The 57671-nt window shown below is 40.8% G+C and carries 38 protein-coding genes (2 of these 38 only partly in view); 18 read left to right on the forward strand and 20 right to left on the reverse strand.

Translation table 11 applies throughout. The features are described from left to right. Positions 1 to 160, reverse strand: the 5' end (the start) of a protein-coding gene (locus M1L62_RS04670; protein ID WP_254411842.1) for a molybdopterin molybdotransferase MoeA. The gene continues 1031 nt to the left of window position 1, outside the view; the window shows 160 of its 1191 coding nt (coding positions 1-160); its start codon is at positions 158 to 160; its stop codon lies beyond the left edge, outside the window. 471 nt (positions 161 to 631) lie between these two features. Between M1L62_RS04670 and M1L62_RS04675 the strand changes: the two genes are divergently transcribed. Beyond that, positions 632 to 1417 carry a lytic transglycosylase domain-containing protein gene (locus M1L62_RS04675; protein ID WP_254411843.1) on the forward strand — a complete coding sequence of 262 codons (786 nt, stop codon included), beginning with the start codon at positions 632 to 634 and terminating at the stop codon, positions 1415 to 1417. 135 nt (positions 1418 to 1552) lie between these two features. Beyond that, the gene (locus M1L62_RS04680; protein WP_254411844.1) at positions 1553 to 1999 is read left to right on the forward strand and encodes a peptidylprolyl isomerase; all 447 of its coding nucleotides are present in this window, start codon (positions 1553 to 1555) and stop codon (positions 1997 to 1999) included. Between the two features lie 75 nt (positions 2000 to 2074). On the opposite strand, the gene M1L62_RS04685 is transcribed toward M1L62_RS04680, so the two are convergent. From M1L62_RS04685 to purH, 3 genes are all read right to left on the reverse strand, one after another. Then, on the reverse strand, positions 2075 to 3694 hold the full coding sequence (locus M1L62_RS04685; protein ID WP_254411845.1) for a sodium/sugar symporter: 1620 nt from the start codon (positions 3692 to 3694) through the stop codon (positions 2075 to 2077). A 168-nt stretch (positions 3695 to 3862) separates the two neighbouring features. Continuing rightward, positions 3863 to 4747: a hypothetical protein gene (locus tag M1L62_RS04690; protein ID WP_254411846.1), complete on the reverse strand. Its 885-nt coding sequence runs from the start codon at positions 4745 to 4747 to the stop codon at positions 3863 to 3865. A gap of 67 nt (positions 4748 to 4814) precedes the next feature. Continuing rightward, entirely contained in the window at positions 4815 to 6347 is a 1533-nt protein-coding gene (purH, locus tag M1L62_RS04695; RefSeq protein WP_254411847.1) for a bifunctional phosphoribosylaminoimidazolecarboxamide formyltransferase/IMP cyclohydrolase, read from the reverse strand. A 304-nt stretch (positions 6348 to 6651) separates the two neighbouring features. On the opposite strand from purH, the gene M1L62_RS04700 reads away from it, so the two are divergent. After that, positions 6652 to 7440, forward strand: a complete 789-nt coding sequence (locus M1L62_RS04700; RefSeq protein WP_254411848.1) for an SDR family oxidoreductase — start codon at positions 6652 to 6654, stop codon at positions 7438 to 7440. Between the two features lie 67 nt (positions 7441 to 7507). Here M1L62_RS04700 and M1L62_RS04705 read toward each other — a convergent pair whose 3' ends face one another. The 7 genes from M1L62_RS04705 to M1L62_RS04735 all read right to left on the reverse strand — a co-directional run bounded on the left by M1L62_RS04705 (position 7508) and on the right by M1L62_RS04735 (position 20626). After that, positions 7508 to 7987: a hypothetical protein gene (locus M1L62_RS04705; protein WP_254411849.1), complete on the reverse strand. Its 480-nt coding sequence runs from the start codon at positions 7985 to 7987 to the stop codon at positions 7508 to 7510. 66 nt (positions 7988 to 8053) lie between these two features. Then, complete coding sequence (locus tag M1L62_RS04710; protein ID WP_254411850.1) at positions 8054 to 8599, reverse strand: hypothetical protein; 546 nt, start codon at positions 8597 to 8599, stop codon at positions 8054 to 8056. Between the two features lie 159 nt (positions 8600 to 8758). After that, on the reverse strand, positions 8759 to 12091 hold the full coding sequence (locus tag M1L62_RS04715) for a VCBS repeat-containing protein (protein ID WP_254411851.1): 3333 nt from the start codon (positions 12089 to 12091) through the stop codon (positions 8759 to 8761). Between the two features lie 11 nt (positions 12092 to 12102). Continuing rightward, a complete protein-coding gene (locus M1L62_RS04720) occupies positions 12103 to 15444 on the reverse strand; it encodes a VCBS repeat-containing protein (protein WP_254411852.1) in 3342 nt (1113 codons plus the stop codon). Then, positions 15441 to 16070: a hypothetical protein gene (locus M1L62_RS04725; protein WP_254411853.1), complete on the reverse strand. Its 630-nt coding sequence runs from the start codon at positions 16068 to 16070 to the stop codon at positions 15441 to 15443. The genes M1L62_RS04720 and M1L62_RS04725 overlap by 4 nt, the downstream gene beginning before the upstream one ends. Before the next feature lie 25 nt (positions 16071 to 16095). Next, entirely contained in the window at positions 16096 to 17586 is a 1491-nt protein-coding gene (locus M1L62_RS04730; RefSeq protein WP_254411854.1) for a RagB/SusD family nutrient uptake outer membrane protein, read from the reverse strand. 19 nt (positions 17587 to 17605) lie between these two features. Then, positions 17606 to 20626, reverse strand: a complete 3021-nt coding sequence (locus M1L62_RS04735) for a SusC/RagA family TonB-linked outer membrane protein (protein ID WP_254411855.1) — start codon at positions 20624 to 20626, stop codon at positions 17606 to 17608. A 494-nt stretch (positions 20627 to 21120) separates the two neighbouring features. On the opposite strand from M1L62_RS04735, the gene M1L62_RS04740 reads away from it, so the two are divergent. Further along, positions 21121 to 24090: an FAD-binding and (Fe-S)-binding domain-containing protein gene (locus M1L62_RS04740; RefSeq protein WP_254411856.1), complete on the forward strand. Its 2970-nt coding sequence runs from the start codon at positions 21121 to 21123 to the stop codon at positions 24088 to 24090. Position 24091: 1 nt separating this feature from the next. On the opposite strand, the gene M1L62_RS04745 is transcribed toward M1L62_RS04740, so the two are convergent. Beyond that, a complete protein-coding gene (locus M1L62_RS04745) occupies positions 24092 to 25333 on the reverse strand; it encodes an MFS transporter (protein WP_254411857.1) in 1242 nt (413 codons plus the stop codon). A gap of 57 nt (positions 25334 to 25390) precedes the next feature. Further along, on the reverse strand, positions 25391 to 25798 hold the full coding sequence (gene arfB / locus M1L62_RS04750) for an alternative ribosome rescue aminoacyl-tRNA hydrolase ArfB (protein ID WP_254411858.1): 408 nt from the start codon (positions 25796 to 25798) through the stop codon (positions 25391 to 25393). Between the two features lie 303 nt (positions 25799 to 26101). Between arfB and M1L62_RS04755 the strand changes: the two genes are divergently transcribed. Together M1L62_RS04755 and M1L62_RS04760 are read left to right on the forward strand one after the other, a co-directional pair. Further along, positions 26102 to 27352: a DUF6600 domain-containing protein gene (locus tag M1L62_RS04755; RefSeq protein ID WP_254411859.1), complete on the forward strand. Its 1251-nt coding sequence runs from the start codon at positions 26102 to 26104 to the stop codon at positions 27350 to 27352. Positions 27353 to 27515: 163 nt separating this feature from the next. Beyond that, positions 27516 to 28550, forward strand: a complete 1035-nt coding sequence (locus M1L62_RS04760) for a GntR family transcriptional regulator (RefSeq protein ID WP_254411860.1) — start codon at positions 27516 to 27518, stop codon at positions 28548 to 28550. A gap of 61 nt (positions 28551 to 28611) precedes the next feature. Here M1L62_RS04760 and M1L62_RS04765 read toward each other — a convergent pair whose 3' ends face one another. The 5 genes from M1L62_RS04765 to M1L62_RS04785 all read right to left on the reverse strand — a co-directional run bounded on the left by M1L62_RS04765 (position 28612) and on the right by M1L62_RS04785 (position 38441). Next, positions 28612 to 29895 carry a sugar isomerase gene (locus M1L62_RS04765; protein ID WP_254411861.1) on the reverse strand — a complete coding sequence of 428 codons (1284 nt, stop codon included), beginning with the start codon at positions 29893 to 29895 and terminating at the stop codon, positions 28612 to 28614. A 156-nt stretch (positions 29896 to 30051) separates the two neighbouring features. Next, positions 30052 to 32175, reverse strand: coding sequence for a bifunctional aldolase/short-chain dehydrogenase (locus M1L62_RS04770; RefSeq protein ID WP_254411862.1), 2124 nt, complete (start codon positions 32173 to 32175; stop codon positions 30052 to 30054). Positions 32176 to 32411: 236 nt separating this feature from the next. After that, the gene (locus tag M1L62_RS04775; RefSeq protein ID WP_254411863.1) at positions 32412 to 33932 is read right to left on the reverse strand and encodes a leucine-rich repeat domain-containing protein; all 1521 of its coding nucleotides are present in this window, start codon (positions 33930 to 33932) and stop codon (positions 32412 to 32414) included. 454 nt (positions 33933 to 34386) lie between these two features. Further along, positions 34387 to 36099 (reverse strand): leucine-rich repeat domain-containing protein, encoded by a 1713-nt coding sequence (locus tag M1L62_RS04780; RefSeq protein ID WP_254411864.1) that lies wholly within the window; start codon positions 36097 to 36099, stop codon positions 34387 to 34389. A gap of 230 nt (positions 36100 to 36329) precedes the next feature. Next, positions 36330 to 38441, reverse strand: a complete 2112-nt coding sequence (locus M1L62_RS04785; RefSeq protein ID WP_374760289.1) for a prolyl oligopeptidase family serine peptidase — start codon at positions 38439 to 38441, stop codon at positions 36330 to 36332. Between the two features lie 242 nt (positions 38442 to 38683). Here M1L62_RS04785 and M1L62_RS04790 point away from each other — a divergent pair, with 242 nt between their 5' ends. Next, complete coding sequence (locus M1L62_RS04790) at positions 38684 to 41056, forward strand: ATP-binding protein (protein WP_254411865.1); 2373 nt, start codon at positions 38684 to 38686, stop codon at positions 41054 to 41056. Between the two features lie 37 nt (positions 41057 to 41093). On the opposite strand, the gene M1L62_RS04795 is transcribed toward M1L62_RS04790, so the two are convergent. Together M1L62_RS04795 and M1L62_RS04800 are read right to left on the reverse strand one after the other, a co-directional pair. Next, on the reverse strand, positions 41094 to 42983 hold the full coding sequence (locus M1L62_RS04795; protein ID WP_254411866.1) for a CocE/NonD family hydrolase: 1890 nt from the start codon (positions 42981 to 42983) through the stop codon (positions 41094 to 41096). 11 nt (positions 42984 to 42994) lie between these two features. Then, on the reverse strand, positions 42995 to 43915 hold the full coding sequence (locus M1L62_RS04800; protein WP_254411867.1) for a PE-PGRS family protein: 921 nt from the start codon (positions 43913 to 43915) through the stop codon (positions 42995 to 42997). A gap of 92 nt (positions 43916 to 44007) precedes the next feature. Between M1L62_RS04800 and aspS the strand changes: the two genes are divergently transcribed. The 11 genes from aspS to M1L62_RS04855 form a co-directional block, all read left to right on the forward strand. Next, positions 44008 to 45777 (forward strand): aspartate--tRNA ligase, encoded by a 1770-nt coding sequence (gene aspS / locus M1L62_RS04805; RefSeq protein WP_254411868.1) that lies wholly within the window; start codon positions 44008 to 44010, stop codon positions 45775 to 45777. 125 nt (positions 45778 to 45902) lie between these two features. Further along, positions 45903 to 48332 carry an SLBB domain-containing protein gene (locus M1L62_RS04810; protein WP_254411869.1) on the forward strand — a complete coding sequence of 810 codons (2430 nt, stop codon included), beginning with the start codon at positions 45903 to 45905 and terminating at the stop codon, positions 48330 to 48332. Positions 48333 to 48434: 102 nt separating this feature from the next. Next, positions 48435 to 49448 (forward strand): Wzz/FepE/Etk N-terminal domain-containing protein, encoded by a 1014-nt coding sequence (locus M1L62_RS04815; protein ID WP_254411870.1) that lies wholly within the window; start codon positions 48435 to 48437, stop codon positions 49446 to 49448. A gap of 196 nt (positions 49449 to 49644) precedes the next feature. Next, positions 49645 to 51102: a flippase gene (locus tag M1L62_RS04820; protein ID WP_254411871.1), complete on the forward strand. Its 1458-nt coding sequence runs from the start codon at positions 49645 to 49647 to the stop codon at positions 51100 to 51102. Between the two features lie 122 nt (positions 51103 to 51224). Beyond that, positions 51225 to 52058, forward strand: a complete 834-nt coding sequence (locus M1L62_RS04825; protein ID WP_254411872.1) for a glycosyltransferase — start codon at positions 51225 to 51227, stop codon at positions 52056 to 52058. A gap of 58 nt (positions 52059 to 52116) precedes the next feature. Further along, a complete protein-coding gene (glf, locus tag M1L62_RS04830) occupies positions 52117 to 53223 on the forward strand; it encodes a UDP-galactopyranose mutase (protein WP_254411873.1) in 1107 nt (368 codons plus the stop codon). Between the two features lie 115 nt (positions 53224 to 53338). Next, positions 53339 to 54301, forward strand: a complete 963-nt coding sequence (locus tag M1L62_RS04835) for a class I SAM-dependent methyltransferase (RefSeq protein ID WP_254411874.1) — start codon at positions 53339 to 53341, stop codon at positions 54299 to 54301. 354 nt (positions 54302 to 54655) lie between these two features. Continuing rightward, the gene (locus tag M1L62_RS04840; RefSeq protein WP_254411875.1) at positions 54656 to 55321 is read left to right on the forward strand and encodes an acylneuraminate cytidylyltransferase family protein; all 666 of its coding nucleotides are present in this window, start codon (positions 54656 to 54658) and stop codon (positions 55319 to 55321) included. A 2-nt stretch (positions 55322 to 55323) separates the two neighbouring features. Next, positions 55324 to 55998: an inositol monophosphatase family protein gene (locus M1L62_RS04845; RefSeq protein ID WP_254411876.1), complete on the forward strand. Its 675-nt coding sequence runs from the start codon at positions 55324 to 55326 to the stop codon at positions 55996 to 55998. Continuing rightward, a complete protein-coding gene (locus tag M1L62_RS04850; RefSeq protein WP_254411877.1) occupies positions 55949 to 57529 on the forward strand; it encodes an N-acetylneuraminate synthase family protein in 1581 nt (526 codons plus the stop codon). Before M1L62_RS04845 ends, M1L62_RS04850 begins: the two co-directional genes overlap by 50 nt. A gap of 86 nt (positions 57530 to 57615) precedes the next feature. Beyond that, a protein-coding gene (locus M1L62_RS04855) for a lipopolysaccharide biosynthesis protein (protein WP_254411878.1) crosses the window boundary here: on the forward strand, positions 57616 to 57671 show its beginning. The gene runs 1390 nt beyond the window's last position; the window shows 56 of its 1446 coding nt (coding positions 1-56); its start codon is at positions 57616 to 57618; its stop codon lies beyond the right edge, outside the window.

Below are 57671 nucleotides of genomic sequence, written 5' to 3' on the forward strand. Positions count from 1 at the left end.
AACCGTCCATCGACGATTGCCTGAAAGACGGCAACGAAAACCCTGCCAGCACGTCCTGCGACAACACATAACCTGTCGCCTCCGACACGGCACGATTTTCAGAAATCAATACTGAGGTGTTACTGACTATTCTCTTTTTTGCTTCTTCAACTGTGACCATTTTCGAATTATACTGTCTGACTATGCAAGTTACTATTTATAAGCCGAACGAAACACATCTTTTTACATGGAAATATACTGTCAGATAATCAGACTTTTAACCGGTTTTCAACTAACGATTTAAGGAAATTTAACAAAAAAAGCACCGGAATAACAAGGCGATGAAAACCAGTAAATAAAATTTGAAAAATTTTTCACTACAAAAATTACAATTTAAACTTTCAAAAATTCACTTTGTATCCAAAAGTGATTTCCAATGATTATTCTATAAAATAGCGTTCTGACGATTAGAAAGCAATTGTCACCGATAAAAACAACAAAATTTTAACATCTTAAATTAGTGCTAAAACAAAATCACACAATCACCTGCAAATCAACTTTTTACAGCAAAATGAAATTTTATTAATTCAATAGCGTTATCTTTGCTCCCCGGGAAACCGGATAAAATTATGTCGAACGAAATAAAACATGGATGATTAGACTAATCTTTATTGCCTTCTCAATTGCATCAATGGGTATTTTTTCACTTAGCAACTTGAAGGTAGAAAAGAAGGAATTGAAGACTGAACTAACAATCAATTCAGACCTTCTTGCCATTAATTTTTGTGGCGAAAAGGTGCCCCTAACGGAAATGCGCATTGCCGAGCGGTACCAGAAAATGATCAGGAATTACGACACCAATTCTTTCCGTAAACTGATGACGAGCGCAGAAAAAAGGATGAAAGTTATAGAGCCCATCCTTAAAAAGTACGGAGTCCCTTCCGACTTTAAATACATTCCAATAATTGAAAGTGCCATGAACAACGATGCCACTTCTCACAGAGGGGCAGGCGGATACTGGCAATTGATGCCCGCAACGGCCAAATCACTTGGCTTAACCGTAAACGGAACGGTTGACGATCGTAAACATCTGGTTAAATCCACCCATGCAGCAGGTAAGTATCTGAAAGAACTTCACCGCCAGCTTGGTTCCTGGACACTTGTAGCAGCTGCCTACAACGCGGGACCACAGCACATCCAGAACCGAATGAACTCACAAAATAAAGACGACTATTTTAAGCTTCGGTTAAACGCAGAAACTACTAAATACATTTATAAAATACTTGCAGTAAAAGAATGGTTTTCCAATCCTGAAAGAAGCCGCGAATGGGGCAGCGGGGACGTATTGGAAAAAATGGTGCAGATCCGGGAAGAGAAAAAACTTTCTGAATTAAAAGACGATTCCAAACAATTGGCAAGAGCCGCAACTGATTCTTAATTTCTTTGGTTATATTATTGTTACGATGCAAAGAAACGGCTGCAATATGCTTTTCTTTGCATTTGTTATGATACCTATGCTGTATCAGCAGCCGATAAATTCTTTATTTTTTTATTCAAATACCCGTTTATTAACATGATAAAGGCAGAAATGATCACCGACAAAGGTACTATGCTGATCGAGCTTTATGACCAGGATACGCCGATTGCAGTGACAAACTTTGTAGAGCTTTCTAAAAAAGGATTTTATGACGGACTTACATTCCACCGTGTAATTCCTGATTTTATGATTCAGGGCGGATGTCCTGAAGGAACAGGACGCGGAGGTCCGGGATACAAAATTAAATGTGAAGTTACTGCTGGAAAACAATACCACGACCGTGGTGTTTTGTCAATGGCACACGCAGGACGCGACACAGGCGGATCTCAGTTCTTCATTTGCCACAGCCGCAATAACACAGCTCACCTTGACGGAAACCACACTTGTTTTGGTAAAGTGCTTGAAGGTGTTGATACGGTTGATTTGATTCGTCAGGGAGACAAAATCCAGAAGATCACAATTATTGAAGAGGAAGTAGCCTAAGCAATTAGTATTTCCTTATAAACAGAGACGGCCTGGAAATTCCAGGCCGTCTCTGTTTATATTCTATTTCAATTTCTACCAGAACGTATTGTAAAGGACGGTGATAATCGAAAGCACGATGATCGCCCAGATTACAAAACTCCTGTGCGGCATAAACATGGAAACATCGATCTGTAATCCTTTTTTCTCGTCAGGAAGGACAAGGCCGAGGATAAACATCACCACAACGCAAATCAGGAATACCAATCCCATACGGTCAAGGAACGGAACCTGCGTCCAGTCAGCACCTGGCAGATAATTGTTGTGCATTGCCAAGGCAATCAAAAACCCTCCAACGATTGCAAATAAAGCACCTGCCGAGTTTGTCTTTTTCCAGAAGAAGCCCATGATAAAGGAAGCAAAAATTCCCGGAGACAATAACCCGGTCATTTCCTGAATAAACTGGAAACCTCCTTTTTTATCAATTCCCATGTAAGGAGAAACAACAATGGCAAGCACCATCGCAATAACAACAACCAGGCGACCGATCAAAACAAGTTTTTTCTCGTCTGCGTCTTTACCGATATAATTTTTGAAAATATCCAGCGTAAAAATTGTAGAAATACTGTTAGCCTTTCCAGCAAGCGAGGCTACTACCGCCGCTGTCAAAGCTGCAAACGATAACCCTTTAAGACCCGTAGGCAATAAGTTCAGCAATACCGGATACGCCTTATCAGGATTAATAAGTCCGTCTGAGCCTAACATTTCAGCTTGAAACAGACCTTTGCTATACAATGCATAAGCAGCGATACCAGGCAATACCACGATCACCGGCATCAACAATTTAAGACCTGCCGCAAACAAAATACCGTTACGGGCCGTTTTCAAATCCGCCCCCAAAGCACGTTGCGTAATGTATTGATTACATCCCCAATAGTTCAAATTCACAATCCACATACCACCCAGCAATACTGTCAAGCCGGGGAGCTGCATGTAAAACGGACTGCTTTTAGGGAAAATCATATGGAAGTGATCGTCATGATTTTCACGCATCATTTTCATACCGCTTAACAAACCGTCGATTCCTGTTTCACCCGAAACAAGGTTAACAGCCAGATAGGTTGTTGCCAAACCGCCAATAACAAGGAAAAAAACCTGGATAACGTCTGTATAACCAATTACCTTCATTCCTCCCACCGTAATAATGATGGCAAAAACAGCCAGAGCAATCATACAGAAGGTAAAATTAAGGCCGGAAATCCCGGATACCGCCAGCGCACCAAGGTATAAAATGGACGTAAGGTTAACGAGAATGTACAAAGCCAGCCAGAAAATAGCCATAATCAAGCTCACCGTCGGGTTATAACGCTGACTTAGAAATTGCGGCATGGTGTAAATTTTATTTTTGAGATAGATCGGCATGAAGAAAACCGCCACGATAATCAGCGTTGCGGCTGCCATCCATTCATAGGTCGAAATCCCTAAACCCATCGAAAAACCATTACCGGACATCCCGATAAACTGTTCTGCTGAAATATTTGAGGCGATCAGAGATGCACCAATTGCCCACCACGTAAGCGATCCCTCAGCAAGGAAAAAGTCTTTTGTAGATTCTGTGGTGGTTTTTTTTCGTTGGTAAATCCAGTAGCCGTAGCCCGAGACTACGATAAAGTAAAAGAAGAATACTATGTAATCCAGGGTTTGTAACTGTTGCATTTCAAATATTAAAAATTAGATGAATGGATAAGCGATTTCTATTCAAACCGAAAGGTACACTATTTTCAGAAAATAGTGCAAGTAGGAAAGCCTTGTAGGCCTCCATCTTGCCACCTTTATTTTTTTACCTGTGCTAAAACAGCTAAACAAGGAGATTATTGAAGAACTTTACTCATGAATTTTATTCAAATCCGCGACACGCAGTGGATTTGCAGGCAGTTTAATTTTACTTCTTTCGCGTGCTTCTTTTTCGATTTCCAAATAGCTTTCGTTAAAAGAATGGCCATTTTTCATTTCTGACAGCAATTTTAGAAGACCATTGTTGCCTACGTAAGCAAGCCAATAGGATACTTCCATCCCGGAAGTCATGTAGGCCAGCATAACCTGTTTCTGGTTTCCTGAGAAAAAACCTTTTACAGAAGAAATATTTTCGAGTTCAAGAATATTTTGCCCGCCGCCTGTCTGATAAAGCCACTCATCGGTATATTCCAGATAACGTCCGATGGAATCAGGATTACTTACAAAACGCTTATCCAGCATCAGCGCCGTACCTTCATTAAACCACTGCGGAATTTCTGTTGTGGTTTTCCACCAGCCCAAGCGTTTGAAAATTTCAACATGACTCATTTCATGGCTGATCACGTCGGCATTCAGACCCTGTGCATTCAGGATCACGAAAGATTGTCCCCAGGGTGTACCCAGACTGCAACCCGCACCTTCTGTGCTTTGGCAATACTTTTCGTATTCCTCGGAAGTACCACATAAAATTACCTTCGGACTCGCTTGTTTACCGGACCAGAATGAATCAACCCGCGCTTCGGCCTTTTTAATTACCCTGATCATATGCACACGCTGCCGTGCATCCAGATCAGGACTTGCATAAATATTGGTTTTAATTTTCTCAAAATTTGAGAAATCAATTACCTGACAGTAAAAAACCTGGGGATAGAGAAAAAAATAACCCGGAATAACGAAAACCAACCCGACCAGAAGAAATTTACCGATAGCGGCAATGCGGGATTTTGTCAATTGACTGGTTTTCAGATGAGGCACGCTGATACAATAATTTAACCACAGAGTTACGTCTTAACAACGTAATTCTGTGGTTAAAAATTTAAAATTAGTGTTTGAAATGACGAACACCAGTCGTTACCATTGAAACGCCATTGGCATTACAGAACGCAACGGAATCCTTGTCACGGATAGAACCGCCCGGCTGAACAACCGCTGTGATACCAGCCTGTGAAGCAATTTCCACGCAGTCAGGGAATGGGAAGAACGCATCAGAAGCCATCACCGCACCCTGCAAATCGAAGCCGAAGTGTTTCGCTTTTTCGATTGCCTGACGCAATGCATCAATACGTGAAGTTTGTCCTGTTCCGCTTGCGAAAAGCTGGTTTTCTTTGGCCAGAACAATCGTGTTGGATTTGGTATGTTTACAAACCTTCAAAGCAAATTCCAAAGCCTTCAATTCGTCAGCCGTTGGCGCTTTTTCAGTTACTGTAGTCATTTGTGCCGCTGTCTCAGTCGCAAGATCTTTATCCTGTACCAATACACCGTTCAATATCGTTTTGAACATAATTCCCGGAAGCTCCACGGATTTACGTTTCAACAAGTTTCTGTTTTTCTTCGATTTCAACAATTCCAGTGCACCTTCCTCGAAATCAGGAGCGATCAGAATTTCCATGAAAAGTTTATTCAATTCTTCTGCCGTGGCAAGATCTACTTTCACGTTGGTGATCACCACACCACCAAAAGCTGAATCCGGATCACAAGCCAGCGCATTCAGATAAGCTTCCTTAGCAGTTGCAGCCGTCGCAACGCCACATGCGTTGGTATGCTTAATGATTGCAAATGTAGGTTCACCGCCTTCAAATTCATCAATCAGACCGATACAGGCATCAACGTCCACCAGGTTATTGTATGACAAGTCTTTTCCGTGCAATTTATCGAACATCTGTTCAAGGTCACCGTGGAATGTTGCACTTTGGTGAGGGTTTTCACCATAACGAAGCGTTTGTGCAGGCAAACTGGCAAACTCAAAAAGCGCCTCGTCAGCGGAAGTTTTGCCAAGGAAATAATTGTTGATCGCACCATCGTAATGAGAAGAAACTCCAAAAGCCTCTCCTGCATACCAGCGACGATCTTCAAGATCAGTACTCGCGCCTTTTGCCGACAACAAAGTTACAACGCCTTCATACTGTGCACGCGATGAAACAATCAAAGTATCTTTGAAATTTTTCGCCGTAGCACGGATCAACGAAATGCCTCCGATATCGATTTTTTCAATGATATCTTCTTCACTGGCACCCGAAGCTACCGTTTCTTCAAATGGATATAAGTCTACAACAACCATGTCCAATGCCGGAATATTATACTGAGCCGCCTGAGCAACATCTCCTGCATCATCACGACGGTATAGAATCCCACCCATAATTGCGGGGTGCAACGTTTTTACACGGCCACCAAAAATGGATGGATAACCCGTAAGCTCCTCAGCTGCTGTAACCGGAATATCAAGGTTTTCAATAAAAGTTTGAGTCCCTCCGGTAGAATAGAGTTTCACACCATTTTCATGCAAAAGACGAACCAAAGGTTCAAGACCATCCTTGTAGTATACAGAGATTAGAGCAGATTGTATTTTTTTAGACATTGGTCAGAATTTGACGGTAAACATTACAGGATTACGAGATTTTCAGGATTTCAACAGCCATTTAGCCACATTTTTAGTCCCGTCCTCTCTTTATTTAAAAATAAACCGCAAAGATAGTTGAAGGTCAATGATTAATTGTTAATTGTCAATGATTAATTGTTAATGATGCAAACCAATGGTTAATTGCTTATGATTAAGGGTTAATAGCGCAATTCAACTGTTAATTGATAATGATGTCAGCGTCATCGTAACAATTAATCATTGACCCTTAACAATTAATAATTAACCCTTAACAATTACAATCATGAATCTTGATTTGACTGGAAAAACGGCGATCGTTTGTGGAAGTACGCAAGGTATAGGGCTTGCATCTGCCGTTGAACTGGCGCTGATGGGTGCCAATGTGACATTGATGGCGAGAAATGAGGCATCGCTCCGGCAGGCTGTTGAAACCTTGGATACCTCTTTGAATCAGCTTCACCGCTATATCGTGGCCGATTTCTCGGATAATGAAAATGTAAAACATGCCATCGAGGATTATCTAAGATTATGCCCGGATGTACACATTCTGGTAAATAATACCGGTGGACCAGCCGGCGGACCTATTGTTGAAGCCGAAACAGAGCAGTTTATCAAAACCTTTCAGATGCATGTAATCAATTACCAGATTCTTGCGCAGGCTGTGGTACCAAGTATGAAAAAAGCAGGTTTTGGTAGGATTGTTAATGTGATCAGTACCTCTGTAAAACAACCCATTGTCGGACTTGGCGTTTCCAATACGATTCGGGGGGCAGTGTCCAGCTGGTCGAAAACCATGTCGTTGGAGCTTGGACAGTTTGGGATTACATCTAATAACGTTTTACCCGGATTTACAAAAACGGCCCGACTTGACGCAGTACTCGGGATGCGCAGTCAGGCACAAGGAAAGTCAGTTGCCGAAGTATCTGACCAACTGGAAGCTACCATCCCGATCCGCCGTTTCAGCGAAGCAGAGGAAGTTGGTGCGGCAGTAGCATTTTTATGCAGCCCTGCTGCCGGAAGTATTAGCGGAGTTAATTTGCCAGTGGATGGCGGGAAAACGGAAAGTATGTAAAATAGACCTTATGAAAACAGGGTCGGATAATCAAACATTATCCGACCCTGTTTTCATAAAATTCCGTTTAAAAATCTGATCCGATGGAAATTTTTCGGATTTTATTTCCATCATCATATTGAACCATACCAACAATAGTCCCATCCTCGTATAAGCTCCAAAAACTTGAACCATTATTAACCATAGCCAAATACTTATATACAAAGCCCGGTTTTCCAAAAGACTCCGTTTGATCCTGACTTGGGGAAATTATTATTTCAAAATTTTCTGAAAACGTAATATTTTCATCGTCAATCGTAACAGTTGCAGTCAAATACTGATTACTTTTTCGTTTCAGGTTGATCTTGGCATGCTTTGAAACACCCAGCTTCGAAGAAACCGCTTCTTTTGTATCGAGGTCAACAATCAGATATCCAATATCAAACTCCCCTTCCAGTTTTGACGCATAATCCGGGATGTGATCACTGCTGCTGCATGATTGAAATATGAGCGAAATGATGACGAGAACAAAGAAGGAAAGTCTTTTCATGGAAATGTATCGTTTCATGGCAAATTTGTCACCTTAAAATTACAAATTGTAACCGTAAGTACAAAGTAAGTGCTTAAATGCCTCTTAACGCCAGGCAAAACCCAATGCCAGACCTGCTGCGGAAGCGTATCTGCTCTCGATTAACGCCGGAGTATACCTTACTTTTAAAATGTATATAAATTTTCTGGTAACGAGATGAAATCTTAAACCGGCAAGTGCCAGCGGCGTCAGCAACGGTTCCCTTTCTTTCTCCGAAATGTAGAAGATATTGTCATTAAATTTTGTATCGCAAAAAAATGATGCTAACCCCGCCTCCGCATAGGCTTCCAAACCATTATATCCCGGCACCGGATTACACTGCGTACGATGGTATGGATTTAAAAGATACGCATAGGTGATGGCTCCTGAGAAGGAATAAGTAAGAAAGTCGTGTTCACCGATCATTCCTAACCCTGTCTGTACACCCCAAAAAGACCGGGGTTTATAGCCAAATAAAGCCTCGGCATAAACCTGACCTTTCGGAGCCGCCCCAAAAGCTTCTAAGCCCACACCTGCCCGAATGGGGGTGTAACGTTGTTGTGCCAATCCGTCGGAAAATAGTAAGCAAAACAGCGGAAGATATTTATTCATATTTCCAGATGAAGGGTTTTAGCTTCAACGGAAAATATAAAGAGGTAGTATTTAAAAAAGATATTTTCGGTTACATTATATTCCAATATTTAGTCGGCTGAGCGTCTGCAAAACCAAAATACTCGCTGTTCTCCGATAAAAAAGGATCACCTTGATCTTCTACTTTTTCCGTTGAATTACCACTAGCTTATCATCATTTCTGGCTGCAACCACGGCTTTGCCAGTCTTTAAATTTATTTCTTTTAATTTTCTAACCTGTCCCTTGATCTGCAATCCATTCAACGGCTTTGGAGTAAAATTGCAATTTCCCCTATTTATCAAGACTGTTCCGTAATCAGCATCATACCGTCCCATCTGAATATTGATATTATAAAAATTCCCCATGATTAGAACATCGGGAAGATTATCTCCATTCGCATCAATAATTTGTGCATCGTAATAAGGAGACCATTGGGCGTTAAAGGCGAGGGGTTTCGGCGTAAAATTCCCTTTTCCGTCATTCACAAAAATGGTATTTTCAAAATAATCAGCCTCTAAAAGATCAGCCTCTTTTAGCTTCTCATTCCCTAAAATATCGCGCATATCGGCCTTAGCAAACTCGGTAGCATAAATATATTTCTTTTTTATAAAGGGCATCTGTTTTTCTATTTCCAGTTTTGTCGAGAATAAAGCTTCCTTACCATTTAAATAATAGGTAAGAATTGGCTCCTTCCGGCCATTGTTATCATAATCGTTGATATACATTCTGACTGGCTGGTCCTTGCTGGCTTTCATACGAGTGTTCAACCCAAGATTCCCCGCCAGAAAATCCAGATCCCCGTCACCATCGAAATCATGCGGCAGTACAAAATTCCACCAGCCCTTCCTATCGGTCAGCATCTTTTTTGTAAACCCTTTGCCCGTATTTTCCATCAAAACAATACCATCCCATTCTAATGCAAGTAACAAATCCTGATCTCCGTCTTTATCGAGGTCTATCAGCTTGGCATTTTTCACGTATCCAATTGATGACAATTCTTTTGCATACTGTGTTGTCACATCAGTAAACTTCCCTGTTCCATCATTTTTCAACAAATAGGATTTGGGAATTTCGCCATAGTTGAGTGGCACTGCTCTACCTCCAATAAATAAATCTGCGACCCCGTCACCAGTAAAGTCGAAAGGGACCACACACGATGCTGTTACAAAAATATTAGCGAACGCATCCTTCTTTGACGCAAGATTCCCTCTCCCGTCGTTCAAATAAACCAGCGGCATCTGGTACTCAGAGTTACTGGAATACTCATTTCCACCGGTGGCAACAACCAAATCCAGATATCCATCGCTATTTACATCAACCCATTGTGCATCAATCTCTTCATATGTACTATCTTTTACCAATGCAGGTTGAACCGATTCTGTAAATACGCCATCTGATGTTTGAACAAATAGATGACTCCTGAATTTTTTCGAAGAGCCTACAAAGATATCGTCAAGTCCATCTTGATTTATATCTGCTATTGCTAGTGCCGGTCCATCTGCTGATACTTCGAAAGGAATTAATGCATTACGGTCGAATTCAATAAAATTATTTTCCTCGTGACGAATATCCAAACCCAGCTTTAAAGCAATATCTTCAAACGTGTAGTCTTTACTATTTCTTGATTCTTTAAATTTTTCATAATTAAAGGTGGGTAAATCAGCAACATAATTCAGATTCAATGAATCTTTCAAATCCGTTTTTCTTAAAACCTGAAATTTATTGTCTGGCCAAATGATGATGAGTGAGTCCACATCTTCTTTTCTCCCAAGTCCTATGTTAAGAGGAATTTCCATACTGGATTGAAATCCTCGTACAGGAAATTTCTCATAACTTTCTAACCTATCTTTTTTAAACACCAGGCATTTAGCACCTATCGCATTCAGATTTCCTTTTGCACCGTTTAGGTACAAGCGGGTAAAACTATTTACTATCGCTTTTGTATTCGCAAGATTCTCATAAACAAAAACTTTGTCGTTTATGTTATTGGTGATAATATCAAGATCCCCGTCATTATCCAGATCGGCGTAAACAGAGCCGTTGGAATAGGAAACTTTATCATTTTTGATCAACCCTTCCAAATCTTTAAAGATCAGATTCGTCTGATTTAAGAAAAATTTATTGAAAAGTTTTATTTCCGGCAGCTTGTCAGCAAGTGTCGGATCATTTTCATCGAAGTTTTTATTTTTTATTTTCTCCTGAATAACATTATCAGATACGAACTTAATATAGTCCGTATCATTCATCCTTTTAGGAATTCCATTGGAAATAAAGAGATCCTTTAAACCATCGTTATCAAAATCCGTAAAAAGAGGAGACCACGACCAGTCTGTCGCATGAACCCCGGAATACATACCGATCTCGCTAAACGTCCCGTTGCCATTATTGAACTGCAAATTATTTCGCGCAAACTGATAGTTATAACCCTGGCGAATTTTGTACTTAAAAATACTATACATATCCTCCCCTTCTGATTTTTTCAAAATCTCATAGTTCGAAGGAAGCATATCCAGAGAAACAATTTCAGGAAAGGCATCATTGTTCAAATCTCCGATATCAACACCCATAGAAAACTGACTCGTATGCATAATCGAAGATTGCATTTCATCTTTAAAACTCCCGTTTCCCTGATTAATATATAAATAATCATTTTCGTGAAAATCATTACCAATATACATATCAGGAAACCCGTCAAAATTTACATCGCCGATTCCAAGCCCGAGGCCGTATCCCAATACTGAACTGTTGATACCGCCCACTTTTGACACTTCGACAAATTTCCCCATCTCATTTTTGAACAATTTATCCCCGGCCAAAGGATGATAAGTCCCGTCAAAAAGAGCACGTCTGCCGAATGTTCCATTTTGATGTACAGAATGATTTAGCTGAAACATATCAAGATCTCCATCCAGATCGTAGTCAAAAAAAGCAGCTTGGGTTCCGAAAACAATCAAATCCAGTCCATACTCCTTGGACTTTTCTTCGTAAACCGGAATGCCGTCCTTCGTGATTTCTTTGCAGACAAATAAAGTATTATGACCCTTTACTCCTTCAAAGTCGCCGACCTGACTAATGTAAATATCGAGCATTCCGTCCTGATTGATGTCAACTATCGAAACTCCATTCGACCAACCTTTTGATCCTTTGAAATTTGACTTTTCGGTTATATCCTCGAATCGCATTCCCGAACGATTCAGATATATACGATTAGATTCCTGATTAGCCGTAAAACATAAATCCACCAAACCGTCGTTATTCAGATCTCCTGCCCCTGCACCACCACCGTTATAGAAATACATGTAATTGAATATATTGAAGTCTTTGGTCGACTTCAATATATTAGAGAAATCAATACCTGTTTTTTCCGCGGTCAGTAATTCAAATTTGTAATCCTGAGACTCTTTCCTTTCTGAACAGGAAAAAAAAACAACTACAAATGCTAAAACAAGCGGGATTAAGAATATATTTTTCATAAAATGTAAGACTATCCTTTATTAACCCGAAATAAGACAGGTTTCGCATTATTGATAAGATTAATAAGATATGGCTTTCCCTGAATCCCTATCTTGCTTATCTGCTTCAATTCACCGTCAACTGCGTAGCCACTTTCAATACTGTTCTGCACCTCAAATTTCAGGTTTCCTTTATTAATCAACACATTCCCGCGGCAAGCGTCCAAAGCCCCTAGCTGAGGTATGAAATGGGAAAAATTGCCTCCTACGACCAGATCCGGTTTCCCGTCTCTATTAACGTCGATACTCTCAATTGCATTCAGGCAGGAAAACTGCATTACATTCGGCAACGCCGATAAAGTAAATGCTCCCTTACCATCATTAATCGCAATAGCAGACTTCAGATAATTAACCGATCTTTCAAAGGTCGATTTCATGATATCATCCGGAAAAAGCTCCTGAATCGAGTTATTCGCGTACTCTGAATGCTTAATGTTTTTCTTTTTCAGGAAAGGGAATTGGGTTGTTAGTTCCCGTTTTAATAAAACTGGCATATCACGGGAATCAACAGTTTTGGTTATTACTTTGTCAATATTCCCATTTTTGTTAAAATCATTAATCCATATTTTGATCGGAGCTTTCTCAGAAGCTTTCAGAGAAAAATTCTCTCCGATGTTCCCCATCACAAGATCAAGATCTCCGTCGTTGTCAATATCAACAACTTTCAAACTCCCCCAAAATCCCTGATAATTGTCTAAACCTGCATTTAATTTATTAAATTTTCCGCTTCTGTATCCTAGTATTGTCGGCGCCATCCAGTCTCCCACAACCACAAGCTCATTTCTTTTATCGCCATTTACATCAGCCCAAAATGCATCGCGGACCATCCCAATTGCACTAAGATCCGGCGCTATTTCTTTGGTAACATCCTTAAAGATTCCCTTCCCATCATTCTTATATAAATAACTTGTTGGAGCAACGCCATATTCCCTCGGAACACTTCTGCTCCCGACAAAAATATCCATATCCCCATCCTGATCATAGTCATTGACAACAATAACAGCAGTGTTCATGCCATTAGGTGGCAATGCTCTTGTATTAATTGTAAAATTACCTTTACCATCATTGATATATAATCGGGTCGGTAGCTCCTGCGTACGCGGAGCGGATTCGTTACCTCCACTTCCTACAATCAAATCCAAATCTCCGTCTTGATCACAATCAAAAAACGCCGCTGCGGTATCTTCAAAACCTGCCAGATCATGAAATATTTTCTGTTCAGATTTCCTAAACGAAGTACCGGTCTGTAGATATAGCTGCCCCCCCTGCCCTTTTGCACCACAGATATAAATATCTTCTTTCCCATCTCCATCGACATCGCCAATGGCAGCTTTAGGACCTTCCTGGGAAAGTAACATCGGTATATTCCGTTCATTGAAGAAGTCATCATACCTATCTTCAATATGTGGCTCAAAATCAGTCTTCGTTTGCGAAAGCAAATGATCCGGAGTCAAAAGATTCGGAATGAAGATCATTTGACCGGCATCTTTGATGGCAAAATGAAGCGTAGTGTCCATCTTCGGACTCTTTTGAACAATAAATCTTCTATCCGGCCAAATAATCCTTATCGAGTCAATTTTCTTTATATCACCTAAACCTATTGTTATCGGGTACTCGGTACTCGACTGAAATCCCCTGGCTGGATTTATCTGCTTACCAATGACTTCTTTGCCAGCAAAAACTTCGACACGGGCACCAATCGCAAAGGTATTTTGCCCTTCCCCTTTCAGGTTTAATTTCACATAGTGGTTACGTACCTTTTTGCCCTCGGATCTATTCCGGTAAACAAAACAAGGTTGGTTTACATTATTAACCACCAAGTCTAAATCACCGTCATTGTCAAGGTCAGCATAAGCGGCACCATTTGAAAATGACTTTTGATCTAGCCCAAATTCTTCTCCTTTTTCAGGAAAATTAAAAGAACCTTCATTATGGAAAAAATTATTGGCAACTGGCGTAGAAGGCATTTTGTCAATGATTTTCTGCATATTTTCCCTTTCCCCTGACATGACCATTTTTTGCACTACTTCGTTCGCAAAAAAATCAATAAAATCCTGGTCTAAAATGTCATGGTAAATTCCGTTACAAACGTAAATATCCGTCTTCGAATCATTATCGGCATCAAACATCAAAGCCCCCCAACTCCAGTCAGTTGCAGCCACACCGGCATAGTTCGATATTTCACTAAAAGTCCCATCCTGATTGTTCAATTGCAGACTATTCTGCATGTATTGGTTATAAAAACCTTTTTCTTTTTTTAGATTAAAAAGGTAGTGATTTTCGAATGAGGTGGTTGTCTTCAGTCTGTATTCATCCCTGGGAAGCATATCTGTTACAAACAGTTCAGGGTACCCGTCATTATTAATGTCGGCCATATCAGCACCCATTGATGCCAGACTGGTGTGTTTGACTCTTTTTTCCAGCTCTTCCGAAAAGGTGCCGTTTTTATTGTTGATATATAGATAATCCTTCTCGTAAAAATCATTACAAATGTATAAGTCAGGATATTGATCTCCGTTAATATCACCCACAGTCACTCCCAATCCAAATCCAATTAGGCTTCCATAAATGCCGGCCTGCTCACTTACATCGACAAATTTCCCGTTGTCATTCCGCAAGAGTTTATCCCCACCACCTTTTTTCAAAAAATCCTTTACCGGCCAATCTTTTGCCCGTAAGTCTCGATTATTGGAATAATTAAGTGTGTTAACCGGAATAAAACTATTGTTTAAAATAAACGCGTCCAGGTCTCCATCCAGGTCATAGTCAAAGAAAGCTGCATGTGTGGTATAACCGTCTTCATTAAGACCGTATTTAGCCGCAGATTCTGTAAAAGTCAGATCTCCGTTGTTGATATAAAGCGCATTTTCCTGGCTAACCCCTTTTTGATAACCCGCATTGCACACGTAGATATCCAGTAAACCATCGGCATTAATGTCAACCATAACAACACCAGTGCTCCATTTCATCGATTCTTCGACACCAGCTTTTGCAGTTATATCTTCAAACTTAAAATTACCTTTGTTTAGATATAACTTATTGTCACCCATGTTGGCGGTGAAATAGATATCAGGTAATCCATCGTTGTTGATATCTCCCACAGCAACTCCTCCGCCATTGTAGAAGTTTCGGTATGTGAATATATTAAAGTCTTCCCTGTTGACAACTTTATTCTCAAAATCGATTCCAGTCTCGGTCGCTCCGACCAGTTCGAATAAACCGGTAGTATTTTTACTTTCTCTGCAAGACCAGAATATAAAAAATATGATCAATGTCGCTCCAAAACTCCCCCATTTGGATAAGTTATTCATCATCTAGTTGACGTCTTTAAACCGCTGAATAAATCTTTTTCTGTAATATTTGCTAATCTGAAAAGTGGCTTCCTGCAAACTACCGTACCCTCTACATTATAATACTCCGATGGTTGCTGAAAGTCGCTATATTTTCCAACTTTGCCATAGATTTTCAAAACGATTTTATCTTTTGAAAATTCAATCAGTGTCACTGACCCTTCCGACATCATATAACCCTCTCCCACCATCTTCTCTCTATCGACAAGTTTCCCCATTTTCACACCTGCGTTTACTTGATTATCCGCAAAAATTTCCTTCTTCGATGGCAAAGGTGAATACCATTTGTCACCACCAAAGCTAATAATTGTCTGATTTTGAAACTGGTCTGCCAGTGTTACACTTAGCAATTGATCAGAAACGTTCACCTCACCTGAAAAAATACTCTGTGACGTATAGAATTCCTTTCCGTCAATTTTATAAATGACCTTTGCCTGATTATCATTCAACTGATTATAAATCTCATCTATATTTTCCGACGGCGTGCAGGCCTCAAAAAACATCAAAATAATTATTGCAAAAATGCTTGTTAAACAACTCATGTATTTCATAAAATCAATAAAACAAAAATGCTCGAAAACATCGAGCATTTTTGTAAAAAGAAAAATCTATTTTTTAATAACCATCGTTTTGCACAAGGTTTGGATTTGAAACAAGTGCAGCGGACGGAATCGGATAAAGCACAGTATAAGCTTCTTTTACCGATGCGCCCTGCCCCGTCGTAAATTTACTGAAACGAATTTCAGTAGTTCTTTTTCCTCCTTCCCAGTAAAGCTCTCTGCCAATTTCATCAAACAAATTAGCTTCTGTTAATGAGGCAATCGTCGTAGCGCCACGGGTAGTTCTTAGGGTATTTATTGTCGTGAGTGCACCAGCAGCGTTCCCACCTCTGAGCTGCGCCTCTGCTTTCATTAAATATGCCTCAGCATAACGCATTAAGATATATTTACCCGAATTCGCCGGGTGATATTTGATAACACGAATACCTTTATCTGTTGCTGCACCGGACAATGGTACATCTCTCGTAAAGGATAATGGTTTTTGTGTACGCGTGTCGATCACTGCTTCGCCTTTGTCTGTATATTGCGGCCCAATAAGAAATCCTAAACCAATTCCTGAATACTGTGTGCCGTCTTTTTTAGCGGGAGCCCCAATTCTTGAATCTTTTGCCTCAAAGGTGTCGTAAAAATCCGCCAGAGTTGTGAAACCATTCCATCCAGACGGATTCTGCCCATAATGAAGGGTCATGAACCAACGGTTTTGCGCCGTTCCTTCTAAAACCAAAAGAATAGGCTCCGTTTTCGCACTGGCTGAAAATGTAGAGAAATAATCTTTTTCCAAGGCATATCCGTCAGCCGTAATAGCATCGACATAACCTGCAACTTTATCCATATCCGCCTTGTCGAAGGTATATGGCCCAGCGGGTGTGGCGCTTTTATAAACTGCCTTATTCAGGTGCAGTTTAGCCAAAAGAAAATTGGCCGCCGCTTTATTAGCCGTACCATTGGTTGCTGATGGACCTGCTTTAGGTAAATTGGGAAGTGCTTCTGTCAGATCCTTTACAATGTAATCAAATGCATCTGAACGGGATAGAACTTTTGGTAGATCATTAACGCCCTGCGTAACTTCTCTTACCGGAACAACACCCCAGTAGTCCATTACCCAAAACATATTATATGCTCTGATAAACTGCGCTTCTGCCTTTTGGACAGCAGATGGATTAGATGCAATAATTTCAGTCGCTTTGTATGCACGTTGATTCAGTGCATTCCACGCACTCAGAATATAAGAGTGAGAGGCATCCCAAGTATGTGCATCCAATGTACGCCAGACACCATTATCTCCCCAGTCAACACCACGTGTCGGTGGGATCATCTCAGCCGTAGTATGTTCGCCCAAGGCATAAATTCCTGCCTGATCCGAATAAGTCGATAAATCCTTGTAAGCAGAAGACAATGCCTCAGGGACATTAACTGGGGCAAATCCCCCTTCAACCACAGGATTGACAACCGAATCCTTCTCTTCATTTACAAGGTCTGTACAGGATGAGATGGCAGCTATGCTGACACCCAATACCAGTAATTTATATATATGACTATTTTTCATTATTATTCAAATTAGAAAATTAGAACGAGAAATTTGCACCAACAGTCCAGGTTCTTGCCCTGGGATACGCCGTGTAATCAATTCCAAATGACGGAATATCATTCAACGATTTATTTGTACTAACCTCCGGATCCTGACCACTGTATTTGGTAATTGTGAACAAGTTTTGTCCCGAAACAAATATTCTCGCACTGGATAATACCTTGCTGCTCTTAATTGGAAGACGATAACCAAGTGAGAAATTCTGCATTCTTATGAAGTTACCTTTTTCCAGGAAGCGCGTTGATACGTCCGGTGCATTCAGTGCACCTTCACCATTACCAATTACATTTTTTGTAACATTCCGCCCATTCGCAAATGACCCTTGTGTAAAGAAAGCATTAGCGGTATTGGAATACAAATAATTACCGAATACGCCGTTAAAGAAGATGCTCAAATCGAAGTTTCCGTATTTAAGATTATTTGTTAAACCAGCATTAACCTTTGGCAGCGGACTTTTCCCTCCCAAAAACTGTTGAAAGTCACCATTAGGATAGATCGAATTACCATTATCGTCAAAGCCTCCAAATTCACGCAGGAAGTACGCGAACAAAGGTTGCCCTTCTGCAAGCCGTTGAGCAAATGCACCAGATAATCCTTGACCATTAATCTCTCCAGTATCATAGGTACCGATAAGATTCTTAACAAGATTTTTATTGTAAGAGGCATTAACCAAAACTTCCCACGAGAACTTATTCCCTTCTACCACGATACCATTCAAGGCCAACTCAATACCTCTGTTCTGGATATCTGTATCAAGGTTTTTATATACAAATGGGTTCGGTGCAGGCTGGGCAGCAACAACTTTAAATAGAAGATCTTTTGTGCTTTTGTTATACGCATCTATACTACCGGAAAGTCTCCCCTTTAGGATAGAGAAGTCAATACCCAAATTAAATGCCGCCGTAGATTCCCATTTCAAATCAGGGTTATTAAAAGCAACAGCATTCAATCCGCCTCCGGTAATCCCATCGCCATTCTGATTGATTACATAGTCACTATACCTGTCCCTCCTATCGTATACATTGTGAGGAATTGCCTGATTCCCTGTAACACCATACCCTACCCTCAAAGAAAGGTCAGTAAATACTGTCTTGGAAATAAATTTTTCTTCCACCAACTTCCATTTAAATGCTCCTGACGGGAAGTATCCATATTTATTATTTCCACCAAACTTTGAAGAACCATCGACACGAAGTGTACCGGTGAAAAGATATTTGTTACCAAAACCCAGATTTACACGACCAAAATACGACTGTAATTCATCTTTCACATAATTTGAATTCTGCACAACCGATCCTACACTTGTTAAAGCAGTAGCATCCTTAATCCCAACCGTTCCTGCAATACCAAGATTATTGACCATCAAATCCAGATTATTTGTTCTGAAATTTGCCGCCGCAACATTCTTGCTACTGTTTTCAAAACTTTGATAAGAATAACCCAGAAGAGCGTTTAAGGTTACTTTCCCAAATTCTTTATCATAAGTAAAATAATTTTCCCAAAGCTGGTTATTACTTTCAACGTCTCTGATGTATACACGTCCTATTTTCTCAATCCCGGACACTACCAGATCTCGTGAATATGCCTGCTTCCGTGACGACATTGACTTGTCAAAACCTAAAACCGTTTTAAACTTCAGGCCCGTAAAAATTTCCAGTTCTGCATTGATATTTCCAAGCGCACGCAACGTACTGCTTTTATCTTTCGACAATTGTACGAATGCAAGTGGATTCGGCTCAGTAGTTGTAATTTGATTTAAGCTTCCATCGGCCTTGTAAACTGCCCTGGTTGGGTTGGCTTTTAAAATATTCCCCATTAAATCTCCTTCAAAACCAATATTCTCCGAAATTGGAACACCCGTGTCCAAAGTATTGGCAAAATTTAAATTACTTCCAATGGTAAGCTTGTTGCTGATGAATTTCTTCAAACCACTAAATCCAACACTATAACGTTTTACATTGGATGTTTTAATAATTCCATCCTGATTAAGGTATCCAAGAGAGAACCGATAGTTACCCGAATTATCACCTCCGCCATATGAAAGGTTGTGCTGATGTGTCAAGGCGGTTCTGAACAATTCCTTTTGCCAGTCTGTATTTGACCCCTGATCCTGTCCACCGGCTGCCACGTATTCTTTGGCACTAAGTAAATCATATTTTTTTGTGATATTACTAATCCCCAGAGAGTATCCATAATCAAGGGATCCTTTTCCTTTTCCTCTCTTGGTTGTAATCAATACCACCCCGTTTGCACCGCGGGAACCATAAATGGCTGTTGCAGACGCATCTTTTAAGATATCAATACTTGCTATATCATCGGGGTTTAAGAAGTTAAGCGGGTTCTTCGCCGGCTGCCTTCCCACACCCTGGTTATCACCGCCACTTGACGTATTGTCACCGCTCAAAGGAACGCCATCAATAACAAAAAGGGGGTTATTTCCTCCTAACACAGAGGATGTGCCACGAATACGTACATTGATACCACCACCAGGCTCACCACTGGACTGCGTGATCTGAACACCGGCAACTCTACCTTGCATCAATTGTTCTGGTGAGGTTACTATCCCTTTTTGAAAATCTTTGGAACCCAATGCTGAAACAGCACCTGTCGCATCTTTTTTCTTAACAGTTCCATAACCTACAACCACCACTTCTTCCAAAGCTCTAACGTCTTCAGAGAGTGTAACGTTAAGAACCGATTTATTTCCGACCGGAACATCCAGCGGTTCAAAACCGATAGAACTAAAAGATAGTGTAGCGTTTGCAGGAATGCTTATTTGATAATTGCCATCGACATCAGTGTTTGTGCCTTTTGTACTTCCTTTCACTGTAATAGCCACTCCCGGAAGACCTGATCCCTTGGAGTCTGTCACTTTTCCTGTAACTGAGATGTCCTGAGCGTAAGTTGTAGAAACCAGCGAACAAAACAGCAGCAAAATCATAAATCCTGCCTGGCAGCTTTTTCGCAGGAGATTTATCTCCAGGAACTTTAGTGTCATAAATCGACCAGACATAAGTCGGTCTTGATAGGAAAATTTCATCATAAGTTAGGTTAATTAATTGTTCAAGCTTTTCGATCCCGATGATCAACAATTCTAACAAAACCATTCCAACAAGCCTACAATACAACTTACAGGAATAATTTCAGAACAAATTGTAATTTCAGATAAATACTTATCCAAATTACTATAAATAGTTGAAATATCACAAACATTAGTTACAAAAGAATTATTAATTATTTCTAACAAAATATTGGTTTCATTACGTTTATTCACCAAAGGGTACTTTGATGAGAAGTTCCGTGTTAAAGATTATTATCAGGTACTTACATACAGTTTTGAGAAATAGCCGCCCGAATTATTACAAAACCGGCTGTTTAATAATGTTTCGGGGAAAGACCAGGGGCTCGTAAAACCTTTCTATAAAAATTTCATGATTTGATCAGCGGTTGTGCGTAACTTTGGAGCAGTTTCGTTTCTGTACATTTTTGTTTATGACACCGCAGTCCTCCGTTTCGAATACCGATTTACAACAATTAGCCCGTCAGCTTACCGGTGATTTTTATGATGACAATACCATGCGTACTTTGTATGCCACGGACGCATCAGCCTACCGCGAAATGCCCCTGGCCGTAGCCATTCCCAAAACACTGGAAGATATCAAAAAGCTGATCGCCTTTGCGACAAGCAAAAAGATATCACTCATCCCACGTACTGCCGGTACTTCGCTGGCTGGACAGGTGGTAGGGAGCGGCATTATTGTGGATACGTCGAAACATTTCACGAAAATCCTTGAAATCAATGCCGAGGAGAGATATGTACGGGTTGAGCCGGGTGTAGTTCGGGATGAGCTCAATATGGCACTGAAACCCTATGGACTATATTTCGGGCCGGAAACTTCCACGGCCAACCGCGCCATGATCGGTGGGATGGTGGGGAATAATTCCTGTGGCTCCAACTCGGTAGTTTATGGAAGTACCAGGGAACATTTGCTGGAAGTGAAAGCGATACTGGCGGATGGCAGTGACGTAACTTTTGGAACGGAAACACTGGAAACATTCAAAAGGAATCTGCCGGATGCCGCTGATTCTCTTGCAGATAAGATCTACGCAAAAACCTTCGAAATACTATCCAATCCGGTTAACCAGACCGAGATCAGAAAAGAATTTCCAAAACGCAGCGTGGAAAGACGAAATACGGGTTACGCGTTGGATATGCTTTTGGAAACAGAGCCCTTTACCCCGGTTCCCGACGAAGGCCAGGAAGTTATTCCTTTCAACATGTGCAAGCTCATTGCCGGTTCAGAGGGAACACTTTGCTTTTTGACTGAAATCAAACTGAATATCATACCGCTTCCGCCGACGACACAAGGCCTTTTGTGTGCCCACTTTACATCGATCGATGAAGCATTAAGAGCTACCATTTTAGCCCTTAAATATAAACCGCAGGCCGTAGAGTTGATTGACAACTACGTGCTTGAATGTGCTGCAACAAATAAAGAACAAAAAGCAAACGCATTTTTTGTCCAGAATACCGCGTCGGGAGAATATCCGGCGATTCTGGTTGTGGATCTTTCGAGAGAGACCAAAGAGGAGGTTGAAGCGCTTGCACAGGCATTGGAAGCCGATTTTGTACAGGCTGGCATGGGTTATCATTACCCATTGCTTTTTGGCGACGATACGAAAAAAATATGGACATTACGGAAAGCCGGACTTGGATTATTAAGTAATCTTCCGGGCGACGAAAAGGCTGTGGCTGTGATTGAAGACACTGCGGTAGACGTTTATGACCAGCCTCAGTATATCATCGAATTTAATGATATACTAAAAAAACACGGCATGTCAGCTGTACATTACGCGCACGCCGGTTCGGGTGAATTACACCTTCGTCCGATCATCAATCTTAAGACCAAAGAAGGCCATCAGCAATTCAGGACCATTGCCGAGGAAATTGCTACGTTGGTAAAGAAATTCCAGGGATCACTTTCCGGTGAACATGGCGACGGCCGTTTACGCGGTGAGTTTATTCCGCAAATGGTAGGTCAGCATAACTACGAATTGTTCAAAGAACTGAAACGTACCTGGGACCCTTACAATATCCTGAACCCGGGAAAGATTGTCGATACACCTCCGATGGACACGTTCCTGCGTTATGAGGCCGACCACGTGACACCCGAATTCAAAACCTATTTCCGCTATCAGGATCAGACGGTTTTGCAGCACGCAGAACAATGCAACGGGTCCGGTGACTGCCGCAAAACGGAAATGAGCGGTGGTACGATGTGCCCGAGTTTCATGGCGACAAGAAATGAAAAAGATACCACCCGTGCCAGGGCGAATATCCTGCGTGAAATGCTGACACATTCGCCTAAGGAAAATCGTTTTGACAATAAAGAGATCAAAGAGGTTTATGACCTCTGCCTTGCCTGTAAGGGATGTAAGGGTGAATGTCCTTCCAATGTAGATGTGGCTAAACTGAAAATGGAGTTCTTACAGCATTATCACGATGAACACGGCGTTCCGCTTCGTTCATGGCTGGTGGGCAATTTCTCCAAACTGACAGGTCTGGCAAGTTATGTTCCATGGGCTTACAATATGGTTTTCAAAAATGCTCCGTTGCGTAAAATTGCAAACAACGTCGTAGGTTTCCACCCGGAGCGTACGATGCCGCTTTTGCATAACACAACTTTGGAAACATGGTATAAAAAACGCAAAAAAGTACAGGTTGCATCGGATAAGAAGGTATATCTTTTCTGTGACGAGTTTACCAACTATAACGATGTGGAAATTGGTAAAAAAGCGATACAGGTTCTTGAAAAACTGGGATACGAAGTAATTATTCCAAAACACGGACCGTCCGGACGCCCGCAGCTTTCCAAAGGATTGCTAAAAGATGCGAAAAAGATTGCTGAGGAAAATATCCGGTTACTGAAAGATGTCATCACACATGAGACACCGCTGGTAGGCTTGGAACCATCGGCGATTCTGACCTTCCGTGATGAATATCCCGACCTTGTTAGTGACGATCTTTTGGAAGATGCTAAAAAACTTGCTTTAAACGCGTTACAGTTTGACGAGTTTATCGCCCGTGAAATTGAACTGAAAAGGATTTCAAAAAACTCGTTCAGCAAGGAAAAACGTCTGATCAAATTGCATGGTCACTGCCAGCAGAAAGCAATTTCAAGCATGATCCCTACTAAGAAAATGCTTTCACTGCCTGAAAACTATACCGTTCAGCTCATTCCTTCGGGATGTTGTGGTATGGCGGGATCCTTCGGTTATGAAAAAGAGCATTACGATATTTCCATGCAAATTGGCGAGCTCGTGCTCTTCCCGACCGTACGTAAGCAGGCTGATGATGTAATCATCGCTGCACCGGGAACAAGCTGCCGCCACCAGATCCACGACGGAACCGGACGTAAAGCCCTGCATCCGGCTGAAATATTGTTTGAAGCGTTGGTATAAATTATTCTTCCTCGTAATCCAGTTCCTTGCCATAGGTTTCTTCCATTTTCCACAAGGAAAGTAAGGCCAGCAAAAAGCAAACGGCTCCAACCGCTGCGCCAGCCTGAAGAACACCCCAATCTGGTTTAAGGAACTGGAATACCGGTAAGGTCAGTAACACGGTTGCACGTACATTGTTTGCGACGGAAGTGGTGACAGTCGCGCGGAGGTTCGTACCAAACTGTTCGGCGGTGGTGGTCAGGAACATGGCAATGTATCCGATTGAAAATCCCAGCCAGCCATAACATATATATAACGTGGTGGCTGAATTAATACCGCCATACAGCAGTACCAAAACACCCGCAAGTGTCATCAGCAACATCAACAGGATGGCTTTTCTTCTGGATTGCAGCCATTGGCTTAACAATCCGCTGAAAAAATCGCCCGTCACTACTCCGATATAAGTATAAAGTACGCAAGTTCCCGCCTGAATATCACCCGGCACGCCTAATGCTTTGGCAAACTCATTGCCAAATGTTGCGTAAATACCAATAACCAGGTAAGTAGGCAATGCGATACCCATGCACCGTAGATACCGGATCAGGCGCTCGCGTTTTGTAAAAATGGTCCACCAGTGTACCGTTTTGGCCTTACCAATACTTTTTTCAAACAAAAAAGATTCCAGCACGTTGACCCGCAGCGCCAGCAAAACCAGCCCCATACCGCCACCAATAAAATAAGCCATGCGCCAGTCGGTCAGTTTTACAGCGAAAAAAGCAGCAATAGCACCCGCCAGACCCACGCTCGCTACAACCGACGCACCATAACCACGAAGCTCTTTGGGCAGAATTTCAGCAATCAACGTGATACCTGCGCCCAGCTCGCCGGCCAATCCCAACCCCGCGACGAAGCGTAACAAAGAATACAGCGCAACGTCATTGGTAAACCCGCATACGATATTGGCAAGAGAATAGGTAAGGATAGAGCCAAAAAGCACGGAGCGCCGCCCCATTTTATCTCCCCATATCCCCCAGAAAAAACCGCCGATAAGTAATCCAGCCTGTTGCCAGTTATAAATTTTCGCCCCTATCAACGAAATCTCAGCTTCCGACAAACCCAGATCTTTCAGGCTGGGCACTCTTACGATATTAAAAAGCAGCAGATCGTACACATCCACAAAGTAACCCAAAGAAGCTACAACAACGGGAAGTGAAAGAACGGTACGCCAGGGAGAAACATTAGTGGAAGCAGAGATAGAGGCCATATTTATCAAAAAGTCATCACGGAAATTGGAGAAGCAAATTAATTTATTCGGGTAAAATTAATCATCAATCGGTTTTCTTCGCATGGATTTTACCTGCGATTTCTTCTGTTTCCCGGCAAGCCGTTCCAGTTTGGAGGCCAGGGTGGGCCGTGTTGCCCTGCGTTTCTTCTGGACAAAAAATGCCTGCTGTATCAGTTTATTGAACTTCTCGACCACTTTATCCTTATTCGCCAACTGTGAGCGCTCGGTCTGATGGTAAATTACCAGTACATTTTCGTTCGTCAGTTTTGTAGCCAGCTTATTAATCAGTGTTTTCTTTTCCTCCTCTGTCAACAAAGCCGAATTTGCAATATCAAAACGGAGCTCTACTTTGGTCTCTACTTTATTAACATTTTGCCCTCCGCTCCCACCACTTCTGGCAGTTTGAAAAACGAGTTCAGCATGTAATTTCTCAGGGTTTATCATGGTTTGGCTTCAAATATTGTTAACGTCTGTTAAGGTGTATACGAATCTTACCGGTTTTTACGCTTTCAGGATGAATAAAACGTTACAATTTTTTGTTATAAACCTTAAAAATAAATTCACAACAAACTATCTAACAACACCTTAACTAAAAATACTAAATTTATTACAAATCAAAATTACGCTTTTCAATGCAAAACATTCATGATGTCACCATATTTGGGCGGAAAACAAGCATTAAACCCGGTTCCAATTTTCAGGTCAAACCATCGATTTTAAATTCAGAAACAACTAATTCTTACGGCCATGTACAGCATGCATAAATTTCGGATTCTCGCCTTGTCAATTTTGTTTCTTGGAGGTATTTCGATTCAGGAAAAGGTTAAAGCTCAGCCGGGAGTTTCCATTTCCTTCCAGACATTTTATAATGAATTATCTCCTTACGGACGGTGGATCAATACTCCACAATATGGGTCGGTATGGACGCCGTATGCAGACCGGGATTTTCAACCCTATTCAACCAACGGTTATTGGGAAGTGACTGAATATGGTAACACCTGGGTTTCGGATTATGACTGGGGCTGGGCACCTTTTCACTACGGTCGCTGGTCTTATGATGACTACAACGGCTGGTTCTGGATTCCCGGTTATGAATGGGGGCCTGCCTGGGTTAACTGGCGCTCCGGAGGCGGTTATTACGGATGGGCTCCTCTGGGACCTGGCGTAAATATCAATGTATCCATCAATATACCCTCGTTCTGGTGGGTTTTTGTACCGCAGCAGTACATTAGTACCCGCGGCTGGCAAAGTTACTGTGCACCACGAGGCAGATATAACAATATTTACAACCGTACCACGATCATCAACAATTACTATCGCAACGACAACCGCACCTATGTGTACGGTCCAAGACGTGATGAAATTGAAAGAGTTACCAGACGTTCGGTAGTCGTTCGTGATATCGACCGCAACCGCAGAGGCGCCGTAGTGATCGACCATTCATCTGGCAGAGAGCATTCCTACGATGCTCCGGGTACTGGCAGAGATAGATATGATCGCCGCACACCGGTTGAAAACAATTCCAGAAACAGAACTTATGATTACCGTTCAAACGACCGCCCATCGGTAGACAGAAGCAACCGTGTTCCTGACGCGAGAAATGATCGTGACGACAGATCGAACCAGCCCTATCGTTCCAATGAGCGTACTGCCCCCGACAGAGGGAACTCCTCGCCGGACAGAGGTTCACAGGATTTTAACCGTTCGAGAAATCAGGAGGCACCGGGCAACAATGATAACCGTGGAAACCGGAGTTATGAACAAGCCCGTCCTGCACCGAGTCCTGAGCAAAACCGCTCACGTTCCAGCGAGCCTTCCTACGACCGCGGACGTTCCCGTGACAATGGAAACCAAGGCCAGGAGCGGTCGAACAACGGACCATCCATTCGTTCTAATTCTTCCGAAAGAAATTCCGGTGAATCAAGAGGCGGCGGAAGATCTTACGAAAACGCCGGTGGTGGCGAAAGATCAGAACGCGGCGGTCGTTCACCAAGATAATTTCCCGATTTAAATAAAAAGCTCCTCAGCGAAATTTCAAATTTTACTGAGGAGCTTTTTTATGTATCGTTCTTTTTAAATTAATGCATTTCTTATTTGTTACGTTTTTGTTTAAATAGTCAAATTTTGAGGAAATGTAGTAATTTTAGCACACTTTAAACCTATGAACGCTTTAATGGAAATCCAGTTTGATATCGACTTTAAAGAGAGTGCGCCAAAGTACATGCAAATTATCAAATCGTTGCTGTTGGCCATTGGTAAAGGGAAGCTAAAAAGAGGAGATAAAATACCGTCTATCAACCAGTTAAGCGAAGAATATTTATTATCTCGTGATACGGTTGAGAAGGCGTATAAACATCTGATCAAAGACGGCGTTTTGATATCCGTGCGTGGCAAAGGTTATTTTATCAACCGGGTTGATATTGAAACAACTTCGAGGATTTTGCTGGTTTTCAATAAAATAAGTAATTATAAAAAACAGATCTATAATTCTTTCGTAGAAAATGTCGGTAGAAATGTGATTGTGGACCTTCACATACATCACTCCAACATCAATATTTTCAACAATCTGATTAAAAACAGCATTGGCGAATATGATTACTATGTGATCATGCCGCATTTCTATGAAAATGAGGAAGAGGCTGTAAAAATATTAAAACTGATTCCGGCTGAAAAGCTGATTTTACTGGACAAAGACATTCTGGAATCGGGTCTTTCGAAACATTCATCGGTTTATCAAAACTTTGAAAAGGACATTCTTCACGCCCTCAATGAAGCAATTGATTTGTTAAAAGTTTACAACAAACTGATCCTGATATTTCCTACGCTGATTCCTTATCCCAAAGAAATTATCAAAGGTTTCAGGCTTTTCTGCATCCAGCACCAGTTTGATCACGAGATCATTTATGAAACCGATGAAAACATTGTGGTTCTGAAAGATGCGGCCTATGTAATTATTGAGGAAACTGACCTGGTAAACCTCATCAAAAAATGCAATGAGCAGGAACTGGTGGTGGGCAAAGACGTGGGCATTATTTCTTACAATGAAACACCTTTGAAGGAGATTTTGCTCGATGGTATCACCACCATTTCAACAGATCACGAGCAAATGGGAAAATCTGCCGCCAGGCTGGTGATGCAGAATAAAACCGAAAGCATCAAAAATCCGTTTACACTGATCAGACGGAAGTCGTTATAAACGAAGTTGCCATTCCGAAAAATCCGGAATGGCAATTTATTTTTCATATCCACTGCAAATTTTATAAGCCGGTTGCCACCGTTACAGTACCTCTCTCGCTAATCAGACTTTCTCTGATTTTAAGATCACGGAAAAGACCAATCGGGTCAAGAGAACCGCCGCTGTGCAGCATTGCTTCTCTTACCAAAGGACGCACATCCGTTCTGAAAGCATTTTGCAATAACTGCTGAGCCAACACAACATCATTGTTCTGACGGGCAATTTCCAGTTTTTTGCTATCCAGAATAAGCGCCTGTGCATACGACAGCAAGATCGCTTCCACAGACTGCATTAAATCTTCCAAAGGATCTTTCACGTTATGGCTTGCGTCGATCATCCAGGCAAATCCGTCGCTGCCTTTTCCGGCGCGTTTCATTCCCTCAACAAGCTCCACAAAAATCAGGAACAACATGTAAGGTCTGATGCTGCCTACGGTTAAATCATCATCTCCGTATTTGGAATCATTAAAATGGAAACCAGCCAAACGGCCTTCCATCATCAGGGTGGCAACAATTTGTTCGATATTGGCGTTTGGCAAATGATGTCCCAAATCGACCAGTACGTCCGCCTTCGGGCCCAGTTTGTTGCAGAACAGCAATGAACTACCCCAATCCTGGATAACCGTCGAATAGAAATTCGGTTCGTAGGCTTTGTACTCCACAAAAACCTTCCAGTCGTCTGGAAGTGCTGCATAAATTTCCTGCAAAGATTCCAATGTGTTCTGAAAAGCCCGCACAAAATTTGACTGGCCTGGAAAACAAGAGCCATCCGAAAGCCAGATTGAAAGCGCCTTTGATCCTAGCTCCTTACCATATTTGATTACTTCAATATTATGTTCAACGGCTTGCTTGCGCACCTTCGGATCCACGTGCGACAGAGAGCCATATTTATAGGATAACTCCTGGTTTTTCTGATCCTGAAAAGTGTTTGAGTTGACCGCATCAAATTTCAGATCCAGTGACGACGCCAGATCAATCATCGCATTGGCGTCACTTGGGATATCCCATGGAATGTGCAGAGAAATCGAACCGCTTGAACGGTTCAAAGCATGCAAAATCCCAACGTCTTCTATCTTTTCAACAAGAGATCCTGGCTCCCCCGCACCCGAAAAGCGCCCAAACCGGGTTCCGCCTGTTCCCAGCGCCCAGCTTGGTATCGCTACCTGAAACGCCTGCAAGGTTTTGACGATCGCATGGGCATCGATACCCTGCTCGCCCAGCTGCTCTTTAAGGAAAATAAATTGGTTGTTATGTTTCCCAAGCAAACCTTCATTATGCTGGTCTATCCGATATTGTTCTATTCTCATTTTTTTAGCATTAGAGATTTTAAGATTCAGAGCAAAACCGACTGGAAAGTCGTTGCGCGTTATAAACCATCAACGCAGGTTTTACTCCTGTATTTTGTAAAAAAGAAGCTGTGCCAAAAGTAGAATTCACTTTTGGCACAGCTTTCGTTTTAAGTACTAGCGAACAAATGCCGCTGGCACTCCACCATCAATGTTCAACACATTTCCGGTACTTTTCCCTAACAATCCACCAACGAATACAAAAACCCCGTTTGCAATATCCTCTGTATGAATTTCAGCATTCAAAACGGTGCGTTTTGCATAATAAGCCGGCAATTCTTCAATTTTGATACCATAAGCTTTTGCACGACCGGCAGCCCATCCGCTTTCCCAGATCTTACTTCCGGAAATAACGGCATCAGGGTTCACAACATTCACACGGATTTTATCCGGCCCTAATTCTGCCGCTAAAAGTCTGGTCATGTGCTGCTGAGCCGCTTTTGCCGTTCCGTATGCGACGTTATTTGGTCCTGAAACCAATCCGTTTTTACTTGCAATATTGATAATATCACCTCCTAATCCCTGCTGACGCATCACCGCCACAGACTCCTGAGATACCAGGAACTGGCCTTTTACCAAAACATCCTGCAAAATATCCCAGTCCTTGATCGTTGTTTCTGCCAAAGGTTTCGAAATCGAAAGCCCTGCGCAGTTTACCACGATATCAACACCGCCAAATTTCAGTTTTGTTGTATGTAAACCTTGTTTGATCTGGTCAACTTCCAATACGTTAGCGTTCGCTGTCGCTGAGAAATCCTTGCCAAATTTGGCATCGAATTCGCTTTTTGTTTCAGCCAGAGATTTATCATCGATATCAGAAATGACCACACACGCGCCTTCTTCAAGGAATTTCTGCGCGATAGCCTTGCCAATTCCACCCGATCCACCGGTTACGAAAGCCACTTTGCGGGAAAGTGATTTTTCTTTCGGCATACGCTGTAATTTGGCTTCTTCCAATAACCAGTATTCGATATCAAAAGCTTCCTGCTCAGGCAAAGAAACGTAGGATGAAACCGCTTCCGCACCTTTCATTACGTTAATTGCGTTGGTATAGAATTCCGCTGCCACACGTGCCGTTTGTTTGTCTTTTGCAAAAGAGAACATACCCACGCCCGGATACAAAATAATAACCGGGTTCGGGTCACGAACTGCCGGACTGTTATCGTGTTTGCAACGGTCATAATACGCCTGGTAATCGACACGGTATGCTTCAAATTGCGGACGGATAATGTCCAGAATTGCCTGAGCATCGCCGGTCAATGTTTCCAAAGAAAGATCCAAAACCAACGGACGGATTTTAGTACGCAGGAAGTGATCAGGGCAGCTTGTACCCAACGGAGCCAGCTTTCCAAGATCATTACTGTTGATGAATTCCAGAACGCGGGCATCATCCGTGAAGTGACCAACCATCGTCTGACGGTCAGAAGCTAGCCCTCTCAAATAAGGAGCCAACTGTCCGGCAACTTCCAAACGGCGATCGGCAGCCAGACTTTCCTGTTTTGCCCCACCGAAAACCGGACGTTTTTTGCCGTAGTTTTCTTCAAGATATGCGGATGCCTTTTCGATGACATCCAAAGTATTGATATAAGATTCGTAAGCTGTGTCACCCCAGGTAAACAAACCGTGTCCACCCAAAACGATTCCACGGATACCCGGGTTATCGGCAAGTGTTTTTTCCAGTTTAAGGCCCAGGTCAAAACCCGGACGCTGCCAAGGTACCCACGCCAGTTCGCCGTTGAACAATTCCTGCGTAATCGCCTCGCCTTCTTTCGAAGCAGCGATAGCAATAAGTGCGTCAGGGTGCAAGTGGTCGATATGTTTGAACGGCAACAAACCGTGCAAAGGCGTATCGATAGACGGAGCCTTTGATTTCAGGTCATAGATACAGTGATTGAAAAGCTCAACCATTTCATCTTCAAATTCGAGACCACGGTAAATATTTTTCAGAGCATGCAGACGATTTTGATAAAGACCAGCCAATCCGCTTCTCTTCAAAGTACCGATGTCACCACCTGAACCTTTGATCCACATCACCTCAACATCGTTACCCGTCAACGGATCTTTCTCGATGGTTTTGCAGCTGGTATTACCTCCCGCATAGTTTGTAAGACGAAGGTCCGCTCCCAACAAATTAGAACGGTAAAGAAGTAATTCCACCTGGTCGTCACCTAAAGAAGCCGCTTTTTCTTCGTCCCAAAGATAACTCACGTACTTGTACTGCTCTGCTTTTAAAATGCTCATATTATTTTGTTTTTATAATCACTTTTTCGTTAAAACCGCTTAAAAATAATGGGTGAGTAAAATCAATTTATTTGACTTTTAATTACGATACAAGATTAGAAAACTTCGCTTTGGGTACCGTCCTGTGGTATCCTGCATACTAAAAAAATATAAGATAAATAAGTTATTTTTTAATTAAAACGGCCTGAGCAGAGATATCTACCCAGGCCGTTTGGCAAGAAAGTATATTTAACCTGTTAATTTTGAATGACTATTTTCCTCGTTTCTTCCCCTACTTTGATTAAATAAAGTCCGTTTAAAAGTTTATCCGTCCGAACTGGTTGCGCGGGATTTACCTTTTGTTCCAGCACAACCCTGCCCGCAGCATTCCTGATTTCAACGGCCTCTTCCCTATCCAGTCCTGAAACAAAAAACTCGTTTTTTGCAGGATTTGGATAAACGCTCAGTTTTGTTTTGTCCTGTTTTACCGTAATGATGCGGGAGTATTCCGATTTCCCGTCCCAATCCAGTTGTTTCAGGCGATAGTAGGTATTGAAATAAGGTTTTGAATCCAAAAAAGTATAGGTTTTTTCTCCCAAATTATCCCCCAGTCCATCCACGAAACCAATACTTTCAAATGTTTTCGCATCGGCACTTCGTTCAATCTGGAAACCTTTGTTGTTGGTTTCTGAGGTGGTTTTCCAGGTGAGGAGGTTTCCTTCTGAGCTGGTTTTTCCTGAAAATGAGGTTAGGGTGACGGGTAGGGCGGTAAAGTTAAAATTATTACTTGTTAGTGTTAGACCCGTTGCCACACTGTTACTAACCCGAACACTATAAAGCCCGACACCTGTCGTAGTAAATTCTTTGTTCCCCGTATTTGTAGCTACTATGCTCCCATTTTTGTACCAAAAGTATGTGTTATTACTCAGGGTACCTCCCGCCTCTACGGAAAGAACAACATTTCCTGATGACAATGTTGCTGAGGGAGTTATATTGATGGAACCTTGCCACGCATAGAATCTCAAGCGACTTAAATTGTCCTCAACTCCACTAAACGTAAACATGTTCAATCCTATGCTCAAAGAATTGGCAGGCAAACCTGTCAGATCCGGAATTGTACCACTAAGTTTATTAAAATCTAAATAGCCGTTTCTTAGCTTAGTTAAATTACGTAATTCAATGGGAATACTCCCCGTAAGCGAATTTGAAGTCAAGTTGAACTCTGTTAGATTGGTAAAATTGCCGAGTTGGGCAGGGATTGATCCTGTCAGCAAATTTGAACCTAAATCTAACCTGGTTAAGTTGACTAACTCTCCAAGCTCAGCAGGGATACTTCCCGTAAGTTGATTACTGCTTAAATCCAAAACATTCAAGTGAATCAAATTCCCCAATTCAACAGGAATGGTTCCTGAAATTCGAGTCTTTGATATGATTATAGACTGAATATCAATTAGATTAGCTATCTCAATGGGTATAGGACCTACCAGATTATAGTTGCCGGTTAAATCTAATAATTCCAAATTGGTAAGGTTGCCAATTTCAACCGGTATATTTCCAGTTATACCAGCCCGCTGCATTTTAAAAGTTTTCAATTTTACAAAATCGCCAAAGAATGCGGGTATATTTCCGGCATTTCCTGAGCCACTCATACCCGTCGCATCAAAAACTGAAAGATCTAAATGCTCCAGATTTAACAAATTCTTAAATTCATCAGGAATTGGCCAGTAAGGAGTTATTGAGAGGTATTTTAGTTTCGTCAAATTACCCAGTACTTCCAAATTGGTACTATTAAAATAATTCCCTCCCAGATTCAGGTATTCCAGTTTTTTTAGATTTCCAAATTCAACAGGTATACTATTGTTTAAACCACCACCATATTCGATACTACCTACACCGGCAAGATCCAGATAAATTAACTCGGTTAAATTTCCTATTTCGCTGGGCACATAACCCGTCAATCCATTCTGAGAGAGCTTTATTTCTGTCACTCTATCCCCCGCGGGATTGCAACTGACACCATACCAGCTGCAAGGACTTTCGCCAGGCCCTCCCGAAGGATTCCACCCGGTATTATTTCTCCAATTATTTCCGTCTGTTGCGGTATAAAAAGCCAATAGGGCCAATCGATCGCCTTCGAGTGTTTGCGCAAAACTTACATTGATAGAAGACAAAATAGCAAAAATCAAATAATACCGTTTCATAGTGTTTTGGCAAATGTTATTTAAATATTACCTATCTCATTATCATTAATTTCTTTACTTCATCTCCGATTCTTATGAGATAAATTCCGTTAACAAGTTGATTGGTAGCAACCGATTGAGCAGAGCCTATCTTTTGTTCCAGCACAATTTTGCCCGTAGCATTCCTGATTTCAACAACTTCTTCCCCATCCAGTCCCGAAACAAAAAATTCATTTTTTGCAGGATTCGGATAAACACTAAGTTTTGTTTTGTCCTGTTTCACCGTAATGATGCGGGAATATTCCGATTTTCCGTCGTAGTCCAGTTGTTTCAGGCGGTAGTAAGTTTTGAAGTAAGGTTTTCTATCCAGAAAGGTATAGTTTTTATCGCCCAGGTTATCCCCCAGTCCATCAACGAAACCAATACTTTCAAAAGTTTTCGCATCGGCACTTTGTTCGATCTGGAAGCCTTTGTTGTTGGTTTCTGAGGTAGTTTTCCAGCTGAGGACGTTACCAGAAGAAGTATTTTCACCAGTGAATGAGGTAAGGTTTACAGGAAATGGAGACGTAATAGTATATGCGTCACTTACCAAGGTTAAATTTGGAATAAGGCTGTTGCTTACCGTAACATGATAAACTCCCAATCCCGGAGGAATAAAGGAAGCATCTCCGGTTTTTGTTAACACGGGAACACCATCCTTGTACCATTTGTAAGTGTTATTTGCCAACGTTCCTCCGGCATCCACTGATAAAAATCCATACGGTCCTGATGGTCCCACAGGGATAGCCAATGGTATTACGATATGCAGGGGAATAATAGCCTGATCGTTATAAAAATCCAAACGATTAATATTATTTTCCATTCCGTTAAAGTTGAAGCTATTTTCGCTGATATTTACCGTCGCGGTAGTGGGCACGCCCGATAAATTAGCTATGCCATTACTTAGGCTTTGCCTGGTAATATCCAAAAATTGAAGGTTCGTTAAATTAACAAAACTTGCAGGAATGCTGCCGGAAAGATGCCCTTTGGGTTCTCTTGCAGGTGGATAAAGCCCGTAAGCCAAATTAATGGTCTTTAATGACGACAGATTTCCCAAAGAAGATGGTATGGATCCTGTAAAATCATTATTGGCTAGACTCAGAACCTCAAGCTTCGTTAAGTTTCCTAATTCAGCAGGCAAATTACCCTTCAGGTTTTGATCGGAAATATTCAGAATAATTAAATTAGCCAGATTTCCAATTTCTACCGGAATTGCGCCCGTTAATCCACCGAATTCTGGCGTAGAGCTGGAAAATGGAAAATAACTTAGATTTAGATAGGTTAATTTGGATAAGTTTCCAATCGTTGTCGGCAACTGTCCGGTAAAACTATTGCCACCTAAGTCCAGATATTCCAAATTCACCAAGTTCCCCAGAGTTACCGGTATCACTCCTCTTATACCATAACTGCCATAAAAAGTCCGTTTTAATACAAGTTTCGTCAAAGCCGTCAGATTCCCAATTTCGGCAGGTAAATAACCTGATAATGAGCCATCAATAATATTTAGTTCGGAAACCCTCCCTCCAGAACATGTTACCCCCTTCCAACCGCATGGACTACTGCCCGGCACACCCTGATCGCCTAACCCTCCGTATGGATCTCCTCCCATCCCAGCCACCGTTGCCGTGTATACCGCAATCAATGCCAGTCGATCATCTTCCAATGTCTGCGCAAAGCTCCGACTTGCAAAACAAAGAAGAATAAAACCTAAGTAATACTGTTTCATAATACTAAAAATAAGTGTGAATTAAAATACAACGAAATTTAGGCAGAATGAAACTGCCTCATTCTTGCCGGATTATTATAACGAAGTTGTTCAGAGACGTTGAAAAAAAATCGACAGTAACGTATGTCACTGTCGATGTAGTCATTCAAATTTCAAACAAAAAATCAGCAAATCAAATTAAAATAGTAATAATTTAATTTTCGGTTACTTATATTAATATTAAAATCTAATTACTTCCAGCTCAGACCCATATTATGGAACAGAAACGCATAAATATCAGCCTGTGTTTCCAATGCCTTTTTGGTATTACTTGCTCCATGTCCCGAGTTTGTATCGATCCGTATCAACAACGGATTAGAAGTTGAAGCGGCCGCTTTCTCCTGTAATTCAGCAGCATACTTAAAGGAATGGGCGGGAACCACGCGGTCGTCATGGTCGGCGGTGGTAATCATCGTGGCTGGATAATTAATGCCGGTTTTGATATTATGCAGAGGCGAATACCCGTAAAGCATCTTGAATTCTTCCGGATTGTCACTGCTCCCGTAATCGGCGATCCAGTTCCAGCCTATGGTAAACTTATGGAAACGAAGCATATCCATCACACCTACTGCCGGGAATGCCACTTTAAATAATTCAGGCCGCTGATTCATTACAGTTCCAACAAGTAAACCGCCATTCGACCCACCCTGTATGGCTAAACGTTCCGGTGAAGTATACTTTTCTTTGATCAGAAATTCCGCTGCGGCAATGAAGTCATCAAAAACATTTTGCTTTTTTAGCTTCATCCCCTGCTCATGCCACTTCTCCCCGTACTCACTCCCGCCACGCAAATTCGTCTGCACAAATACCCCTCCCTGATCCAGAAACGGGATACGGGTAGGACTAAACGCTGGTGTCAGGCTGATGTTAAACCCACCATAACCGTAGAGTATTGTCGGATTGGCACCATTCAATTTCAGCCCCTTTTTGTAGGTGATGAAAGCCGGAACTTTCGTTCCGTCCTTGCTGGCGTAAAATACTTGTTTCGTTTCATAGTCTTCCGGTTTGAAAGAAACCTCCGGCTCACGAAAAACACTGCTCTTTTTACTTGCTATGTCATATCTGAAAATAGTCGGCGGGTAATTGAAAGAGGTATAGGTGTAAAACACAAAAGTGTCCTCTTTATCCCCTCCAAAACCTCCAACGGTTCCCAGGCCCGGCAGCTGAACCTCATTTTCCAGCTTTCCTTTCATATCATAAACGTAAACCCGTGAAGTAACATCCTTGGAATACGATGCAAAGATTTTCCCTCCCGCGGTCCCCGCTCCTTGCAGCGGCTCTGGTTTCTCAGGCAAAAACGGTTTCCAGCTCTTTGTTTTGGCTTCGTAAAACAACACTTTGCCGTTTGGTGCATTTTCATTGGTTTCCACCAAAAATCCGCCGTCAACATCTTCTATGATGCTGTAACTAAAATCCGTAATTTCTTCTTTAACCGCAGTAAACCTGGTGTCTCCCTTTTTCATCACCCAAAGGCCATTCCCGTCTTTCCCCTTTCCACGGTCACTCACATACAAAACCGCAAACTGCTCGTCTTCTGTCGTGCTGACTGTATGAAAACGTTGTCCGTTCGCAGGATCTTCAAAAATCAGTTTATCCTCAGACTGAGCCTTTCCGATTTTGTGATAAAAAACCTGATGGTTTTCGTTTTTCGCTGCCAGGGCACTGCCTTCCGGTTTTGGGTAACTGCTGTAATAAAAACCATCACCCTGCCATGCTGCACCCGAAACTTTTACCCATTCCACTTTATCCGAAAGCATTTTCAAAGTCTTCATATCCATAACCTGATACTCCTGCCAGTCGGAGCCCCCCTTTGAAAAACCCAGCACTGCGTGATTGCCGGTCTTTGAAAGTTTGAAAACCGTCAACCGCGTTGTACCATCGGCAGAAAGTTTATTGGGGTCCAGAACAACTTCGGGAGTGCCCCGAAGTCCTTTCTGGCGATAAAGAACTGCCTGATTTTGCAAACCGTCATTTTTATAAAAATAGAAATAATCGCCTTTTTTTGTCGGAGCCGAATATTTGGGATAATTATAAGCCTTTTCGAGATCGGAAAAGATCTTGCCTTTGAAAGGTATTTTGTCCAGATAGCCGAATGTAACTTCGTTTTGCGCCTTTACCCAGGCAGCTGTCTCAGCGGAGCGGTCGTCTTCAAGCCAATGGTAAGGATCGGACACTTTCGTTCCGTGGTATTCATCAACGTGGTCTATCTGATTGGTTTTGGGGTAACTTATCTTTTGGGCCGAGCCATTCGAGGCCAGTAAAGTGGCGGTAAGTACTGTCATTCCTAAGAGTTTATTATTCATATAATTGCTACGTTAATATTCAAACAAGGAGAATTTCAATTCCATTACAAACCGGCTGCATAATCTTCGTTTTTTTAATCTATGCTTGACCGTAAAGTAAAAAAACGTATTTTTATTATTTTACACACAAAAAAGTCATTTTCTTTATCGATACCTCTTACTGATATATTCAAATAAGAGGATAACGAACTGACCTTGCCCGATACATCATTTAATCACTGGCTCCAATTATTGATGAAAAAATGACACGGCATCTTGTATCGTATTTAGCGTCGTTTCTATTGTTGTTGAACCTGGCGTTCACTTATGAGCCGTGTTTTGCTGATCATTCCTCATTCTCCGCTCAGGCAGTTAAAGGTGTGATCAACCTGAAATCAGCCGACCTTGATCAGTCTTCTGTTGCGCTGGATGGCGAATGGAAATTTTACTGGAAAACCTTAAAAAAGCCGCACACGCCCGAAATCTATTCCGAATTTGTATCATTACCCAAGCCGTGGCGTGAAACAAAATGGAGGGGAAAACAATTGCCGTCACAGGGATTTGCTACTTATGAAGTAAAAGTTATCCTTCCTCACAAGAGAGACCAGCTTGCCTTTAAGATCAGGGATATGTACAGCGCTTATGCACTGTATGTCAATGGAAAACTGATCGCGAAGGATGGGAAGCCCGGGACAACAAAGGAGGAAACCACCCCCTATTGGTCCACCCAGATCAAACCTTTTCCGTCTTCGGATACATTAAATCTCACACTTCATATTGCCAATTTTCGTCATTCAAAAGGCGGTATAACCAAGTCCATTGAAATAGGATCGTTCAGTGAATTGCAGGCGAAAAGTAATCTGGATCATGCGCTGGACTTCCTGCTCACGGGTTGTATGATCATGGGTGGCCTTTATTTCCTGGGATTATATCTGCTCGGACGCCACGACAAATCGACCCTTTATTTCTCGCTCTTTTGCTTTTTTTACAGTTATCGCATCATCGGCACCGGAGATTACGCCTTTCATGCCTTGTTTCCCGCGGTAAGCTGGCAACTGGCCATTCATTGCGAATACATTTCCCTGTTTCTTGCGGTCGCCATGTTTGCCTTGTATACACGCAATCTTTTCCCGGAAGACACGCCACACAAGATCATTTTCTGCATGACGGGGATATGTTTTGCGCTGACATTAATCACGTTGGTTTCTCCTCCATTGCTTTTCACGGAATTAATAAATCCTTTCATCGCCTTACTGGTTCTCTACATCCTTTTTGCGATTTACATTTACTGGAAAGCATACAGAAATAAACGCATCGGAGCCAAATATGCACTGCTGAGCACTGTCGCTATTTTTATCATTTTTTTATCCCTGATATTTGCCTATTACAATATCGCCTACCCCGAAAAACTCTCTTTGTTTCTTGGATATATCTGCTTCTTCTTTTGTCAGTCGGTGATCTTATCTTTCCGTTTTGCATACACTTTAAAAAAGGCAAAAGCCGATGCAGAAACAGGTTTAATGGTAAAAAATCAGTTTTTGAGCACCATGAGCCACGAGATCAAAACACCGCTCAATGCGGTGATCGGTATGAGCCATATCATGATCAAAGAGTCGCCACGGCCCGACCAAAAGCAACACCTCGATATGCTTTTGTATTCTGCGAATAACCTGTTGACAATCGTTAACGATATCCTCGACCTGAATGCTATTGAGGAAGGTAAGATCCAGTTTGTGAATGAGTCTCTGAATGTTTCCGAAATCGCCAGAAACATTATATCCGGTTATACCAATACCGCCAGAGATGCCGGTATCGATGTCATTTTAAAACTCGACCAAGACCTTCCGTATCGTGTAACTGGGGATTCAAAAAGACTTTCACAAATTATCACCAATCTGGTTTCCAATGCCATTAAATTTACCGGTAAAGGTTGGGTAAAACTGGAAGTAAGTATAACGGAACGAACTGCGCAGGATGTTTCACTAAAAATATCCGTTCAGGATACGGGAATTGGTATCGCACCTGAAAAACAGAAAATCATATTTGACCAGTTTACCCAGATCGAGTCTTCCTCAACCAGAGGTTTTGGCGGAACCGGCGTGGGACTGGCCATCAGTAAACGGCTTTTAGAATTGCAGGGATCTGCACTTCAACTGAAAAGTGAAGAAGGTATAGGCTCCGATTTTTACTTTACGCAGACATTCAAGATACTGGAAGCTATCAAAAAGCAGGAAGCTGTTGTCAACGAGAACCCGGAAGAAAAACCATTGCAGGGAATCCGTATTCTGGTTGTGGAAGATAACCGGATGAACGTACTGGTCGTACAGGGCTTTTTGCGCAGATGGGGAGCGGTTTCGGACGTGGCGGTCAACGGGCAGGAGGCCCTGGACAAATTTGATCCGCTTTTACATCAGATTATCCTGATGGATCTGCATATGCCGGTAATGGATGGCTACGAGGCCACGAGACAACTAAGAGAACGTGGGGAAACAGTGCCTGTAATTGCGGTTACCGCGAGCCTGGCGCCGGATGCTAAGCAGGATATGTTTAATATCGGGATGACCGATATCGTATCAAAACCGATTAATCCGGAGCAGCTTTTAAGCAAGATATTAAATCAAACCATCCGATCTTAAAAAAGAAAGGGTGAGAAAAATTTCCCACCCTGTATCCCTATTTCAAGACATCAACCACCAGGCCGCTTTCGGCACCTGTCTGATGATATATCCGTTGCGTTGCCTTGATAAAATCTGATTGTTCTGCTTTATATATATTGTCGACATACTTTTGAGGATTTCGGTCAAACAACGGGAACGCCGTACTTTGAACCTGCACCATCACGCGATGCCCTTTTTTGAAGGTATGCAAAACATCCTGAAGACGGAAGGAAATATCGGTTAACTTCCCGGCAACCAACGGCTCCGGTTTTTCCAGACTATTCCTGAAACGGGCCCGCACAACTTCACTTCTTACCATTTGCTGATAACCTGCCATCACCACTTTCGGGTCGGGCTGAAACGCGTTGTTCTTTTCATCATCAGGATAAACGTCAATTAATTTGACGAAGAAATCGGCGTCTGTTCCGGTCGTACTGATTTTAAGCTGTGCAGCGATTTCGCCGCCAAGTGTAAGCTCTTCTGTTAAAACTTCCGTTTCAAAAACGAGCACATCCGGCCGTGTCGATGCAAAACGCTGATCTTCCGACATATATTCAAAAGGCGTAAAACCAGACATTTGTTTGTAATTCTGAGTATAAGGCACCGGCTTCAACGGGTCGCTTTCGTACTCTGAATAAGACCTGGCCGTTTTCGGTGCCGAAAAGCTTAATTTCCCACCTGACAAAAAGTATAGTTTTTTCTTTTCCACATTAGCCACCGGCCATTTGTCATAAGTTTTCCATTCCTTTTTCCCTGTGTCAAAAAGATAAGCCTCAGGTAATCCCGACTTGCCATCCCCGGCACCTTTCAGGAAATGATTGAAGAATTTACCTTCGATTGTATTCTGATAAAAAGTAGCAATACTGTCTCCAAAATAAATATCGTTATGCAGCGTGTGTCCCGTTTCCCGGCTCCATCGGCCATGGCCAAAAGGCCCGACTACGAGGGTATTATAAATGCCCGGGTTATTTTTCTCGATCGTTTTATAGGTATTCAGCGGACCGTATAAATCCTCAGCATCAAACCAGCCACCGACCGTCATGAAGGCATGTTTCAACCCTTTCAGATGTGGCAGAATATCTCTTTTCTTCCAGAAATCATCTTTGTTAGGATGGTTTATGGTTTCCTGCCAGAAAAAGTTTTTGGAATAATACTGATCAAAATTCTTCAACGGACCCACATTCAGATTAAAAGTATAACCATCCGGTGCCGGTTTGATAAAATCGTTTGCAAACCAGGAAGCATCTGTCGGCGCATCAGGTTTGATGCCGAAAACAGGGAAAGTCAGGTAATAACCTTGTGTAAAAACTCCGTTATGGTGAAAATCATCATGAAAAAAATCAGCAATCGGAGCTTGCGGCGAGGATGCTTTTAAAGCCGGGTGATCGCATAAAGCACTGGCCGTGGTGTAAAACCCGGGATACGAAATCCCCCACTGCCCTACCCTGCCGTTATTATGGTTGATATTTTTCAAGAGCCATTCGATCGTGTCATACGTATCCGAGGCTTCGTCAACATCATTTTTATTTTTTTTCACATCGATATGCGGCGTCATATTCGTCCAGACGCCCTCACTTTTATAACGGCCACGAACATCCTGATAGACAAAAATGTACTTCTCACGCATTAAAAGCGTGCTCGGACCCAGTCTCAGCGGGTAGGTGTCCTCTCCATACGGAGCAACGCTATAACAGGTCCGTTGCATCAGAAAAGGATATTTATTATTGGCCGCTGCATCTTTTGGACTGTACACAATGGTGTGCAGTTTAATCCCGTCACGCATGGGGATATCAAACTCCTTTTTGGAATAGTTGTCTTTGATAAAAGTATCCTGTGCTATCGTTTGCGTCGCATTTGCCAACCAAACGAAAAATAGCAGGACAGTGAGGAGAATTTTTCTGAACATAAACAGCAATACTATTTTTTTAGATAATAATTTAAATTGACACTGGCAGCCTGTCCCTTTTCACCGATTGTATAAAAACCTTTTGACTCCCGTTCGAAGCAAATTCCTTCACCTTGCGGTTCTGGCGCAATAAACAATTGTTTCTTTGCACCGTTCAGCAGGGTTTGTGCTACTGTTTCACCGGCAGTGCGTTTCCAGTAAAAAGCAGATGTATAGTTTCTGATCAGTATTTCACTTCCATCCGTAGATATGCTGCCTCCGGTGGTAAAAACAACAGACGGGATTGTTCCGAGTTTTTCTGCGGTAATCGTTCCCGAAGTGGATTGTGGATATGGCAGACGGTAAAGCCCGGCCTTATCCAGTTCTTTTGAAACAACAAAAATATCCTTCGTCAGCGGATCAAGTAAAAGTGTTTCTGCGTCACGCGGGCCATCAGGATAACTGAATGTTATTTTTTCAAGATTATCCGGGCTGTAAGCACCGGAGATATTACCGATTTCCCTGACTCTGTAAATAATATTGGTGGCGGTCATCGGAAGATTATTATTTCCGATTTCTCCGATGTAAAGGTAATTAACGCCGTCAATTGGTCCTGGTCCACTTGCCAGGTCCTCCCAGTCATGGTTGGTTGAGCCTGGTACGTTGAACTCTTTTATTGTTTTCCCATCATTGCTCATCAGGTACAGCGAATTGGGTTTTCCTGAATCCTGCAAAGTCCATAAATATCCGTTTATGTTCAAACTGTTGGCTAATCCGGACGCTTCATCAATAATTCCCGGCGTGATCGGAAATTGCTTCGGCACGATTTCGAAACTCACCGACCCATCCTTTACCGGGGTCACTTCTGGATCACCACAACCAGTCCAGACAAGAGATATTACTACGAATAATAAAAAACTTTGCGGAGTAAACCTTATTTTATATAATTTCATAAAAAACACTTCATGTTAGATTTAGTAAAAATACGTACTTTTGCGGCATTTATTATCAGGCAGTTTCTTTATATCAGTATTAAAATAATTATATGTTACGTACACATACCTGTGGTGAGTTAAGCTTAGAGCATGTAAATCAAGATGTTGTGTTGTGTGGTTGGGTTCAGAGAATCCGGGATAAGGGGGGCATGGTATGGCTGGATTTACGTGACCGGTATGGATTAACACAGCTTCTTTTTGAAGAAGGCAAAACACCACCTGAGGTATTGGAAACAGCTCGTTCATTAGGACGTGAATTTGTAATCTCTACAAAAGGCGAGGTTATTGAGCGCCTTTCCAAAAATGATAAGATAGCAACCGGTTCGATCGAAATCCGTGTATCCGAATTGTCCATCCTGAATCCATCGAAACTTCCTCCGTTTTTGATCGAGGACGAAACCGATGGTGGCGATGATATCCGCATGAAATATCGTTACCTGGATCTGCGCAGAAATGCCGTTCGTAAGAATCTGGAATTACGCCATCAGGTTGCGCGTCATACGCGTGCTTATCTGGATGAACTTAATTTCATCGAGGTAGAAACACCGGTTTTGATTAAATCAACACCTGAAGGCGCTCGCGATTTCGTGGTGCCTAGCCGTATGAACCCGGGCGAATTTTACGCATTGCCACAGTCACCACAAACTTTTAAACAACTATTAATGGTTGGCGGATTTGACCGTTACTACCAGATTGTTAAATGTTTCCGTGATGAGGATTTACGTGCCGATCGTCAGCCTGAGTTTACCCAGATAGACTGCGAAATGTCATTTGTAACGCAGGAAGATATTTTGAATACTTTCGAAGGACTTATCCGTAATCTTTTCAGCAAAGTAAAAGGGATCGAACTTCCCGAAGTACCGCGCATGACCTATGCTGACGCCATGCGTTTGTACGGATCTGATAAACCGGATATCCGTTTCGGTATGGAGTTTGTAGAACTGAAAGGAAAAGATCAGGATCTTACTTCCGGCAAAGGTTTTGGTGTTTTTGACGACGCTGAACTGGTTGTCGGTATTTGCGCTCCCGGCTGTGCGGTGTATACCCGCAAGCAAATGGATGAGCTTACCGACTGGATGAAACGTCCGCAGATCGGTGCCAAGGGACTTATTTATGTGAGATATAACGAAGATGGTACAGTTAAATCATCTGTTGATAAATTTTATTCTGAAGAAGATCTAAAAAAATGGGTTGTTGCATTTGATGCCAAACCAGGTGATTTGATATTGCTGATCTCGGGCCAGGCAGATAAGGCACGCAAGCAACTGAACGAACTTCGTTTAGAAATGGGTTCGCGTCTTGGGTTGCGTAATCCTGAAGAATTCCGTGTGTTATGGGTGCTTGATTTCCCGCTTCTTGAATACGGCGAAGAAGACAATCGCTGGTTTGCGATGCACCATCCGTTTACAAGTCCAAAACCGGAAGATATTTCCTTACTGGCCACTGATTTAGGACAAGTTCGTGCCAATGCTTACGATATGGTTATCAATGGTGTGGAAGTTGGCGGAGGGTCTGTAAGGATTTTTGAAAGAAACCTTCAGCAGCAGATGTTCGAAATACTTGGCTTCAGTCCGGAAGAGGCTCAGGAGCAGTTTGGCTTCCTGATGAACGCCTTTGAATTCGGTGCTCCTCCACACGCAGGAATTGCATTCGGGTTTGATCGTCTTTGTTCCATTTTTGGAGGTATTGACTCCATCCGTGATTTCATCGCCTTCCCAAAAAATAATTCAGGACGTGACGTAATGATTGATTCACCGTCTACGATATCTGACGCTCAATTAAAAGAATTAACTATTGAGGTGACTAAAAAGATAAGCTGATCGTTCTCAAAATTGAATATTCTTAATAAACCAATTGCTTTGTGATTAGATTTTGTAGTTTTACTCTAATTCCAAAGCAATTGCTTTTTAAAAACTTTTAAACAGTTGTAATTAAAATACACTACATGCATTATTTAAGATCTTTATTCCTACAAAAACATGTCCTTTCATTTGTTTTTGCGTTGTTTCTATTGAATATTCAGTTATCCTTCGCTCAAACACCTCAAATCTCAAAAGAAGCGCTAAAAAATGCGTCTCCCGCAACGGTTCCTCTAAACCAAATTTCAACGCAACAAGCAACCGATTTCTATAATCGCGCCAGATCTGCAGGCATGACTGATTCAGATATTCAGAAAGCAGCACTTCAACGCGGTTTCTCTAATGAGCAGATCAACGAAATGTTGAAAAAGGTTAAGGATGGGAACAAAGATGAAGATACAAAAGATTCTGATCGGGATAAGGGAGATGATGCAAGAGAGCAGGAAGACAAAACAGAACTTGATCAAGACGGCAAGAGTGCTGGTGACAGCGCAAAAGTAGGAGAAAGCCAGTCCGGTAGGAGAAACAGGATATTCGGTGCTTCTTTTTTTCGGAATAAGTCTAATACTTTCGAACCCAATCTTCGGCTTGCAACACCAACAAACTATATTTTGGGACCAGAAGATGAACTGATTGTTGATATTTATGGCAATTCCGTCGATAATTTCAAATTAAAGGTCAGTCCTGAAGGAACAGTAAAAATGTTGAATCTTGCTCCGGTGTACATCAATGGCCTTAGCATTGAACAAGCCGAAGCAAAAATATTAAACAGATTAAGACAAGCCTATTCTGGCCTGAACCGTCCTGGCTCAGGAACCTATTTATCCCTGACGTTAGGTAGCGTTCGTAGTATCAGGGTAATGATTACCGGAGAAGTATCCCGTCCCGGAACATATACAGTTTCTTCTCTCGCAACCGCATTCAATGCATTGTATTTATCAGGAGGGCCAACTTCTAATGGTTCTTATCGGAACATCGAGATTATCAGGAACAATACAGTAATAAGGAAAATTGATTTGTATAAATTTTTGATTGATGCTGATCTTAAAGACAATATTGCTTTGAGAGATCAGGATATTATTCTCATACGGCCTTACAAAAAGCGGGTACAGTTACTTGGAGAGGTAAAAAGAGAGGGCATTTTTGAAGCTACCGATAACGAATCCTTACAGGATTTGATTAAATATGCTGGCGGCTACACACCAGAAGCTGTTTCGTCGATTATTAATTACCAAAGAAATACCGGTGCAAACTACATTATAGGAACCATCAAGAGTGATGAAATTGCATCATTCAAACCTGAAAATGGTGATATTGTCACTGTAAGTAAGATATCTGACGCCATTAGTAACCAAGTTGAAATAAGAGGGGCGATTACTCTTCCAGGTATTTACGCATTAGAAGACCGCTGTAATACGGTACTGGAACTTATTCAAATGGCGCAGGGGATTGCTCCAAGAACATTTTTAAACCGGGCTACACTTGAACGAAGTGGAGGCGGTGCTCTTCAGACAGGAATCATTGCAATAGACCTGGAAAAGCTCGTAAATAAACAAATAGAAGACATAGAATTACTTCCTGGTGATATTCTTACTATCAAATCAGTTGATGATCTGAAAGAATCTAATTTCTTAACCATAGCCGGTTCGGTTATCAAACCGGGAACCTTCCCATACTTTAAGAACATCACCGTGTCCGATCTTATCTTCCAGGCAGGTGGGTTTCGTGAAGAAGGTATCTCTTACAGAATCGAAGTATCAAGACGTATAAAGGATGACACTACAGGCATTCCTGCATCTCAAAATGTACAGATATTTACACTTAACGTGGAAGATAATCTGAAACTTAATGAGCACGATGAAAAGTTTAAGTTAATGCCTTATGATATCATCATGATCAGAAAATCACCTCGTTATGAAGTTCAAAAGATTGTAACAGTTTTAGGTGAAGTAGTCTATCCAGGATCTTATACAATTTTGAACAATTTTGAGCGTATATCCGATCTGATTCCAAAAGTAGGCGGCTTGAAACCTGAAGCAAATTTATCAGGCGCAAGATTTTATAGAAATGGAGAACAAATTGCCATCGATTTGCGTGCAGTTGAAAAGACTCCATCCCTTTCTTCAAATCTCTTACTCTTAAATAGCGATTCGCTACGTATCCCTCGCAAATCTGAAATTGTAAGAATAAACGGGGGCGTATTTAATCCGTCAGTGATGAACTTCGATCCTAAGTTTTCCTACAAAGATTATATCTCCCAAGCCGGAGGCTATATGGAACGAGCATGGAAAACCAGAGTCTACGTATCCTATCCGAATGGACGAACCCATAGGACTAACAGATTTTTATTTTTCAAGTCATATCCTAAAATCCAGCCTGGTTCTGTAATTAATGTTCCGATTAAAGAGGAAAAAATGGACAGACAGACCACTCCTAGTGAGCGCATAGCAATTTTCTCAATTATTGCAAGCGTTCTGAGTTCGACGGCTATCTTGATAATTAATTCTAATAAATAGTTTTTGGTTTGCAGCTTTTGATTTATTTAAATATGAGTCTGCGAAACTAAAACCACGAATTACTTACATTGATTACCATTTTTTAAATAATTAAATATTTCCATGGTAAACGACTCTTCATCTGATCAGGATATTCTTGAAAAGACTCTGACAGCTCTGATTCAGATTTTAATTAAAAATAAGGGCAAATTGTTCTTGTCAATTCTATTGGGAGGCATTATTGGCATTGCCTCAAGCTTCTTAATACCGAAAAAATACACATCAAAAGCCGAATTATTACCTGAGTTCAACAGCAATAAATTTGGAAGTTTAAGTTCACTTGCATCGCTAGCAGGTCTGGATGCTGCCGGATCCTCAGAAAGTGATGCTTTGAGACCAGACTTATTTCCCAATATTCTGCAGAGTTCTCCCGCGCTTCTTTATTTGCTGAGTCAGCCTGTAAAATCTGACTCAGGAAAAAATTACTCTTCGCTGTTGGCATTTTATGAAATACAAAACGAAGTCAAAGTGAAGCCTCAGCTACTCAAACTTAAAATCACAGATAGCCTATACAAATATACGACCAGCGAATTGGGCATAATATCAAGCCTTAAGAAATCTATCAATTCCAGCTTCGAAAAAAAATCAGGTATTATTTTCGTCTCCGTTGAAATGACAGACCCTAAGGTAGCCGCAATTACCTTGGCAAATTGTATCAAATATCTTAAGCAATATGTTTCTGAATACAGATATGGAAAAAAACACGGTGAAGTTGCTTTTGTCGGATCTCAACTAAAAACCGCAAAAGAAAGAATGCAGAAAGCTCAGTACGCTTTACAAAAGTTTAAAGATAACAATCGAAATCTGTTCTTAAACACCGCGAAAATTGGCGAGCAAAAATTGGAAGAAGACTATTCACTAGCCGCATCGGTCTACAATGATTTATTAAGAGAATCGGAAAAACTGAATATTGCAGAGCAAGAAGATAAGCCTGCCTTTCAAATTCTCGAACCACCCGTTATTCCTGTGGCTAAGAGTAGTCCCAACAGGTTCTTTTTTGGCGTAGGGGGAAGTATTTTAAGTTTCTTACTTACCGTAATAATGGTTCTAATCCCCTGGAAAAAGGTCTTCTCTTAATTAAATACTCTTACCCAAGTTTGTTTTACGGTAACAAGTAATAAAATGATAAGAATACTAGATTGCCTTATAATAAATTAATATCATTCACTTCGTAAATGTAGGCACATTTACGAAGTGAAATTTACATACCAACAACTTAACACAAACAATAAAAAGTGATTTTAAATCAGAGTCGTTTACGGAATAGCCCAAAATGATAAAGAAAAATTTCGTTTACAACGTACTGCTTTCTGTTTCGCAAATATTATATCCTGTTATTACTTTCCCTTATGCATCACGTATATTGGGCGTGGAAGGAATAGGCCTTGCAACATTTTGCGAATCAATTTGCCGATCATTTATGCTTGTCGCTGCCTTAGGTATTCCCATTTACGGCGTTAGGGAAATAGCCAAGACAAAAAATAATCAAAAGGAGATGAAGAAAGTATTTTCTGAAATTTTCCTTATTCACTTGGCTATGACCTTGGTAGTATCAGCGGCATACATCTTGAGTATTTATGCTGTTGAAAGATTATACGATTCAAAAGATATATTATTTTGGGGACTGTTATTGGTTGTATCAAACGTCTTTGCATTTGAATGGTTCTTTATGGGTTTGGAACAATTCAAATTTGTGACTATACGAACGATTATCATACGGTTTATTTCTATCGGTTTAATTTTCTTTGTTGTCAAAGATCAGGATGACCTGCTTCCGTATTTTCTACTTATTGTTATAAGTTCGGTTCTAAATGGCTTTATCAATGTTTATTACGTTTCAAAAATATTATCATTTCAAAATTTTTTTTCCGGAGTAAATATCCAACGGCATTTCAAATCTCTTATGTACATTTTTGGAACCACGTTTGCTGTAAATGCCTATACTCTTCTCGACACCGTGCTATTAGGTTTTTTATCATCAGACAAATCAGTAGGATTTTACACATCTGCGTTAAAACTGAATCGGGTTCCTTTGACGATGATTGGCTCATTGGGTGTGGTTCTTGTTCCCAAACTATCGGGATTGATGGGAAGCAATAATCTAGCGGAATTTAAAAGAATTATCGACAAGTCACTCAGCTTAATAATAACCCTCAGTATTCCCGTAATGATTGGTGTATGTTGTATGTCTCAGGAAATCGTCTCAATTTTTTTCGGGACTCACTTCGCACCTGCCGCCATCCCGATGATGATTTTATCTCCTCTCACACTTTTAATAGGTCTTTCGAATATCTTTGGTATTCAAATTCTAACGCCTATGTCAAAAGATAAGGAAATGATGAAGATAGTTCTAAGTGGTGCCTTTATAAGTCTGTTATTAAATTACTTCCTAATTCCAGTTTTCGATGAAAATGGTGCGGCGTTTAGTAACTTCTTTACAGAGCTAGTGGTTACTGTTGCTACCTATTTTGTTGCAAAACGACATATCGATGTCACTTTTCCCACAGGAAATTTTCTGAAACAATTAGCTATATCGTTGCCATATATTCTAATAATATTCACTTTAAAATTATTAGTACATGACATGTATCTTAGAGTCGGTGTTACGGTCTTTTTATGTTTGATTTACTTTGTAATTTCACAGCTTGTCTTTATAAAAAATGAAGTCATTCTTGAATTTAGAGACTCAATGATGAGAAAAATGATTTCAAGAACAAGTCGGTTGAAGTAAGTTCAAGAATTTTTAATATTAATCAGACACCGATGTCAAAATATCTTTGATTTCAGCCCTTATCATGTTAAGAAAGTTCACTTTAATAATCACTCTTTAAAATAATTTAAACACACATTGCAATGAAAACGACTATAGCCGGTGTTGTAGTTACCTATAATAGACTAGACTTGTTAAAAAAATGTGTTGAAGCTCTGCGCATTCAAACACATCAATTGGATGCTATTATTATAATTAACAATGGCAGCACAGATGGAACCAAGATCTGGTTAAGTGAGCAAAAAGATCTAGTTGTTTATCACCAGGAAAATTTGGGGGCATCAGGAGGCTTTTACAGGGGTATAAAAGAAGCAAATGAAAAAGGCTTTGACTGGATATGGGTGATGGATGACGATGCGTTCTGTCAGAAAAATGCAGCAGTCGAATTAACGAATGCAATAAATCGTCATAACAACAATCAGGATTACTGTTATTGGTCAAATTGCAACCGTGATATAGAATTTGATGGAATAGAAAAATCTGTGGACAAAATGATGTTTGTAGGTTTTGCAATTAGCGGAAAAATTGTCGACAAAGTTGGCCTCCCACGAAGAGATTTTTTTCTATACCACGACGATAGCGAATATGCTCTAAGAATTGTTGATCATAACTTTAAGATAATAAAACTAAAAGATTCAATCATTGACCATGGAGATCTCTCTCATAATCAAGAATATCGGGAAATAAATTTCTTTGGTAAAAAATTTATTTTCACACAAATGAGTGACTTTAAATTATACTACTATATTAGAAATCATTTACTTATCAATAAGTTATTCTCTAAACGCTGGTTTCTTGCACTACCCATATCTATTAAGGATTATTTATTGACACTTTTTTTAACAGAACAAAAGCGTGTGGCAACAAAGGCTCTATGGCATGGCCTTGTTAGAAAAAGTGGAAAATATGAACCCTAGCCAAGTAGAACAAGGTAAGTATCATCACGACTGATTTATATTTCTATATCACACATATATGGCAGATTACGATTTTTTAATTGTTGGTTCTGGATTTGCAGGATCGGTATTGGCAGAGCAGATTACATCTCGTTTGAATAAGAAAGTATTAATCGTTGACAAGCGAAATCATGTCGGGGGGAATGCTTATGACTATTATAATGAATCTGGTATTTTGGTTCATAAGTATGGCCCGCACTGGTTTCACACAAATGATAAAAACGTGTTCACATATCTTTCGAATTTTACGGAGTGGCGTTATCATTATCATCGGGTAAAAACATATGTTGACGGGCAGTTGCTACCTATACCTATTAATATGGATACCATTAATGAATTATATGGTATGAATTTACAATCTCCAAATGAGGTTCAAGATTTTTATAATTCGTTGAAAGCTAATATTAAACCCACCAATGCAGAGGAGATGGTTGTGAGCCAGATCGGCGAAGATTTATACAACAAATTTTTTAAAGGCTACACGCTAAAGCAATGGGAAATACATCCAAAAGATCTTGCATCCAGTGTGACCGCCCGTATTCCTACAAGAACAAATCGAGACGACAGGTATTTTACCGATACATATCAATGTATGCCCAAGTATGGGTATACGGCACTATTTGAAAAAATGCTGGCGAATCCTAACATCTCAATACTATTAAATACAGATTACCGAGAAATAACAAAACTCCTGAACTTTAAAAAAGTAATTTACACAGGTCCAATAGACAGCTACTTTGATTACATGTACGGAAAACTCCCTTACAGATCTTTAAGGTTTGAGCACGAAACATATGCTTATGAAAATCATCAAAGCTGGCAACAAATTAATTATCCGAACGACTATGACTTTACACGTATTGTAGAATGGAAGCATGCGACCGGACAGGTACATCCATATACTACCGTTACCCGGGAATACTCCTTTTTAGCTGACGATAAATCCGAGAAGTACTATCCTATACCGCGTGAAGAAAATAATACCTTATTTAACAAATATAAATCCGAAGCTGATAAACTTGATTCCGTAATTTTCTGTGGGCGGTTAGCAGACTACAAGTATTATAATATGGATCAGGTAATTGCAAGAGCCTTAACGATTTTCAACAATCAGATTAACGTCTAGGCAACGTTGCTTTCGCGATGACGTTATGAATATTGTTTGACAATTAATTTTACATTTGGATTCTTAATAGATAACCTAAATAAACAAAAATCACACTTATTTAATAAATATCAATATGGCGGAATGTAAAGTATGTAACAGCATAAGCTCTGGTAAAAATTACAGTGTCAGAGAGATGATGTTTGGTACCAAAGAGCAGTTTGAATACTTTGAGTGCCAAAATTGCGGATGTTTGCAGCTAGAAAAAATTCCAGACGATATTGCCAAGTATTATAATTCAGATAATTACTATAGCTTTACCCATAGAAAAAATGGCCTTTTTTATTGGTTGAAAAGAGAAAGAACCAAATACTATTTATATGGATCAAGTATTATAGGCAAGATATTAAAAAATAAATATCCCAATCTTTCCTTTGAAGCAGTTGCAAAACTTTCTCCTGACAAAACAACCAGAATTCTCGATGTTGGCTGCGGAGATGGAGAACTATTATATATGCTGTCTTCAATCGGCTTTAAAAATTTATTGGGTATTGATCCCTTTATTGCCAAAGATGTACACTTCGACACTGGACTGGAAGTAAAAAAACAAAGCATTCATGAACTTCATGACAAAGAAAAATGGGATATTATTATGTTGCATCACGTGTTCGAGCATGTTCCTGATCCTCTTGAAACTTTGCGAAGTATAAAGAAATTACTCTCGCCTTCTGGTGTTGCAATGATTCGAATCCCGACGTCTTCATCATATGCATGGAAGCATTTTCGTGAAAATTGGTTTCAAATAGACGCCCCAAGACACTCCTTTCTTCATTCCATTGAAAGTATGCTGCTCTTAGTTGACCAAAGTGGGCTTAAAGTCAATCGGTATTATTACGATTCAGACGAAAAACAGTTCTGGGCAAGTGAACAATATAAAAAAGATATCCCTCTGCTATCAGAAAAATCTTATGCGAAAAATCCCAAAGATTCAATGTTTAATGCTGAACAAATACAGAATTTCAAACAACGAAGCGAAAAATTAAATTTAGAGAATCAGGGAGATCAAGTTGTATTTATACTTGAAAGTAGATCTGAATAAAAATTATTACACTTGCCAATTTCATAGGTTGTAGCACGCCAACTTTGATCATTGAAATATTCTTGGCAAATCCCTAATTAGGCATCACTTCTTTATCTAACAATATACTTTTTTGTAAAAAATAGCATATTGTTAGATAAATATTTATTATTTTTAACTACTCCTCCTGCAAAGATCAAAAGATCTGGATTACACATCTTCAAGAACTAGTACTACCTAACGATCGAAGTATCTTGTATTAATATTGAGCAAATATTAGACAGTAAGTATTATTTTACAAGAATATTAAGTAGATTGCCAGATACATGTAATTTTGAATGTATCGAAGAAAATTACACACTAAAATATACAAATATGAAAATCACCGCAGTTATTCCAGTACGTAAAGGTTCTGAGAGGGTTAAGGATAAATGTACGCGCCGGTTTGCTGATACTACTCTTTTGGACTTTAAGATCCAGGCGCTGAAACTAGTTCCTGAAATAGATGAGATCATTGTCAATACAGATTCCCCTGACGCCATTGCGATAGCCAAAAAAAATTCAGTTTCATTTCACGAAAGAGACCCTTATTACGCTTCCTCCGAGTGTCCCGCGAATGATTACTTTTATTATCTTGGAAAATCAACTGAATCGGATCTCGTTGCTTACACACCCGTTACTGCTCCCTTTATCCGGCCGGAAACATTCTCGGAATGTATTAAAGCATACAGTCATGAACCCGACAGCAGTATTGTCACAGCCAGTATATTAAAACATTTTTTGTGGAAAGATGGAAAACCTTTGAATTTCGAACTCGACAAACATCCAAGGAGTCAGGATTTCAACAATATTTCCGCTATCAATTTTGGGCTTTGCCTCATACCCCGATCTACACTTATTACCTACAAGAGTATTATTGGCCCAAAACCTTCGGTTCATTTTGTATCCGATGTAGAGGGTTTAGATATTGATACCAGCCTCGATTTCTTCCTTGCTGAGCAAATATATTATAAAACCGTTTTGGAAAAACAGGAAATTTGAGGATGAAAATTTGTGAGCAAATAAAGAAAATCCTTGAAACAAATTTGCCTGATATCCAAGCGCTAAAAAGTAAGAAAAAGCTTAAAGAAGACGGAAGTTTTGTTTCAGAGGGGGATTTACTAAGTGAATCTCTTATAAAGTCGTTTCTTTTTGAAAATTATCCTGACTTCTATCTCGTATCTGAAGAGTCTCCTGTAGACAATTTATTTAATTGGAAACAGGAAAACGTAATAGTTCTGGATCCCATAGATGGAACAGAAAATTTTGTATCGGGTCTTTTAGAGTGGGGGGTTGCAGTCAGTTATTATAAAAGTGGGATTCACCAGCAATCTATGCTGGCATTACCAGAGTTAAACAGATATCTGATCAGCGGAGATAAATTTGAGCGGCTGAATTCGAGAATTGCCGGAATATCATCCAGTCTTACCAAAGAGGATTTATTAAGGTTGGAACCTGGTTTTGAGTATCGCATAATCGGCTGTTGCGTATATAATATGTACAGTGTTATTACCGGTTCATTTTCAACTTTTGAGAATCCCAGGGGTGCCAAAGTATGGGACATTCTTCCCGGTTTAAATTTGGCCCTTGAAAATGGCCTGTCCGTAATAGTAAACAATAAGAAATACGATGGAGAACTTCTTGCACCAGATCAAAAATATCGCTTTAAAATCGGGTAAATCTAAAATTGCCATTATCGGTAAGGGAGATTCTATCAAAGATGTTGATCTAAGTAAATTAGAGGACTTCTTTATTATCAATCTCAACGATTCAGAAAAGATAATCCCGGGAAATCTCGCCCTTTTTTACCGTGTCGATTTTTACAATCAGATAAAGAACAACGGTTTCAAAGCAGATTATTATATTGCCCCCGATCACCTGAAGATTCCCGATCATAAACACCTCGAGGTGAAATACAAACCGTTGGGGCAAGATAGCTTTGACCATACCTTTGACTATTTGCAGGAAGAAAGGTTTTCCCTCACTGATTTTACAATAATATCAGCCATCAAATTTTTGATTCTTTATCAAGAGGTTGTTGGTAAAGATTTGGAAGCATATTTTGTAGGATTTGACTTTAGAGCGGAAAAAGTTACACCTGATGATTATCAAATGCACGATCTGGAATATAAGAATGTCTTTCTTCAAACCCAGGAATCTGTATTTACGACACTATTAAAGACTTTCGGCAGTGTATATCCCCACATTAAGTTGATACATATTGGTGAAAAAAGTTATAGTACACTTTCGATAAGTGGGTTGAACCGTATGCTTAAAGACCTTTCAGCAAATCACCCAGCGTCGACGATTACCAATAACGGGATGTACAAGCGCCTTTTGCAAGAATGTAAGGATACTGGTAAGGTAATTGTTGTTGCCGAGTTTACGAACAATCATCTTGGAGATCCGGCCAGGCTTATCAAGATGATAGAACTTGCAAAAGAAAGTGGCGCGGATATAATAAAATTACAAAAAAGAGACATTGATACGTTCTACACAGCTAAAGAATTAGCCAAACCATACCAGTCTCCATTTGGTAAAACGCTTGGAGATTACCGACGCGGTGTTGAGCTAACCAACGACATGTTCCTTTTAGTAGACGAACATTGCTGTAAAAATGAAATCCCCTGGTTCACCTCCGTTCTGGACTGGAAGTCTTATGAGTTTATGATGGATTTTGATCCGGCCTTACTGAAACTACCCTCAACAATTTCAAATCATAAAAATTACCTATTGAAAGTTGGAAATCATTTCAAAGGCGATTTGGTAATTTCAACAGGTTTTACGAATCAAGAATACGAAGAGTTCGTTCTTGAGAATTTTATGATTGACAGAAACCTGTTTTTATTGCAATGCACCTCTTCGTACCCCACACCGCCAGAAGCATGCCAAATAGCGGTCGTAAGGCACTATGATGAAATTCGAGAATACTTATACCCGAACCTCTTTTCGGGCTATTCAAGCCATGATGTAGGTTCGCTTGGCTGCATGCTCGCAGTAGCGGCAGGAGCCAGGATGCTTGAAAAACATGTAAAGCTGGGCAATTTAGACTGGATTCATTTCGATGGTGTTGCCATCGACTTACATGGGAATCAATTTAAAAATTTTGTTCACGATGTCAGAAAAGCGGAACTTATGTGCGGTACAAAACAAAAAGATATTCATATCGCTGAACATCATAAATACGTTCCAAATGATTTCCATAATTAAACCATATCAGCGTTTGTAAGTCTGATATGGGCAAGCTGGTTTGCAACAGCAAATGAATCTTTTGCGTATGATTTGAAAATTCTATTTTGATAACATTAAAACGATCAGATATCTGGAATTCACCAACCCTGATGACTTGGAT

This window comes from Dyadobacter diqingensis, assembly GCF_024220585.1.
Classification (GTDB): domain Bacteria; phylum Bacteroidota; class Bacteroidia; order Cytophagales; family Spirosomataceae; genus Dyadobacter; species Dyadobacter diqingensis.

Excerpts from the sequence above, each read along its gene's own strand:
- M1L62_RS04675 (WP_254411843.1), top strand. The coding sequence starts at position 632 with ATGATTAGACTAATCTTTATTGCCTTCTCAATTGCATCAATGGGTATT.
- M1L62_RS04820 (WP_254411871.1), top strand. The coding sequence starts at position 49,645 with ATGATAAAGAAAAATTTCGTTTACAACGTACTGCTTTCTGTTTCGCAA.
- M1L62_RS04725 (WP_254411853.1), bottom strand. The coding sequence starts at position 16,070 with ATGCTCGATGTTTTCGAGCATTTTTGTTTTATTGATTTTATGAAATAC.
- M1L62_RS04815 (WP_254411870.1), top strand. The coding sequence starts at position 48,435 with ATGGTAAACGACTCTTCATCTGATCAGGATATTCTTGAAAAGACTCTG.
- M1L62_RS04790 (WP_254411865.1), top strand. The coding sequence starts at position 38,684 with ATGACACGGCATCTTGTATCGTATTTAGCGTCGTTTCTATTGTTGTTG.
- M1L62_RS04765 (WP_254411861.1), bottom strand. The coding sequence starts at position 29,895 with ATGAGAATAGAACAATATCGGATAGACCAGCATAATGAAGGTTTGCTT.
- aspS (WP_254411868.1), top strand. The coding sequence starts at position 44,008 with ATGTTACGTACACATACCTGTGGTGAGTTAAGCTTAGAGCATGTAAAT.
- M1L62_RS04740 (WP_254411856.1), top strand. The coding sequence starts at position 21,121 with ATGACACCGCAGTCCTCCGTTTCGAATACCGATTTACAACAATTAGCC.
- M1L62_RS04705 (WP_254411849.1), bottom strand. The coding sequence starts at position 7,987 with ATGAAACGATACATTTCCATGAAAAGACTTTCCTTCTTTGTTCTCGTC.
- M1L62_RS04835 (WP_254411874.1), top strand. The coding sequence starts at position 53,339 with ATGGCGGAATGTAAAGTATGTAACAGCATAAGCTCTGGTAAAAATTAC.
- M1L62_RS04710 (WP_254411850.1), bottom strand. The coding sequence starts at position 8,599 with ATGAATAAATATCTTCCGCTGTTTTGCTTACTATTTTCCGACGGATTG.
- M1L62_RS04785 (WP_374760289.1), bottom strand. The coding sequence starts at position 38,441 with ATGAATAATAAACTCTTAGGAATGACAGTACTTACCGCCACTTTACTG.
- M1L62_RS04745 (WP_254411857.1), bottom strand. The coding sequence starts at position 25,333 with ATGGCCTCTATCTCTGCTTCCACTAATGTTTCTCCCTGGCGTACCGTT.
- M1L62_RS04845 (WP_254411876.1), top strand. The coding sequence starts at position 55,324 with ATGAAAATTTGTGAGCAAATAAAGAAAATCCTTGAAACAAATTTGCCT.
- M1L62_RS04825 (WP_254411872.1), top strand. The coding sequence starts at position 51,225 with ATGAAAACGACTATAGCCGGTGTTGTAGTTACCTATAATAGACTAGAC.
- M1L62_RS04680 (WP_254411844.1), top strand. The coding sequence starts at position 1,553 with ATGATAAAGGCAGAAATGATCACCGACAAAGGTACTATGCTGATCGAG.
- M1L62_RS04685 (WP_254411845.1), bottom strand. The coding sequence starts at position 3,694 with ATGCAACAGTTACAAACCCTGGATTACATAGTATTCTTCTTTTACTTT.
- M1L62_RS04700 (WP_254411848.1), top strand. The coding sequence starts at position 6,652 with ATGAATCTTGATTTGACTGGAAAAACGGCGATCGTTTGTGGAAGTACG.
- M1L62_RS04780 (WP_254411864.1), bottom strand. The coding sequence starts at position 36,099 with ATGAAACAGTATTACTTAGGTTTTATTCTTCTTTGTTTTGCAAGTCGG.
- M1L62_RS04770 (WP_254411862.1), bottom strand. The coding sequence starts at position 32,175 with ATGAGCATTTTAAAAGCAGAGCAGTACAAGTACGTGAGTTATCTTTGG.
- M1L62_RS04760 (WP_254411860.1), top strand. The coding sequence starts at position 27,516 with ATGAACGCTTTAATGGAAATCCAGTTTGATATCGACTTTAAAGAGAGT.
- M1L62_RS04730 (WP_254411854.1), bottom strand. The coding sequence starts at position 17,586 with ATGAAAAATAGTCATATATATAAATTACTGGTATTGGGTGTCAGCATA.
- M1L62_RS04735 (WP_254411855.1), bottom strand. The coding sequence starts at position 20,626 with ATGACACTAAAGTTCCTGGAGATAAATCTCCTGCGAAAAAGCTGCCAG.
- purH (WP_254411847.1), bottom strand. The coding sequence starts at position 6,347 with ATGTCTAAAAAAATACAATCTGCTCTAATCTCTGTATACTACAAGGAT.
- M1L62_RS04720 (WP_254411852.1), bottom strand. The coding sequence starts at position 15,444 with ATGATGAATAACTTATCCAAATGGGGGAGTTTTGGAGCGACATTGATC.
- M1L62_RS04755 (WP_254411859.1), top strand. The coding sequence starts at position 26,102 with ATGTACAGCATGCATAAATTTCGGATTCTCGCCTTGTCAATTTTGTTT.
- arfB (WP_254411858.1), bottom strand. The coding sequence starts at position 25,798 with ATGATAAACCCTGAGAAATTACATGCTGAACTCGTTTTTCAAACTGCC.
- M1L62_RS04840 (WP_254411875.1), top strand. The coding sequence starts at position 54,656 with ATGAAAATCACCGCAGTTATTCCAGTACGTAAAGGTTCTGAGAGGGTT.
- M1L62_RS04810 (WP_254411869.1), top strand. The coding sequence starts at position 45,903 with ATGCATTATTTAAGATCTTTATTCCTACAAAAACATGTCCTTTCATTT.
- M1L62_RS04795 (WP_254411866.1), bottom strand. The coding sequence starts at position 42,983 with ATGTTCAGAAAAATTCTCCTCACTGTCCTGCTATTTTTCGTTTGGTTG.
- M1L62_RS04850 (WP_254411877.1), top strand. The coding sequence starts at position 55,949 with ATGGAGAACTTCTTGCACCAGATCAAAAATATCGCTTTAAAATCGGGT.
- glf (WP_254411873.1), top strand. The coding sequence starts at position 52,117 with ATGGCAGATTACGATTTTTTAATTGTTGGTTCTGGATTTGCAGGATCG.
- M1L62_RS04800 (WP_254411867.1), bottom strand. The coding sequence starts at position 43,915 with ATGAAATTATATAAAATAAGGTTTACTCCGCAAAGTTTTTTATTATTC.
- M1L62_RS04715 (WP_254411851.1), bottom strand. The coding sequence starts at position 12,091 with ATGAAAAATATATTCTTAATCCCGCTTGTTTTAGCATTTGTAGTTGTT.